Annotated in this window: 52 protein-coding genes, 1 other RNA gene and 1 riboswitch (1 of these 54 cut by a window edge); of the genes, 31 read left to right on the top strand and 22 right to left on the bottom strand. The window is 46.7% G+C overall.

Annotated elements, in window-relative coordinates:
* Window positions 1–502, top strand: partial view of a sensor histidine kinase gene (locus tag MED92_RS00520; RefSeq protein WP_007019499.1) — the 3' portion only. It extends 1,265 nt beyond the left edge of the window; 502 of the gene's 1,767 nt are visible here — the last part of the coding sequence; its start codon lies beyond the left edge, outside the window; its stop codon occupies window positions 500–502.
* A complete protein-coding gene (locus MED92_RS00515) occupies window positions 499–1,191 on the top strand; it encodes a response regulator transcription factor (protein WP_007019498.1) in 693 nt (230 codons plus the stop codon). Before MED92_RS00520 ends, MED92_RS00515 begins: the two co-directional genes overlap by 4 nt.
* Window positions 1,192–1,203: 12 nt before the next feature.
* Here MED92_RS00515 and MED92_RS00510 read toward each other — a convergent pair whose 3' ends face one another.
* On the bottom strand, window positions 1,204–1,611 hold the full coding sequence (locus MED92_RS00510) for a GNAT family N-acetyltransferase (RefSeq protein ID WP_007019497.1): 408 nt from the start codon (window positions 1,609–1,611) through the stop codon (window positions 1,204–1,206).
* A gap of 262 nt (window positions 1,612–1,873) precedes the next feature.
* Here MED92_RS00510 and MED92_RS00505 point away from each other — a divergent pair, with 262 nt between their 5' ends.
* The 4 genes from MED92_RS00505 to MED92_RS00490 all read left to right on the top strand — a co-directional run bounded on the left by MED92_RS00505 (window position 1,874) and on the right by MED92_RS00490 (window position 4,922).
* Window positions 1,874–2,647: an ABC transporter ATP-binding protein gene (locus tag MED92_RS00505; protein ID WP_007019496.1), complete on the top strand. Its 774-nt coding sequence runs from the start codon at window positions 1,874–1,876 to the stop codon at window positions 2,645–2,647.
* 39 nt (window positions 2,648–2,686) lie between these two features.
* Window positions 2,687–3,436, top strand: coding sequence for an ABC transporter substrate-binding protein (locus MED92_RS00500; protein ID WP_007019495.1), 750 nt, complete (start codon window positions 2,687–2,689; stop codon window positions 3,434–3,436).
* A gap of 62 nt (window positions 3,437–3,498) precedes the next feature.
* Window positions 3,499–4,191, top strand: a complete 693-nt coding sequence (locus MED92_RS00495; protein WP_007019494.1) for an ABC transporter permease — start codon at window positions 3,499–3,501, stop codon at window positions 4,189–4,191.
* Window positions 4,188–4,922: an ABC transporter permease gene (locus MED92_RS00490; RefSeq protein WP_007019493.1), complete on the top strand. Its 735-nt coding sequence runs from the start codon at window positions 4,188–4,190 to the stop codon at window positions 4,920–4,922. The genes MED92_RS00495 and MED92_RS00490 overlap by 4 nt, the downstream gene beginning before the upstream one ends.
* Window positions 4,923–4,930: 8 nt before the next feature.
* Here the strand turns inward: MED92_RS00490 and MED92_RS00485 are convergent, their stop codons facing one another.
* Window positions 4,931–5,572: a LysE/ArgO family amino acid transporter gene (locus tag MED92_RS00485; protein ID WP_007019492.1), complete on the bottom strand. Its 642-nt coding sequence runs from the start codon at window positions 5,570–5,572 to the stop codon at window positions 4,931–4,933.
* A gap of 87 nt (window positions 5,573–5,659) precedes the next feature.
* Here MED92_RS00485 and MED92_RS00480 point away from each other — a divergent pair, with 87 nt between their 5' ends.
* Complete coding sequence (locus MED92_RS00480; protein ID WP_007019491.1) at window positions 5,660–6,553, top strand: LysR family transcriptional regulator ArgP; 894 nt, start codon at window positions 5,660–5,662, stop codon at window positions 6,551–6,553.
* A gap of 134 nt (window positions 6,554–6,687) precedes the next feature.
* Window positions 6,688–7,896, top strand: coding sequence for a GGDEF domain-containing protein (locus tag MED92_RS00475; protein WP_007019490.1), 1,209 nt, complete (start codon window positions 6,688–6,690; stop codon window positions 7,894–7,896).
* 24 nt (window positions 7,897–7,920) lie between these two features.
* Here MED92_RS00475 and MED92_RS00470 read toward each other — a convergent pair whose 3' ends face one another.
* The gene (locus MED92_RS00470) at window positions 7,921–8,229 is read right to left on the bottom strand and encodes an NIPSNAP family protein (protein ID WP_007019489.1); all 309 of its coding nucleotides are present in this window, start codon (window positions 8,227–8,229) and stop codon (window positions 7,921–7,923) included.
* A 125-nt stretch (window positions 8,230–8,354) separates the two neighbouring features.
* Between MED92_RS00470 and MED92_RS00465 the strand changes: the two genes are divergently transcribed.
* A complete protein-coding gene (locus MED92_RS00465) occupies window positions 8,355–9,083 on the top strand; it encodes a GGDEF domain-containing protein (RefSeq protein WP_050764099.1) in 729 nt (242 codons plus the stop codon).
* Between the two features lie 24 nt (window positions 9,084–9,107).
* Here MED92_RS00465 and moaE read toward each other — a convergent pair whose 3' ends face one another.
* The gene (gene moaE / locus MED92_RS00460; RefSeq protein WP_007019487.1) at window positions 9,108–9,566 is read right to left on the bottom strand and encodes a molybdopterin synthase catalytic subunit MoaE; all 459 of its coding nucleotides are present in this window, start codon (window positions 9,564–9,566) and stop codon (window positions 9,108–9,110) included.
* Window positions 9,567–9,729: 163 nt separating this feature from the next.
* Between moaE and MED92_RS00455 the strand changes: the two genes are divergently transcribed.
* The 10 genes from MED92_RS00455 to MED92_RS00410 all read left to right on the top strand — a co-directional run bounded on the left by MED92_RS00455 (window position 9,730) and on the right by MED92_RS00410 (window position 18,172).
* A complete protein-coding gene (locus MED92_RS00455; RefSeq protein WP_007019486.1) occupies window positions 9,730–10,179 on the top strand; it encodes an NUDIX hydrolase in 450 nt (149 codons plus the stop codon).
* Window positions 10,180–10,188: 9 nt separating this feature from the next.
* Complete coding sequence (gene mnmA / locus MED92_RS00450) at window positions 10,189–11,304, top strand: tRNA 2-thiouridine(34) synthase MnmA (protein ID WP_007019485.1); 1,116 nt, start codon at window positions 10,189–10,191, stop codon at window positions 11,302–11,304.
* Between the two features lie 9 nt (window positions 11,305–11,313).
* Entirely contained in the window at window positions 11,314–11,979 is a 666-nt protein-coding gene (gene hflD / locus MED92_RS00445) for a high frequency lysogenization protein HflD (RefSeq protein ID WP_007019484.1), read from the top strand.
* 75 nt (window positions 11,980–12,054) lie between these two features.
* Window positions 12,055–13,419: an adenylosuccinate lyase gene (gene purB / locus MED92_RS00440; protein WP_007019483.1), complete on the top strand. Its 1,365-nt coding sequence runs from the start codon at window positions 12,055–12,057 to the stop codon at window positions 13,417–13,419.
* 73 nt (window positions 13,420–13,492) lie between these two features.
* Entirely contained in the window at window positions 13,493–14,329 is an 837-nt protein-coding gene (locus MED92_RS00435; RefSeq protein ID WP_007019482.1) for an alpha/beta fold hydrolase, read from the top strand.
* 12 nt (window positions 14,330–14,341) lie between these two features.
* Window positions 14,342–15,067: an RNA methyltransferase gene (locus tag MED92_RS00430; RefSeq protein WP_007019481.1), complete on the top strand. Its 726-nt coding sequence runs from the start codon at window positions 14,342–14,344 to the stop codon at window positions 15,065–15,067.
* Window positions 15,068–15,090: 23 nt separating this feature from the next.
* Window positions 15,091–15,339, top strand: coding sequence for a hypothetical protein (locus MED92_RS00425; protein WP_007019480.1), 249 nt, complete (start codon window positions 15,091–15,093; stop codon window positions 15,337–15,339).
* Entirely contained in the window at window positions 15,339–16,487 is a 1,149-nt protein-coding gene (locus MED92_RS00420) for a cupin domain-containing protein (protein ID WP_007019479.1), read from the top strand. The genes MED92_RS00425 and MED92_RS00420 overlap by 1 nt, the downstream gene beginning before the upstream one ends.
* 120 nt (window positions 16,488–16,607) lie before the next feature.
* A complete protein-coding gene (locus MED92_RS00415) occupies window positions 16,608–17,447 on the top strand; it encodes an enoyl-CoA hydratase-related protein (protein ID WP_007019478.1) in 840 nt (279 codons plus the stop codon).
* A 392-nt stretch (window positions 17,448–17,839) separates the two neighbouring features.
* The gene (locus MED92_RS00410; RefSeq protein WP_007019477.1) at window positions 17,840–18,172 is read left to right on the top strand and encodes a DMT family transporter; all 333 of its coding nucleotides are present in this window, start codon (window positions 17,840–17,842) and stop codon (window positions 18,170–18,172) included.
* Between the two features lie 47 nt (window positions 18,173–18,219).
* Here MED92_RS00410 and MED92_RS00405 read toward each other — a convergent pair whose 3' ends face one another.
* Window positions 18,220–20,178 carry a HAMP domain-containing methyl-accepting chemotaxis protein gene (locus tag MED92_RS00405; protein WP_007019476.1) on the bottom strand — a complete coding sequence of 653 codons (1,959 nt, stop codon included), beginning with the start codon at window positions 20,176–20,178 and terminating at the stop codon, window positions 18,220–18,222.
* 361 nt (window positions 20,179–20,539) lie between these two features.
* Here MED92_RS00405 and MED92_RS00400 point away from each other — a divergent pair, with 361 nt between their 5' ends.
* On the top strand, window positions 20,540–21,370 hold the full coding sequence (locus MED92_RS00400; RefSeq protein WP_007019475.1) for an AraC family transcriptional regulator: 831 nt from the start codon (window positions 20,540–20,542) through the stop codon (window positions 21,368–21,370).
* 25 nt (window positions 21,371–21,395) lie between these two features.
* The gene (locus tag MED92_RS00395) at window positions 21,396–21,992 is read left to right on the top strand and encodes a LysE family translocator (RefSeq protein WP_007019474.1); all 597 of its coding nucleotides are present in this window, start codon (window positions 21,396–21,398) and stop codon (window positions 21,990–21,992) included.
* Window positions 21,993–22,015: 23 nt separating this feature from the next.
* On the opposite strand, the gene MED92_RS00390 is transcribed toward MED92_RS00395, so the two are convergent.
* Window positions 22,016–23,104, bottom strand: coding sequence for an agmatine deiminase family protein (locus MED92_RS00390; RefSeq protein WP_007019473.1), 1,089 nt, complete (start codon window positions 23,102–23,104; stop codon window positions 22,016–22,018).
* Complete coding sequence (locus MED92_RS00385) at window positions 23,097–23,966, bottom strand: LysR family transcriptional regulator (protein ID WP_007019472.1); 870 nt, start codon at window positions 23,964–23,966, stop codon at window positions 23,097–23,099. Before MED92_RS00385 ends, MED92_RS00390 begins: the two co-directional genes overlap by 8 nt.
* A 106-nt stretch (window positions 23,967–24,072) precedes the next feature.
* On the opposite strand from MED92_RS00385, the gene MED92_RS00380 reads away from it, so the two are divergent.
* A complete protein-coding gene (locus MED92_RS00380) occupies window positions 24,073–25,302 on the top strand; it encodes a YbfB/YjiJ family MFS transporter (RefSeq protein ID WP_040661756.1) in 1,230 nt (409 codons plus the stop codon).
* On the opposite strand, the gene MED92_RS00375 is transcribed toward MED92_RS00380, so the two are convergent.
* Both MED92_RS00375 and MED92_RS00370 read right to left on the bottom strand, forming a co-directional pair.
* Window positions 25,299–25,616, bottom strand: coding sequence for a hypothetical protein (locus MED92_RS00375; protein WP_007019470.1), 318 nt, complete (start codon window positions 25,614–25,616; stop codon window positions 25,299–25,301). The two genes, MED92_RS00380 and MED92_RS00375, sit on opposite strands and share 4 nt — an antisense overlap.
* 48 nt (window positions 25,617–25,664) lie before the next feature.
* Window positions 25,665–25,997 carry a hypothetical protein gene (locus MED92_RS00370; RefSeq protein ID WP_007019469.1) on the bottom strand — a complete coding sequence of 111 codons (333 nt, stop codon included), beginning with the start codon at window positions 25,995–25,997 and terminating at the stop codon, window positions 25,665–25,667.
* Between the two features lie 430 nt (window positions 25,998–26,427).
* A riboswitch (cyclic di-GMP riboswitch) is annotated at window positions 26,428–26,513 on the top strand.
* Window positions 26,514–26,545: 32 nt separating this feature from the next.
* Here MED92_RS00370 and MED92_RS00365 point away from each other — a divergent pair.
* On the top strand, window positions 26,546–27,505 hold the full coding sequence (locus tag MED92_RS00365; protein WP_007019468.1) for a hypothetical protein: 960 nt from the start codon (window positions 26,546–26,548) through the stop codon (window positions 27,503–27,505).
* 57 nt (window positions 27,506–27,562) lie between these two features.
* Here MED92_RS00365 and MED92_RS00360 read toward each other — a convergent pair whose 3' ends face one another.
* Window positions 27,563–30,358, bottom strand: a complete 2,796-nt coding sequence (locus tag MED92_RS00360) for a bifunctional aconitate hydratase 2/2-methylisocitrate dehydratase (protein WP_007019467.1) — start codon at window positions 30,356–30,358, stop codon at window positions 27,563–27,565.
* 600 nt (window positions 30,359–30,958) lie between these two features.
* On the opposite strand from MED92_RS00360, the gene acnA reads away from it, so the two are divergent.
* A complete protein-coding gene (gene acnA / locus MED92_RS00355) occupies window positions 30,959–33,676 on the top strand; it encodes an aconitate hydratase AcnA (protein ID WP_007019466.1) in 2,718 nt (905 codons plus the stop codon).
* Between the two features lie 112 nt (window positions 33,677–33,788).
* Here the strand turns inward: acnA and MED92_RS00350 are convergent, their stop codons facing one another.
* The 4 genes from MED92_RS00350 to MED92_RS00340 all read right to left on the bottom strand — a co-directional run bounded on the left by MED92_RS00350 (window position 33,789) and on the right by MED92_RS00340 (window position 38,933).
* Window positions 33,789–36,356, bottom strand: a complete 2,568-nt coding sequence (locus MED92_RS00350) for an HD domain-containing protein (RefSeq protein WP_162010841.1) — start codon at window positions 36,354–36,356, stop codon at window positions 33,789–33,791.
* Window positions 36,357–36,468: 112 nt separating this feature from the next.
* Window positions 36,469–36,984 (bottom strand): hypothetical protein, encoded by a 516-nt coding sequence (locus MED92_RS00345; protein WP_154715109.1) that lies wholly within the window; start codon window positions 36,982–36,984, stop codon window positions 36,469–36,471.
* 487 nt (window positions 36,985–37,471) lie between these two features.
* Window positions 37,472–37,568: signal recognition particle sRNA small type (ffs, locus tag MED92_RS18760), an RNA gene on the bottom strand.
* A 129-nt stretch (window positions 37,569–37,697) separates the two neighbouring features.
* The gene (locus tag MED92_RS00340) at window positions 37,698–38,933 is read right to left on the bottom strand and encodes a DUF3422 domain-containing protein (RefSeq protein WP_007019463.1); all 1,236 of its coding nucleotides are present in this window, start codon (window positions 38,931–38,933) and stop codon (window positions 37,698–37,700) included.
* A 238-nt stretch (window positions 38,934–39,171) separates the two neighbouring features.
* Here MED92_RS00340 and MED92_RS00335 point away from each other — a divergent pair, with 238 nt between their 5' ends.
* Window positions 39,172–40,398 carry an EAL and HDOD domain-containing protein gene (locus MED92_RS00335; protein ID WP_007019462.1) on the top strand — a complete coding sequence of 409 codons (1,227 nt, stop codon included), beginning with the start codon at window positions 39,172–39,174 and terminating at the stop codon, window positions 40,396–40,398.
* Here MED92_RS00335 and MED92_RS00330 read toward each other — a convergent pair.
* Entirely contained in the window at window positions 40,395–41,312 is a 918-nt protein-coding gene (locus MED92_RS00330) for a LysR family transcriptional regulator (RefSeq protein ID WP_040661392.1), read from the bottom strand. The two genes, MED92_RS00335 and MED92_RS00330, sit on opposite strands and share 4 nt — an antisense overlap.
* 213 nt (window positions 41,313–41,525) lie before the next feature.
* Here MED92_RS00330 and MED92_RS00325 point away from each other — a divergent pair, with 213 nt between their 5' ends.
* The 3 genes from MED92_RS00325 to MED92_RS19290 are packed head-to-tail and all read left to right on the top strand — an operon-like array spanning window position 41,526 to window position 42,665.
* Window positions 41,526–42,092 carry a cytochrome b gene (locus MED92_RS00325; protein WP_007019460.1) on the top strand — a complete coding sequence of 189 codons (567 nt, stop codon included), beginning with the start codon at window positions 41,526–41,528 and terminating at the stop codon, window positions 42,090–42,092.
* Window positions 42,092–42,517, top strand: a complete 426-nt coding sequence (locus MED92_RS00320) for a YceI family protein (protein WP_007019459.1) — start codon at window positions 42,092–42,094, stop codon at window positions 42,515–42,517. The genes MED92_RS00325 and MED92_RS00320 overlap by 1 nt, the downstream gene beginning before the upstream one ends.
* A gap of 16 nt (window positions 42,518–42,533) precedes the next feature.
* The gene (locus tag MED92_RS19290; RefSeq protein ID WP_007019458.1) at window positions 42,534–42,665 is read left to right on the top strand and encodes a hypothetical protein; all 132 of its coding nucleotides are present in this window, start codon (window positions 42,534–42,536) and stop codon (window positions 42,663–42,665) included.
* Window positions 42,666–42,722: 57 nt separating this feature from the next.
* Here MED92_RS19290 and MED92_RS00315 read toward each other — a convergent pair whose 3' ends face one another.
* The 4 genes from MED92_RS00315 to MED92_RS00300 form a co-directional block, all read right to left on the bottom strand.
* Complete coding sequence (locus MED92_RS00315; protein ID WP_007019457.1) at window positions 42,723–43,208, bottom strand: DUF411 domain-containing protein; 486 nt, start codon at window positions 43,206–43,208, stop codon at window positions 42,723–42,725.
* Window positions 43,209–43,287: 79 nt separating this feature from the next.
* On the bottom strand, window positions 43,288–44,250 hold the full coding sequence (locus tag MED92_RS00310) for an MBL fold metallo-hydrolase (protein ID WP_007019456.1): 963 nt from the start codon (window positions 44,248–44,250) through the stop codon (window positions 43,288–43,290).
* A 76-nt stretch (window positions 44,251–44,326) separates the two neighbouring features.
* A complete protein-coding gene (gene pbpC / locus MED92_RS00305) occupies window positions 44,327–46,645 on the bottom strand; it encodes a penicillin-binding protein 1C (protein ID WP_040661390.1) in 2,319 nt (772 codons plus the stop codon).
* Between the two features lie 50 nt (window positions 46,646–46,695).
* Entirely contained in the window at window positions 46,696–51,585 is a 4,890-nt protein-coding gene (locus tag MED92_RS00300) for an alpha-2-macroglobulin family protein (RefSeq protein ID WP_007019454.1), read from the bottom strand.
* 125 nt (window positions 51,586–51,710) lie between these two features.
* Between MED92_RS00300 and MED92_RS00295 the strand changes: the two genes are divergently transcribed.
* Window positions 51,711–52,175, top strand: coding sequence for a hypothetical protein (locus MED92_RS00295; RefSeq protein WP_007019453.1), 465 nt, complete (start codon window positions 51,711–51,713; stop codon window positions 52,173–52,175).
* Between the two features lie 15 nt (window positions 52,176–52,190).
* On the opposite strand, the gene MED92_RS18290 is transcribed toward MED92_RS00295, so the two are convergent.
* Window positions 52,191–52,841: a TetR/AcrR family transcriptional regulator gene (locus MED92_RS18290; protein ID WP_007019452.1), complete on the bottom strand. Its 651-nt coding sequence runs from the start codon at window positions 52,839–52,841 to the stop codon at window positions 52,191–52,193.
* Between the two features lie 473 nt (window positions 52,842–53,314).
* Here MED92_RS18290 and MED92_RS00285 point away from each other — a divergent pair, with 473 nt between their 5' ends.
* Window positions 53,315–54,115 (top strand): response regulator, encoded by an 801-nt coding sequence (locus MED92_RS00285; protein WP_007019451.1) that lies wholly within the window; start codon window positions 53,315–53,317, stop codon window positions 54,113–54,115.
* 59 nt (window positions 54,116–54,174) lie between these two features.
* On the opposite strand, the gene MED92_RS00280 is transcribed toward MED92_RS00285, so the two are convergent.
* A complete protein-coding gene (locus tag MED92_RS00280; protein WP_007019450.1) occupies window positions 54,175–55,968 on the bottom strand; it encodes a methyl-accepting chemotaxis protein in 1,794 nt (597 codons plus the stop codon).
* A gap of 160 nt (window positions 55,969–56,128) precedes the next feature.
* Window positions 56,129–56,863 (bottom strand): M48 family metallopeptidase, encoded by a 735-nt coding sequence (locus MED92_RS00275; RefSeq protein ID WP_162010840.1) that lies wholly within the window; start codon window positions 56,861–56,863, stop codon window positions 56,129–56,131.
* A gap of 25 nt (window positions 56,864–56,888) precedes the next feature.
* Between MED92_RS00275 and MED92_RS00270 the strand changes: the two genes are divergently transcribed.
* Window positions 56,889–57,473, top strand: a complete 585-nt coding sequence (locus MED92_RS00270; protein ID WP_007019448.1) for a uracil-DNA glycosylase family protein — start codon at window positions 56,889–56,891, stop codon at window positions 57,471–57,473.
* Window positions 57,474–57,671 lie beyond the last annotated feature (198 nt).

Raw genomic sequence — 57,671 nt, 5'->3', positions numbered from 1 at the left:
CATGGAGCGCTCCGAAAGTAAACTTGATCTCCAACCCGGAAAAATTGGAGACACAATTCATAAAGTCGTTGAAGCATTTAAACCTTCGTTTGATCAACACGGAATCGACGTAAAACTTAAAGATAACGGCCAGCAAACTGTATTTTTTGATCATTCATGCCTCGAGCAGGTCATCAACAATTTGTTAAGTAATTGCGAAAAATACGCCTCCGATAGCCAAACTATTGAGATCAAATACTGGCGAGCACTTCCTTACAGCTATATCGAAGTTAGCGATCAGGGGCCTGGGATTCCAGATGAACTCAGAAACAAAATATTCGTTCCTTTCTACCGTATCAGTAACAAGCTTACTGATGGTGTTTCCGGTACAGGCATTGGCCTAAGCATCTCCAAACAGATAGCCCAACAACATGGTGGCGATCTGTACCTATGCCCATCTGAATCCGGTGCCTGCTTCCAACTTAAAATTAAGACCGACAGTAACAAAGGATCTACTTCATGAAAGTGCTGATAGCTGAAGATGACCTAAATATCAGACTTGGCCTGTCCGACCTTTTGGAAGATGAAGGCTATGAGTGCCTGCAGGCAAGTAACGGCGATGAGGCTTACTCTTTATTTGCTATGCATCAGCCAGATCTGGTTCTGCTCGACATAATGATGCCCGGCATGGATGGCTATGCAGTTTGCAGGAAGATAAGGCAGCTCAATGAACAAGTGCCGGTCATTTTTATTACTGCCAAATCAGAAGAGATTGACCAAGTGCTCGGCTTAGAGTTAGGTGCCGACGACTATATCAAAAAACCTTTTGGTACCCGTGAAGTCATCGCACGTATTAACGCCGTCATCAGACGCTGTAACAAAGCCCTACCAGCCGAGCAAATCGAGAATGATCACTTTACTATGGACGACCTCACCGTACTGCCGCTTCAGTTAAGAGCACACCGAGATCAGACAAAGATAGAATTAAGCCTACGGGATATAAAAATCCTTCAGCTGTTGTACCGCGAGGCTGGTAAGGTCGTCGATAGAGACATGCTGTTCAATGAATGCTGGGGGCGCGATTACCTACCAAGCAGCCGCACACTGGATCAGCATATATCAAAACTAAGAAAACTGATTGAAATCGACCCGCGCCAACCCCGCATAATTAAAACGGCTCACGGGGTTGGATATCGTTTTGATAAGGAGTGAAGCCCCTAAAAACTAATGATCATTACCCGCGTAGATCCACATTGAGGCCGTTCTACCCGCCCTTTCAAATCCGAGCGCTTCATAGAACTGAATCGCATCTCCATCAGCGGTCAACATCTGTTGATGAAAGCCCTTATACCGCTTACTCATTGCCGACATTATTTTGCTACCGATACCACAGCGGTGAAAATCAGGATCCACTAGCATATGCGGGTAATAAACAACTAAGTGGCCGTCTGAGATAGCATTGGCCAGGCCAACTAAACGCCCATCTATTCTTGCCGTTATCAGAGTATGAGAATTCCGAAGGGCAGCCATCAATTGCTCTGGCTTGTCTGCCGAAGACCATTCATTAGCTCGATAAAGCGCGATAACTTCACTTTCTTCTATTGAATCCTGCTGACTAATATCAACTTCCATGAAAAAACCTTAAAAAAACGCCTCAAATTCAATTTAGTACTTTCCCCCATCAAAACAACTTTATCTGGGCTTTAATTTTGTTATTCTGGATCTGGCAGAAAATTCCACTAATATTAGAAAGCCGTTTACAGATGGGGCTAAGAATCCGACATAGATTAGCAGAATCGGTCAGTAACATCTGCTAGTTAAGCCATTGCGCTACCTAAATGATTTTGCTGTAATTCGCGGTTTTCTTCTGAACAGAAATATGGGGAAACCCTTCATGACAGATCCAGCAGTAGCTCTGGAAATTAACGATCTACACAAAAGCTATGGTTCTTTGGAAGTGCTTAAAGGCATCTCCTTAACCGCCAACGTGGGAGACGTTATATCGATTCTTGGCTCCAGTGGCTCTGGTAAAAGTACCTTCCTACGCTGTCTAAACCTACTCGAATCTCCTTCTGCTGGCAGCATCGGCTTCAGCGGCGAAGAACTAAAACTGAAAGTAGGAAAAGATGGCGCGCTGCAGGCAGCGGATCAGAAGCAACTCGAACGCATGCGTGCGTCTATTGGATTTGTGTTTCAGAACTTCAATCTCTGGCCGCATTTGACTGTTATCGAGAACATCATGGAAGCGCCCGTGCATGTGCTCAAACAGGATAAAGCAACGGCCAGAAAAAAAGCAGAAGAGTATCTGGAAAAGGTTGGATTACTCGACAAGAGTGATAGCTATCCTAACCAGTTATCCGGTGGTCAGCAGCAGCGTATTGCGATTGCACGTGCCCTGGCGATGGAACCGAAAGTACTCCTGTTTGATGAACCTACATCTGCGCTTGACCCAGAACTCGTGGGTGAAGTGCTAAATGTAATGCGCGATCTGGCGGCAGAAGGCCGAACCATGCTTATCGTAACCCATGAAATGCGATTTGCTCGTGAAGTATCAAGTCAAATTGTTTTCCTTCACCAGGGTCAGGTCGAAGAGCAAGGCACTCCGGATAAGGTTTTTGATAACCCTGATTCAGACAGATGCCGAACTTTTCTCAGCAGCCACTTTTAACTTGCCAAACTAGAATAATTATTCCGCGAGGATCGATAGATGGGCTTTAAAAAACTAATGACAGCAGCTGCACTGATTGCTGCAACTTTATCCGCTCCAGCAATCGCTGGTGACAAAATCCGTATTGCTACTGAAGGCGCATACGCTCCATTCAACATGATCAATGCTGATGGCGAGCTTGCTGGCTTTGACGTTGATATTGCCAAAGCATTGTGTGAAGAGATGAAAGCAGACTGCAAGATCGTTGCGCAGGACTGGGACGGTATTATTCCTGGCCTGAAAGCACGTAAATACGATGCAATCATCGCCAGCCTGTCTATTACACCTGAGCGGAGCCGTGTTGTTTCTTTTACTGACCACTACTACTCCAACTCGCTGACATTCGTTACTGGCAAAGAGACCAGCTTTGATCCGAAAATGGTTGAAGGTAAAGTGATTGGTGCACAGCGTGCAACAATTGCAGGTCAGTACCTGGAAGACAACCTGGGCGACAAAGCCACTGTAAAACTTTACGACACTCAGGATAACGCTTACATCGATCTGGCAAGCGGCCGTCTGGATGCAATCCTTTCCGATAAGCTACCTGCTTACGACTGGCTTCAGTCTAAAGAAGGTCAGGCATTTGAGTTCCGTGGCGAGAAAATCGACATCGATGACAAAATCGCAATTGCAGTTCGCAAACCTGACTCTGAGCTAAAAGAGAAATTCAATAAAGCGCTTAAAGCGATCATTGACAACGGTACTTACGAGAAGATCAACGCTAAGTATTTCCCGTTCTCAATTTACTAAGTTAAGCTTTAACTAAGATCTGGCCGCACTTCGCGGCCTTTCCTTTTTATCAGGTATTATTTATGGATCTGCAGGGCTTTGGGCACCTACTTATCAGTGGCGCCTGGATCACCATTCAACTCGCAGTATGCAGTTTGTTCGTCGGCTTGCTCTTTGGCATTATCGGCGCTTCCGCAAAACTGTCTTCGTCAAAAATTGCAAATACACTGGGCAATGGCTATACCCTCTTTGTCCGTGGGATGCCCGAACTGCTATTGGTTCTGACCATTTACTTCGGCTCATCTGCGGTACTCATGGCTATTGCCAGCTTATTTGGCTATGACGAATATATTGAATTAAGCCCCTTTGTTGCCGGCGTTACCGCCCTGAGTATCGCTTTTGGCGCCTACGCTACCGAAGTGTTCCGTAGCGCCATGATGGAGATCCCTAAAGGCCAGCGGGAAGCGGCTGTCGCTTTAGGCATGACCCGCTTTCAAACGTTCCGCCGCATCGTACTACCTCAGGTATGGCGCCTCGCCCTACCGGGCTTGGGTAATCTGTTCCTGGTTCTTCTGAAAGATACTGCACTGGTTTCCGTCATTGGCCTTAACGAACTGATGCGTCAAACGGCTGTTGCGGTTGGTAATACAAAAGAACCTTTCACTTTCTATTTCGCTGCAGCAATGGTTTACCTGCTTATGACCTCTATCTCAATGGCAGGCCTATACCTGCTTGAACGACGTGCCAACCGTGGTTACCAGGGGGCACGCGCATGAGCTGGGAATGGGACGTTATCATTGAGCACTTTCCTCGCCTTCTTCAGGGCGCGATACTAACCCTCGAGCTGGTTTTGTTTTCCGGTTTTGCTGGTCTAATGCTCGCTGTGCCTTTGGCACTGATGCGTGTATCTAGCAAACCCTGGATTCAGGCACTACCATTTGCCTATATTTTCTTCTTTCGCGGAACACCGCTCCTGATCCAGATATTTCTGGTCTATTACGGTTCTTCACAATTTGAATTTATTAAAAATTCAGCCCTGTGGCCTATCCTTCGCGAACCATACTGGTGTGCGATCATTACCTTTGCTCTTCATACCGCGGCTTACATAGCAGAACTGCTTCGTGGCGCGATTCAATCTATCCCTAAAGGAGAGATCGAAGCGGCCAAAGCACTCGGCATGAGCTATCCAATGATGCTGCGCAGAATTATCCTGCCCCGCGCATTCGGTATCATGATGCCAGCGTACGGCAATGAAGTTATCCTGATGCTTAAAGGCAGCGCCCTGGCCAGTACCATTACGCTGCTCGATCTTACCGGCATGGCACGAACTATCATCGCCAGAACCTATACACCGCTGGAAATATTCCTCGCGGCAGGTGTTATCTACCTGATCATCAGCGCGCTGTTGATTCTGTTGTTCCGTTTTCTTGAGAAACGCTTCAACCGTCATCAGCACTGGCCAAACGAAAAGCCTAAGGATCTTGATCCTCAGCATATTGAGAACTAACCCTTCCCTCATAATGCTGCGATGATGGGCCAGAGCAAACTGACGGCGATGGCCCACATCATCAAACACACAATAAGATCCAATACCTGCCAAGCCTTCGGATTTCTGAATACCGGTTGCAAGTATTTAGCGCCAACCACCAGCGAAGCAAACCAGATACACGAAAATGCGATAGCACCGACAGCAAACCAGACTCTTTCAGATTCCGGGTACTGACCACCGATACTCCCCAACAGAACAACCGTATCCAGATACACATGCGGGTTAAGCAGTGTTATCAGAACGGTGGTCATCACCGCTTTAGCCAGACTCCCTAAGCTCTGCTCATCTGCTTCCATCCCTTTTGGATTCAGAGCCGAGCGTAGTGAATTTAAACCGTACCAGAACAGAAACAACGCCCCACCCCAGCGAGCTATCTCCATCCAGATTGCAGATTGTGAGATCAGAAGCCCCATGCCTGCAACGCCAACCGTAATCAAAACAGCATCAAAAAATGCACAAATACCCGCTACCGGCCAGTGATACTGACGACGTAATCCCTGCGTCAAAACGAAAGCATTCTGCGCCCCGATCGCCACAATAAGGCCGGCACTGGTTGCCAGCCCTTTGATCAACGCAATTAATTGTGCAGTAGTAATGATTGTTAGCATCTGTCTCACCCAAATTCTCAGGCGCATATTGCTAAATGCCCACAGGTAAGTAAAACTAATAATACTTATCTGTAATCAGTTTTACTTATGATTGACTATAAACAACTTCAGGCTTTAGCTGCCATTCTTGAAGAAGACAGTTTTGACAGAGCTGCCGATCGACTACATATCTCGCAATCGGCCGTTTCTCAGCGCCTAAAACAATTGGAAGACAGTATCGGACAAACGCTGATTATCAGAGGTAACCCGTTACAAGCCACGCCAGCAGGCCAACAGCTTTTAAAGCACTTTAGACAGGTTTCATTGTTACAGGATGAGCTGCATGAAGAGCTATCACTCAAACAAGCAGATGGTTATACGCAAATTGCGATTGGTCTGAACGCTGATAGCCTTGCCACCTGGTTTCTGGACGCTGTTCAACCCCTACTCAACGAGGAGAAGATCCTCTTAGAACTGAAAGTCGATGATCAGGACCAAACACACCATTTGCTTAAAAGTGGCCAGGTAATCGGTTGTATTAGTTCAAACCCCAAACCGATGCAGGGTTGTAACTGTATTCCCTTAGGCATCATGGCCTATCGCTGCCTGGCAAGCCCCTGCTATCTAGCCAAGTACTTTCCAGACGGGGTTAACAGCGAGGGTTTCAGGCATGCACCGGTAGCCGAGTTCAGTAACAAGGATGAACTACAGAACCGCTACCTGGAGAAGTTTTTTAAGATTGGACCGAATGAATATCCAAAACACCGTATCCCTTCAACAGAATCTTTCTTTCAGCTGATCATCAGAGGCCTTGCCTGCGGGATGATTCCGGATCAGCAAAGTCACGAGCTACTCGCGAATGGAACGGTTATAGACCTTACCCCAGGAAAGTATCTTGAGATTCCGCTGTATTGGCATATCTGGAGTCTGAAGTCTGACCTTTATGACAAACTGACAAGAAAGCTAACCAAGCAAGCTTGGCAAGTTCTGTCGCCATTGTGAACTCTCTTAAATCATTCTAAGTTGAGCAGCTTAAGATTACTTTAAGGTTTATCATCTAGATTGTATTAGATTAGGAAGATCCTTAGCCTGGGATCTCAGCAACTATTCAGCATTAAGATAAGTTGATCTTAGTTATGACGAACAGCGAACAACATAAAAAAAACAATACACGCGTGTTTTTGCTCGCCACAGCCATCGCCCTGCTGATTCTGGTCAATGGTGGCTTTGCCTATTGGCAGATGAACCAGGTAAAAGCAGAGTTCTATGAAGTTGCCAACCGCGACCTTCCCCTAGCACAAGAACTGCTCCCCCTGATAGATCGTCAGTTTGAACAGACACTACTCATCGAAAAATTGCATCAACTTAAGCCTGAGCATCGAATTAAGGTAGTCCCAATCCTTGAAGAAAGCTTTATTCGAACAGGTAATAAGTTTGCAGAAACATCCGCCAAGCTCGAAACAATGCTGAAGCCGATGCTGGACTCTCCACGCGAAATGACACGCACTAAAATGCAAAGCGTGGATCAACTGCTTAAACAGATCATAAAAGAGCATCATCAGTACCAGACCCAGGTTCTGGAGATGATCGACCATAACAAAGAAAGCCGACTTGAGTATCCGACAGAATTGCTCGACCTACTTGCTGATGAAGAGAAAGACCTGACCAATGAGTTAATCTCTCTCCGTGATGAGTTGCAACGATTCACGCTTAACTCAGCAAAAGCAGTAGAACGACATGAAGCAATGATAATCAAAGGTGTTGTGATCTTTACCTTGTTCGCTTTTTCGCTGGGAACCATCATGTTGATATTAATTCGACAGATTATGAATAGCCGGGAACAAGCGATCGAAAAAATCAGCTATTTTGCGAATTACGACCCTCTCACTGATCTCTTTAATCGACGTCATTTCTTCGATCAGTTTAATCTGGCAATAAGGGAAGCCGAAGAGAGCAATACCCCTCTTAGCCTCTGTGTGTGCGACCTTGACCATTTTAAAGAGGTTAACGATACGCTTGGGCATCAGGCAGGAGACAATATCCTGACCACATTTGCTGAGATATTACGGAAAAACATTCGCGAGAATGATTTTGTCGGCCGTTTTGGCGGCGATGAATTTGTCATCTGCTTCCCCGACGCAACTTCGGATCAAGCCGCTGAAATCGTTGAGCGAATCAGAACCCGTTTCGCCGAGTACAACGCGCTTAAGCTATCAGTCACATCTACCTTTGGGATCGCCGAGTTGAGCCATGCAGCCAATACGGACGACCTACTTCTGGAGAAAGCAGATAAAGCTTTATATAAAGCGAAAGAAAATGGCCGCAACCAGGTGCATTGGGGCTAACCCAATGCACTTACTTTTGACTGATTAGGGTTCGAGAACCGGTCTAAAGAAACTTCGCTCGTAGCTTATTACACACTGGGTTTGTTTTGCATAATCAAACGCAGCCAAACACTCAGCGTCTTTAAACGAATCGATACGATACTGCTCATACTCGGCAAGGCTTGGGAAAGTAAAAAGCGCGAGCGCTATATTGTTTGCCCCTTCTGACGGCAGGAAGTAACCATGATGCTGCCCACCAAACTTCTCAACCAGTGGAATCCAGAGCTTTGCGTAATGTTCAAACTCTTCAACTTTATTTGGATCGATCACATAACGCAGATAACAGGTAACCATACATACCTTCCATAAGTTCACTCGAAACGTTCAATCAAAAAAAAGCTATACTTGAACACATATTACCCCATTACGATTATCATTTTTTACTTAACAGCGACACAACTTTTCAAATAGGTAACTACTTGAAACAGCCAACTTTAACTAAAAAAGCAATAATCGAGATGATAATTATTGTACTCGTGAATATCGGTTTTTTTTGGCTTTTCGCTAAGATCGATATGTTAGAGAAACTAGTCGAGTTTTCAGAAGATCACGAGGACTGGGAGTTAGATGAAATAATTCCTGTTTTTTTTACAATGGCTGTCTCTTTAGCCTACTTTGCCTATTCTCGCTGGAAAGAAGCGATGGGGTTCTATAGAACTGCACACAGACTATCCATCCGTGACTCACTTACCGACTTATACAACCGAAGGTATTTCACAGAGACACTCCAACAAGAGATCTCAAATTGCAACAGAAGTAAACTTCCCTTTACCCTGATACTTATCGATCTCGATGACTTTAAAAGAATCAACGACACAATGGGCCACGAAACTGGCGATGATGTTTTAGTTGGATTTAGTCAGGTACTTTCAAAAGAACTTCGCAAATCGGATACAGCGGCCCGCTGGGGAGGCGAAGAGTTTATTATTTTATGCCGAAACACTGACAATCCGTCAGCCCAAATGATCGCAGACAAACTACTGAACGCACTGAGAAAAAAAATATATCCTAAAGATACACATGTAACCGCTACCATGGGCATTACCACCTCTTTTGGCAACGAAACAATGGAGATCATCATTAAGAAAGCTGATGATTGCCTTTATACAGGCAAGAGCCGCGGCAAAAACCAAGCAGTTTTTGCCTGAAAAATACCTATCCCCTAGCTATACCTACCAATCTTCAGCCGCATCAAGATCGCTCTGTTTTTGCTCAACCCAGCTTTCACCCTGGCTACTAATCTCTTTTTTCCAGAAAGGGGCATCACGTTTGAGGTAATCCATAACGAATTGCGCAGCCTCAAAAGCATTGACCCTGTGCGCACTACCTACACCCACAAAAACAATATTTTCATTGAGCGGAAGTGTTCCAACGCGGTGTGCAATCACAATATTACCGAGTTCCCATCTCTGCCGTGCCTGATCAGCAATTTTCTCCAGGGCTTTCTCCGTCATTCCCGGATAGTGCTCCAGATAGAGAGCATCCAGACTCGCATCGGTATTCTCAAGCTCACGTACAATCCCGGTAAACGTAACGATAGCGCCACTGGTGGCATCTTCTGCGCGAACCCGCTCAGAAAGCTCACCTATATTGAAATCTTCGGTTTGTACAAGAACAACTGTTTTTGGCATTTCGCTCACTCCCTAATTCTTGCCCGATCATAGCACTTTATGCATTACGATTTTCAATCACTACGACTGATTAACTATCTAAAAACCACGTTTGATGATAAGGTTTCCGCCTGTTTTATCATGCATATTTACATAGAGATATGCCGCTATACCGAGGACAAAGATGAGCTGGTATCCACACGCGACAGTAGCAGTCATCGTCGAAAAGGAAGATAAATTTTTATTGGTTGAAGAACACTCATCCGGTGAGATCGTTTTCAACCAACCTGCGGGGCATATTGATGAAGGCGAGTCCTTTATTGAAGCCGCTCGAAGAGAGACTCTTGAGGAGTCCGCATGGCATGTAGAGCCTAAATATTTAACAGGCTTCTACGTTTATAAATCAAAGAACAACAATGTCACTTACCATCGCGCATGCTTCTATGCAGAAGCGATCAAACATGATGAATCGCTGGCGCTGGATGAAGGTATTATCCGCGCAGTCTGGTTGACAAGGGACGAGATCGAAGCCCTTGGAAATCGCCTACGAAGCCCCATGGTATTAAAGTGCATTGACGATTATCTGGCAGGAAAACGATATCCGCTGGATCTGATCTACGAATACGAGAACTAAAATAGTTAAATGACCGATCTCAGCAACACTGACAATAGCAGCGCCAAAGTCATCGTCGGCATGTCCGGCGGTGTTGATTCATCCGTTTCAGCACTTCTACTGATGCAACAGGGCTATCAGGTCGAAGGGCTGTTTATGAAAAACTGGGATGAAGATGACGGTACCGAATACTGTACCGCTAAAGAAGACCTGGCCGATGCCCAGGCTGTGTGTGACAAATTAGGCATTCACCTGCACACTGCGAATTTTGCAGCTGAATACTGGGACAATGTCTTTGAACATTTCCTTGAAGAATATAAAGCGGGTCGCACACCTAACCCGGATATTCTTTGCAACCGCGAAATTAAATTCAAAGCGTTTCTTGAATACGCGGTCGAACTGGGCGCAGACTTTATAGCAACAGGCCACTATGTTCGCCGCGGCGATCGTGACGGCAAAACACGCTTACTCAAAGGTCTGGACAACAATAAAGATCAGAGTTACTTCCTGCACCAGGTTGGCCAGCTCGAAATCGAAAAAACCCTCTTCCCGGTGGGCGAGCTTGAAAAACCAGCCGTTCGCAAATTAGCTGAAGAGCACGATCTGGTCACGCATAACAAAAAAGACAGTACCGGCATCTGCTTTATCGGTGAACGCCGCTTTAGTGATTTCCTAAAGCAGTACCTTCCAGCACAGCCGGGTAAAATCGAAACCCCCAATGGGGATGTGATCGGTGAACATGCCGGGCTGATGTACTACACCATAGGACAACGCCAGGGCCTGCAGATCGGTGGTTTAAAAGACTACCCTGAAGAGCCTTGGTTTGTCGGCGCGAAAGATCTGGATCGAAATGTGCTTATCGCCGTACAGGGCAAGCAAAACGATCTGCTTTTCACAGACTGGTTAACCGCTGATGAGTTATTCTGGATCAACGGTGAAGAGCCACAGCTTCCTTACCAATGTACAGCTAAAGTTCGCTATCGTCAGTCCGATCAGGGCTGCATAATTGAGCGCCATGGTGAATCCGGATACCGGATCGTATTCAATGAACCGCAGAGAGCGATCACACCGGGTCAGTCTGTCGTTATCTATCAGGATGACATCTGTCTGGGCGGCGGTGTAATCGAACACACTGGAAAAAATTGAGGGTAGAACGTGTCACGCGTCCATGATGAACAGGCACTCGGGCTTGCAGGCCTATTTCAGGCTGCCGCGCTAGTAGAACAGATCGCAACCCGTGGAATGGTTGCACAGAATAGTCTGGAAACATCCGTTTATAGCATTATGCAGATGAACCCGGATTCAACTGAAGCGATCTACGGTAACCCGGCTGAACTGCCCTACAATCTTCATCTCGGCCTGCAAAACCTTAAGGATCTGGTTGATAAACCACGCGCAGAACATAACAAAGATGTGATTCGCTACGCTTTAAGCATGATGCATCTGGAGCGCAAACTGTCATCTGATCCAGAGATGATGCAACAGCTGGGGCAACGCCTTAACCAGGTCTCTGAACAAGCACGCTATTTCAGCCCGGATGATCCGGAAGCCGTAAACAGCCCATCCACATACTGCCACCCGAATGTAATCGCGAACATTGCCAGCCTGTATCAGGACACAATTAGCACCTTCAGCTTTCGCATTCAGGTTACCGGTGATCCAAGACACCTGCAAAACAGTGAAAATGCTGCAAAAATCCGTGCATTACTGTTAGCAGGTATCCGTAGCGCTATGCTCTGGCGCCAGAAAGGCGGCAAACGCTGGCAGCTGCTATTTTTCAAATCTCGTTTACGCCCTTCCCTTAAGAAAATTATGGGCTAACAACCCCTACGAAAAGGCGGGCTTCTCAGGTATAATGCGCGCCTTCTTTTTAACCTAAAAGGTAGAGATCGATTCATGGAGCTTTCCGCACTGACTGCCGTTTCTCCGGTTGATGGTCGTTATGGCAGCAAAACAGCTGACCTACGCGATGTATTTAGTGAATATGGCCTGATTCGCTTCCGCGTTGAAGTTGAAGTTCGCTGGCTGCAAAAACTGGCTGCACACCCTCAGATCACTGAAGTGCCAGCCCTGAGTGCAGAAGCTGACGCTCTGTTGAATTCGATCGTTGACAACTTTGGTCCTGACGACGCTCAGGCGGTTAAAACGATTGAACGTACGACTAACCACGATGTAAAAGCGGTTGAGTACTTCATCAAAGACAAATTCAAAGATAACGCTGAGCTAATGGCGATCAACGAATTTGTTCACTTCGCATGTACTTCTGAAGACATCAACAACCTGTCACACGCACTGATGCTTAAGCACGGTCTGGCGGTTGTACTTCCTCAGATGCAGCAGGTTTCTGATGAGATCGCTAAAATGGGTCGTGAGTTTGCTGAGCAGCCAATGCTGTCTCGCACACACGGTCAGACAGCCTCTCCTACTACCGTAGGTAAAGAGATGGCTAACGTTGCATACCGCATGCAGCGCCAGATCAAACAACTTCAGAATGTTGAGCTGCTGGGCAAGATCAATGGTGCTGTAGGTAACTACAACGCTCACCTGTCTGCTTACGCTGATATCGACTGGGAAGTGAACGCTAAAGAGTTCGTAGAAAGCCTGGGTCTTAACTGGAACCCTTACACAACTCAGATCGAACCACACGATTACATTGCAGAGCTGTTTGACGCGGTTGCACGTTTCAACACAATTCTGATCGATTTTGACCGCGATATCTGGGGTTACATCTCCCAGGCTTACTTCAAGCAGAAGACGATTGCTGGTGAAGTGGGTTCTTCGACAATGCCGCACAAAGTTAACCCTATCGACTTCGAAAATTCCGAAGGTAACCTGGGTATCGCTAACGCAATCATGAGCCACCTGGCGCAGAAACTGCCAATCTCTCGCTGGCAGCGTGACCTTACTGACTCCACTGTTCTGCGCAACATGGGCGTTGGTTTTGGTTATAGCATGATCGCTTACCAGTCTACCCTGAAAGGTATCAGCAAGCTTGAGCTTAACCCTGCACAGCTGAACGAAGACCTGGAAAATGCCTGGGAAGTACTGGCTGAGCCGATCCAGACAGTAATGCGCCGTTATGCGATTGAAGAGCCTTACGAGAAACTGAAGGCCCTGACACGTGGCCAGGACATGAGCAAAGAAACCATTATGGCCTTTGTTGATACGCTGGATATGCCAGAAGAAGCTAAGCAATCTCTGAAAGACCTGACACCGCACAGCTACATCGGTAATGCGGTAGCACAGGCGAAGAAAATCTAAGCTGATCCAACATAATCAGTTTTATTAAACGGGGCTATTGCCCCGTTTTTTATATAAGGGATACCTACACACCATGGAACACTTTACACGACCAGACGGCACCGAGATCCATTACATCTCACTCGGTGAAGGCGAAACAACCTTAGTTTTTCTTCACGGCTGGACGGCAAGTGTCCGAGAGTGGCTCCCTTTCGCCTCTGAACTGGCAGAGAACCACCGTGTCGTAAGCTGGGACGCCCGCGGCCACGGTGCTCACAGCTACCATGAAGAGAGCGAGATCAGCCTCCCGGCGATGGCTGATGATCTGGAAGCGATGCTTGAGCATCTTCAAATTGAAGATGCAGTGTTGGTTGGCCACTCAATGGGCGCGCTAACCTCCTGGGAATACCTACGTAGGCACGGCGATAAACGCCTTCGCGGTTTGTGTATCGTCGACCAGTCACCCAAGCTGGTAACCGATGACGAATGGCAACACGGCGTATATAGCGACTTCGACAAAGCCACAAATACCGCCTTCCTGCATCGCCTCACAGAGAATTTCGCTGAAGCGGTGCTGGAACTGATCGCTTTTGGTAAGAACCGTCGCTCCCGCGAAAATTACGAGCAGAACTCCCGCGGCTTTCAGCAGATGCGTGAATATCTACAGAAGCAACCAGGCGATCTACTCACCCGCTGCTGGGATAGCATTACCCAACAAGATTACCGTGAGGTTGTTGCGGGCATTAAATTACCTACACTGTTGATCTACGGCGATGAAAGCCAGTTTTATAGTGCTGAGTTACAACAGTGGGTAAAACAGAATATTGAGAGTTCGGAGCTGCATATATACGAGCAATCCGACCACTCACCGCATTTATGGCATAAAGAGCGATTCATTTACGATCTGAATCGTTTTATAGATTCATTGTGAGAACCATTAAAGATGTTATCTAACGTTCGAGTTGTACTGATCAATACCTTCCACCCTGGCAACATAGGTGCGGCTGCTCGCGCCATGAAAAACATGGGGCTAAGCAAACTTTATCTGGTCGAACCGGAAGAGTTTCCGTCTGAAGAAGCTGATTCACGCGCTGCGGGAGCAAAAGACCTGCTCGATAGTGCGATTGTGGTCTCAACGCTTGAAGAAGCGATCTCCGATTGCCAGCTTGTGATTGGCACCAGCGCTCGGACAAAACGTACCTTTGACCTGCCACTACTGAATGCCCGCAAAGGTGCCGAGCGTGTTGTTGCCGAAGCTCAATCGGGTGAAGTCGCACTGGTTTTCGGTCGTGAAACCATGGGCCTACACAACCATGAACTTCAGCAGTGTAATTTCCACGTATATATCCCAGCGAACCCTGAATATCCGGTACTCAACGTATCCCAGGCTATTCAGCTGCTGTGCTATGAAATTTTCATGAGCGCTGAGAATAAAACCTACAGCGAGGTTGAAGAAGAATATCCTCGCCACAAAGAGATGGCGCTTTTCTACGAGCATATGGAAAAAGTACTACGATTGACCAACTTCATCATTCCTCAGCATGAAGGTAAAGTACTAGAGAAGCTCCACCGTTTCTTTAACCGTTCACGTCCTGAGCGTACAGAACTAAATATGCTGAGGGGCATACTCACCTCTGTCGAAGAAACCGTAGAAAAACTAAAAAAATAGAACCATGACAAGGCACTAACACGATGGAACAAAATCTCGAAGTATTGCTTAAGCAAGCGGACGACCTGCGTGAAGGCATCCAGAAGATTCATAACGATTCTAAAATGATGGGCTACAACTCAGCAGGCATTCGTGACTGTGCTTTGACACTGCAAAAGTGCATCAAAAAAGTAGGCAACAATAAACTCGCTGCCTTAGCCGCTCGCGATAAGCGCAAAGTCTACGCAGAGATGGAAGACGCGATTGAGCAATTACTGGAGTTTATCGACTAGTGAACTCTCCTTTTGGCGATATCAGTGTAGAAACTTTTCTTAAAGAGTACTGGCAAAAGAAACCATTACTGATCCGTAATGCCTTTCCTGATTTCGAGCCTCCGGTCACCGCAGACGAGCTCGCCGGTATGGCCCTTGAAGAAGAGGTCGAATCAAGGCTAATCATCCAATCAGCCGACGGTGCTGATTGGGAGCTCAAGCACGGCCCTCTAAACGAAGAAACCTTTGCTGAACTGCCAGATTCTCACTGGACACTGCTGGTTCAGGCGGTAGACCACTGGGTCCCTGAAGCAGCCGAGCTGGTTGAACAGTTTCGCTTTGCACCCAACTGGCGTCTGGATGACCTGATGATCAGCTACGCATCCGATGGTGGCGGTGTTGGGCCCCATTACGATAACTACGATGTTTTCCTGATTCAGGCCACTGGTACACGCCGTTGGGAAGTGGGCGGAATCTTCGATGAAGATTCTCCACGCAGGGATGATGTCCCGGTAATGATCCTGCCAGAATGGGAAGCGGAGCAAAGCTGGGATCTTCAACCTGGCGATATGCTGTATCTACCACCACGGGTTGGCCATAACGGTTATGCCCTGGGGGATGACTGCATGACCCTCTCTGTAGGTTTCCGTGCGCCCTCCCATCAAGAGATCTTTGCCGGTTTCACCAACTACCTGGACAACATCACTTGTGCTGAAGACCGCTATTCGGATCCCGATCTTAAAACGCAGGCAAATCCAGGTGAAATAGATCAGGAAGCGATCGGCCGTGTTCAGGCCATCCTGCGTGAATACATCGCTGACCCAGCCCTACTGAGCCACTGGTTCGGCCAGTTTATGACCGAATCCAAATACCCAGACTTAGGCGCCGATCAAAGCCAGGAGATGGAAGAAGGTGATATTAAGAACCTGATTGAGGCTGGTGTACCGCTGTGCCGAACCGAAGGTTCACGCTTTGCCTACCACCAGGGGCAGCCGTTTGTACTCTTCGTCGACGGTAAAGGCTGCGCTTGCAGCCCAGGTCAGATTGAACTGGCAAAACGTCTCTGTGCCGATCTCTACCATACCGAGATCGAAACCTCTGAAGAAAACCTGCAACTGATTAAAGCCCTGCTACTACAAGGCTCTCTGTACTTTCTTGATGCCGAGTAATCATTAGCTGGCCTGTAACTGCCTATATTACCTCAATATAGGTAGTTTCCCTTATTCCTGATGATCTGTTAGATTGCTAGTCATAACGCTTTCTAAAAGAATAAGACTCGGGAAACACCAATGACTCAAAGCACCACGCTGCCTAAGCTAGCTGATAGTAGCTTAACCCTAGAAAACCGTATCGCTACTCTTACCTTCCAACGCGACGATGTACGTAACGCACTAACCGGTACCGAGCTTATCGACGACATCCTGGCGGTGTGCGAGTGGGTAAACCGCTGCCCTGAAGTATCCGTTTTAATCCTGACTGGCGAAGGGAGCGCGTTCTCTGCCGGCGGTAATATTAAAGAGATGACTGAACGCGACGGGGAACACCGTGAAGGCGCATTCGCTGGCGACGTTTATACGGTTCAAAACAAGTATCGCCAAGGGATTCAACGCATTCCACTAGCACTTGCTCAGGTAGATGTGCCTGTTATCGCCGCGGTCAATGGTGCTGCGATCGGCGCCGGATTCGATCTAACCTGCATGTGCGATATCCGTATCGCTTCCAGCAAAGCAAAGATGGGCGAAACCTTTGTTAACCTAGGCATCATTCCAGGTGATGGCGGCGCATGGTTCCTGCAGCGCCTGATCGGCTACCAGAAAGCTGCTGAGCTAACTCTGACGGGCCGAGTATTCGGTGCAGAAGAAGCAAAAGACCTCGGCATCGTACTGGACGTGACAGCCCCTGAAGAATTAATGGCTAAGGTAAACGAGCTTGCCAGTGATATCGCCGCCAAGCCACCACAAGCCTTAAGAATGGGTAAACGTCTGCTTAAAACCGCACAGAAGATGGAACTCCCAGAATTCCTTGAACACTGCGCCTTGATGCAAGGGATCTGTCACAACACTGAAGATCATATGGAAGCAGTCACTGCATTTGTAGAGAAGCGGAACCCCGAATTCAAAGGACGCTAGGCTCAACAAACGTAAAAGCTAAGCTAAGGAACCTGCGAACAAGTCCTGAACGACTCAGGCTTAAAGAGCGGTTCAAGATCTAGGCAACGATTACAGACATACTGGTTGTACGTCGAAAATCGTTAACGCAGAGATTGAATCGCTCTGTAAGCCCCTTTGGGTGGGCACTAAAACGACTTCCTGCTTTGTCAGGCAGTTTGGAAAGGACTCGTCATTACACTGCACTGCCTTTCGCGCACTAAGTCGTTTTCTTGCCCACTGAGAAAGTCCGGGACTTATTCGCAGGTTCCCTAATAGATACCTTAGTTTTTATGTAACGCCAAACCAACTTATGGTTTGGCATCAGCTAAAACAGTCACTATGATCACCTTTCAAACCATTGAGAGGTGATCATGAAAAACTGGCTGTTCTTATCAGTAGCAATTATCTCCGAAGTCATTGCCACCTCAGCGTTAAAGCAGAGCGAAGGCTTCAGTAAGCTAACCCCCTCCCTGCTTGTGATCGCTGGATACGCAGTTGCTTTCTATTTCCTTTCCCTGACGTTAAAAACCATGCCCGTAGGTATCGCCTACGCAATCTGGTGCGGAGCGGGGATTGTATTGATCAGCCTGATCGGATGGCACTTCTATGAACAACATCTGGATCTACCCGCCCTCATTGGCATCGGGCTAATCCTGGCCGGCGTTTTGGTCATCAACCTGTTTTCCGGGTCTACTGCGCACTGAAATAGAGGGATAAGATAACGGTATAAACATCTTACCCCTCTTTATTATCAACTCAGCTTAAATCGCTGTACCATTTCCCTAAGGCGGTTTGAAACATCACTCAGCGCAATACTCGAATTTGCAGTCTCATCTGCCGCAGCGCGGCTCTGCTCGGCGATGACCCGCACATTACTAATGCTGTTACTGATCTGTTCCGCAACGACACTTTGCTGTTCTGCAGAACTGGCAATTTGTGCATTCACATCATTCATCTGTTCAACTGACAAACTAATCCTGTTCAGGGCTGCATCTGCTTGATCAACCAAGGAAATGCACTCGGACGCTTCCTTCGTGCCCTGGCTCATCACATTGACCGTCAGATTTGCCCGCTGTTGCAGATCGCCTATCAGATTATGAATCATCTCCGTAGATTGCTGAGTACGCTGGGCAAGCCCACGAACTTCGTCAGCAACTACCGCAAAACCTCGGCCCTGCTCTCCCGCCCTGGCCGCTTCAATTGCCGCGTTTAGCGCCAACAGATTGGTCTGTTCTGCGATCTCACGAATAACATCCAGAATCGCGTTAATATCTCGGGTCTTCTGCTGAAGGTGCTCCACCTCAGAAGAGGTTTTATTCAAGCTGTGGGACAAACGGTGCATTCCCTCAGTAGCTGAGCGCATTTTCTCTCTACCCTGCTCTACCTGATCGTTCGCACTGTCTGCAGAGTTAGCCGCCTCCGATGCATTATCTGCAACATGTTGGGCTGTGTAAGCCATCTCAGTTACCGCTGTAGCGACCTGGTCAGTCTCTTCCTGCTGTTGCAGGGTGCCGCTCAGCGCCTGCTCAGTAAGTACAGCAAGCTCTTCTGCAGAGGAACTCATATTGGTGCTGGCACTATTGATTTCAGCAATCATCTCGCGCAGCTTAACGTTGGTATCACCAAGGGAACCTTGCAGCTTTCCCACCTCATCACCACGCGTGGTTTTAAGCTCTTGGGTCAGGTCTCCATCAGCAAGCACATTGGCAAAGCTCACAGCGTCCAGAATAGGACGAGTAATCATGCGGGTAATAGCAACCGCGAAGAATGCCCCTAATACGATAGCAATCAGGGAGATAACAGACACAAGCACAAGATCCTGGTGATTACGGGCTTGCAGCATAGGCCCCAATTCATCCTGCTCGGCCATTACAGATAGTTTAACCTGTTCAACATTAGCTGCGACCTGTGGGCCGATCACATCCAAGGTTCCCTGAACCAGTTCATTCCTTTTTTGGATTGCCGCAAAAATATCGCGGGTTGCTTGTAGATATAGATTACGCGCCTGGCCAAACTGTTTTAAGTAAGTGGCTTCTTGTGGTGACATCCCCGCCCTTTCTAAACCAATAATGTGTTGCGACAAAGCGTGATCCAGTTTCTCAATCGAGATCTTAAAATCTTCTACATGGTTCTTTTCCAGAAACCTAACCAGATAAAGGCGTGCTAACAGCAGGTCCTCCTGGAGGCTACCAACCAGAAACACCTTTTCTGGCTCTCCCAATTGATTGGCAAGTTCGCGAAGCTTGGAAATATTCTGACGCATTACCGGGCCCTGCTGTGCCAACACGTTGTAATAAAGCCGGTCTTCTTTCTCAATCAGTTTAATTACATCGCTGAAAACAGTTTGATAAGACGCTAGCAGAGTCGATGTTTCGGTTATCAGGCGACTACGCTCAGGGTTAGAGATCTCTTGCTTAGAACGATCAAGAAACTGATTCATCAGTGCCATCCGCTGATCGTATTGCTGCAGATCAGCTTTGTCATGACTGATAAGGAAGTTTTTAACTGACATTCTCACCTTAAGCATGTTCGCTTGCAGGCGACCAGAGAGATTGGTATCTCGTGCTAACTCTCTGTACTTGATAAACCCTGTTTCTGAATGCTGCAATCCTGTAAAACCCGCAAAGGACGCAGCAACCAACAGCAGCAAGACAAAACCGAAGCTTAGCCCGATTTTGCTCCGCAAACTTATACTATTTAATCTGCTCATCTATTCACACTTACTACATTAGAAACGAATAATTTGTTGAGATTAATTCTCATCTATAGGTGATAATAATTCTCAACAACAATTATTACAATAGAAAGCGCTCACAAATTTGTAATATATTGTAGTACAGGAAAATATTGTAAATTCCTTTATTATTAATTAGTTACTTTTGATTTAGATAGTTATCTATTAGTAATCACCTTCAAGAAGATCAAAATTCATTCACCACTAGCCCCTAGCAAACACAAGGCACTGATAGCTGAATTGAAATAAGCAATTTCGTCCAAGCAAACTTTTCTACTGAGCACTATCCTGTCTTCAGCACCAAATCGGGAGTAGAATTGAATTCAAGGTAAAACCGATGAGAGAAAACAACCAATTCCACTATCAGAAGAGTAACTGCCTGGATCAGGTCACGTTACTCAGCGCCCAGATGAATGACTTCACTTATGGCAAACATGCCCATGAGGAGTTTTCGATCGGCCTGACGATGGCGGGACGGCAAGATTTTTTTGCCAATGGGGAGTTTCACAGGAGCTTGCCGGGAAATGTTATGGTGTTTAACCCTGACCAGGTCCATGACGGCCATTCAGGGATAGATGACACGCTACATTATCGTATGCTTTACATTCACCCCGCCCAGCTAGAACCTATGTTTGAAGCAGCAGGGATGAAAAACGCTAAAGGCTTCAGAGTTCCTGAGCTACTCATTAATGATGCTCAGTTGGGCAAACATGTGCTTAGACTAGCCCAGCTTTTTGATCGTGATGACCACGATGAGATCCAACACGAATGCGAGCTCTACCATCTTGCAGTCCGGATATCACAACTCTTCGGCGCTAACAATGAGCAAGACCCTGCACGTAGAATCGATACGCTCCTGCTAAGGGCAAAGGACTATATGCTCGCTAATTTGGACAAGGAAGCCTCACTTGAGCTTATTAGCCAGCAGGCCAATCTATCCAAATACCACTTTCTTCGCCTCTTTAAAGCGCAGTTCGGTATCACTCCGCACCAGTACCTGATCAACTGCCGGGTCAATCGGGCCCGCGAATCCCTTGAAAAAGGTGCCGATATCAATGATGTGGTTTACGAATGCGGCTTTAGCGATCTAAGCCACCTTAACCGGCGTTTCAAACCCTGCTTTGGCATGACACCGAAGCAGTACCAGCAGCTCGTATTTAACAGCTAAAGCTCCCCCTACCGGAAAAATTGCTATGGAAATCTTTGCCTACGCGTTTGGCATTATGTACACCCCTGGGCCAGTGAATCTGATTAGCCTCAACGCGGGCCTACAAGGCCAAGCCCAAAAATCCCTCGGATTCTGTGTAGGCGTAGGCCTGGCCATGCTTATTCTCTTTATGATTTTTGGCTATACCGGCGCATGGCTGGTTTCACCAGAATGGCAACGCCCTATCGCGCTATTAGGTGCCTTTTACATTTTGTATCTGGTTTGGAAGATAATTAGCGGAACGCTTCGCCAAAGTCATACACCTACGGGTAACCCGGAAGAAAAGCACAGCCTGGTTTTTCGTAATGGACTTATCATGCAGTTGCTAAACCCGAAAGCGCCTGTCGCTATTCTGCCGATCGCTACAGTACAATTCCCCGCTGCGCAAATAGATGGGGCCGGTATTGCGGTCTGGTCATTCCTGCTTGCCTGCATGGCGTTTGGCGCCCCGGGAAGCTATCTGCTCATCGGCGCAAAGCTAGGCAAGCTGGTTCAAAACCCTATCTATTTCAAAGTCATTAATCTGGCCTTAGCCGCTCTGCTGTTATGGGTAGCGGTCGATATTCTAGCCGCCAGTTACTAGAGTCTAGCGACTGGTGACTATGTTTAAGCCGGCTCCTGCTGGGTGGCGCAATGAATACTTCCGCCACCAGCTGCTATTCCATCGATACTGAGCTGGAGAATATCACGATCCGGGAAAGCCTCTTGCAGGGTTTGTTTTGCCATTCGATCGGCACGTGGATCGCCAAACTTTTGTAACAATACCGCCCCGTTACACACATAGAAACCGATATAACCCGCAGCATAGTTTTCATCAGCATAAGGGTATGAAAGCTCTGAAGGTGCTTCCAGCGAATGAACCTTTAGTGCTGCGCCCCTTGCATCTGTAGAAGCTCGCAGAATATCCAGATGTTCAAGGGTTACTTCATGATCAAAAGAGTGAGGGTCCGGATCAAAACCCGCAGCAACGACACCGGGCCGGATAAACCGCGCATAGAAGTCGGTGTGGCCATCAGTAATATCCATGCCTTTAATACCCGGTAACCAGATAATCTTCTCAAGCCCTAGCAACGGCATTAACTCATCTTCAAAGCGCGCCTTTGACCAACCCGGATTACGATTGCTATTCAATACGCAGCTTTCAGTGATAATCGCGGTTCCTAGGCCATCCACCTCAATACAACCGCCTTCTAAAACAAGCGAGGTTTTAATCAACGGTACGCCGGCACTTTTGGCAACTTTAGCGGCTACCAGGGCATCCTGATCGTGAACCTGCTTATTTCCCCAACCATTAAAATTAAAATCGATCGCCGATTTTTGCTTAGATTCATCCTTCACAAAGATCGGCCCAGTATCACGCATCCAAAGATCATCAATACCCGCTTCAACCAGCTCGATCCGGCTATCCAAAAGCCGTTCTGCGATGGCTCGCTCATGAGGTCTGACTAACATGGCCACCGGTTCATATTCGACAATCGTGTTCGCTATATCAGCCAGATCCTGACGAACTTCCGGTAGCAGTTCTGCTCCCCAGATTTCCCTGCTAGCTCCAAATGCCATCCATGTTCGCAGGTGCTTTTCACCCTCTTCCGGCATGTGCCACTTTTTATGCGCTTGTGCGACAGGCTTTCCTGACATCAGTGCTCCTGCGCTTAACAGCCCCGCCTGAACCAGCAGTTTTCGACGACTAATCATTATCCATATCCACTTTTAACAGATTCGCCCGCTCAGGGAACAGATTCACCAGATCAAGAACGCCCTTCTCTAAAGGATGATCTTTACGATAAACCATTGAAATTTTAACGTGTCGCGGCCCAACGCTTACCGGCTCAATTAAAAGTGATTTTTCATAGCGACTACCAACGACCATGTTCTTACCGATAACGGTGTAACCAAGGCCCGCAGCGATACAACCTAACACCCCATCAGAACTACTCATCACCATCAGCTCTTCGTCACCTCTACCTGCCGCATGCTGCCACTCTAAGGCACGTTTTCGATAACCGCAGCCTTCATCTCTGACAAACATGATTGGCTCATAACTATCCCCCAGCGGGGTGACAACAACCAGTTCCTCACAGACTAAAGGGATAGTGATCAGCTCTTCATGCTCGGGTGCATTACCTATCACCGCGCAATCCACCTGACTGTTCAGAATCGACCCCACTAACCTGTCACTGGTATCGGTAAACATCTTTAGTTTTATCTCTGGGTGCGCTTCCCGCAACGCTTTAAGCACTAAAGGCATATGCACCGCTGCAAAAGTTTCTGGCATGCCAATTCTCAGCTCATAACTGCCTTTACTCTGCTTAATGGCCGCTATCGCCTGTGATTCAAACTGAAGAATCTGCTTTGCATACCCGTAGAGCTGCTGCCCTGAAGGTGTTAACTCAAGGCGACGACCCACTAATCGAAACAGTTTCGCCTCTAATTCATCCTCAAGTTTTTGAATACGGGTGGTTATATTCGACTGCACCGTATTCATCTTTACGGATGCGCCCTTAATTCCACCTTCATCGACAACCGCCTTGAAGGTTTTTAACCCGGTGATTTCCATACAGTTCTCAAATAGTGAATTGTTTGTTCTGAATGTTTCAATTTTTAAGAGTACCAGAAAACGCTAGAGTTGATGAATAGAAATACAAGAACTGATTGAGATGATTATGCTGAACAATCTGAGTAAAAGCCGCGTTTACCTCGCAGGCATATGCAGTCTGATCGTGACAGTCGGTGTAGCGCGCTTTTCCTACACCCCATTGCTACCCATCATGCAGGCGGAAACAGGCCTCACTGACGCCGGCGGCGGCTGGCTGGCAACCGCAAACTATATGGGTTATATGCTCGGGGTTTTAACCGCGGCAAGCATGAACAGCCTCCATCATAAATACCTGTTGCATCAACTGTATCTGATCCTCAGTGTGATCACTTCCATAGCAATGGTTTTTACTACGGATATTTATCTGTGGTCATTCTTCAGACTGGTAGCGGGGATCTGTGCATCGGGTGGGATGATTATCGCATCGGGCCTGATTCTCAAGTGGCTGGTTATGAATAAATACCGGGGAGAACTAGGCGTTCACTTCGCCGGTATAGGCATCAGTATTATCTTTACTGCATTGATTGTCGAAGGCCTATTGATGCTATCAGCCGACTGGGAACAACAGTGGCTGTTCTTTGCCGGTGTCGCTGCGGTCTTTGCAGTTCCTGCCTGGCTTTGGATCCCCCACCCTAAAGCAGATGCTAATGGCCAGGCCCAAGTGATAAAGGATAATCCACCTAGCAAGACCTTCTCACGGATTATGCTACTGGCATACTTCTGTGCCGGTTACGGCTACGTAGTTAGCGCAACGTTTATTGTTGATATTGTCGAGGGCTTTGCCGCTCTGGAAGGTAAAGGGCCACTGGCATTTGTCGTGATAGGCCTTGGTGCGATGCCTGCAGTGATCTTCTGGGACAGAGTTGCCCGCAAGGTAGGCTATCTCAAGGCATTGATCGGCACCTACGGATTACAAATTTTTGGCATTATGGTGCCGGCATTCTCAGATTCACTAGTGTTTGTTTTGCTTAGCGCGCTTATATTCGGCGGTACATTTGTCGCCTGCGTCAGTCTGGTGCTGACCATGGCGGGACAGTTTTATCCAAGTAATCCGGCTAAGTTTATGGGCAAAATGACCCTTGCCTACGGCACCGCACAGATACTTGCCCCCGTCTGCACGGGTTATCTGGCTGAAGCACTGGGTGATTACAGCCTGGGGCTATATATCTCTGCAGCAGTTATGGTTGTCGGGCTCGTATTGATTCTGTGCCTGGTGATGCTTGAGAAACGTGAACTCTCACAGCTATCTGAAGCTGCTATGGAAAGCAACGAACTAGAAGCACCAAAACCCAGTTAAGAGTAATAGATCTTAAGTTTTTCAACCGAGAGATCGATATCCACCTTAACAGGCTCGTCAGCTTCGCGACGTCCTTGTGGATTGGTTCTGACAATATCCAGAGAGCGGTCAAACTCTTTGCGGGTAGATTCATCCTTACGACGATCTATCAAAGAGAGGCGCCGCTCGTTACCCTCATATTGATCAAAGAGATAGCGTGTACGCCACTCTTCAGCCAACTTGAAAGTGGGGATATAAGGGCTCACCTGATCTTGATTCTCGTCAACCCAATAATAGATAAAGCCTGATTCATTAAAGTCTTTAACTAATAACAATGACGGCCTCCTGAAGCCTTACTGTTACCAATACAACAGAATCAGTTCTTAAGCTTTAATTTCTGCCAATTTTGGGATTGTTAGATCCAAACTGACCTGAACTGGTACATCAGTAACTCGCCTTCCCTGACATGATTGTGGCTTTCGTTTAGAAAAAAATATTCTAGTGCCACCCAATTTCATCTTCGCACTTTTCTCGCGCCTGTCAATTTTACTCGACCGACGCTCCTCTCCAGAATACTGATCGGTGTAATAACTTAACCACCACTCTCTTGCATATTCAAGTGTTGGTAGCTTCGGGCTCACTTGTTTGCCCGTATCCGGATCAATCCAATAATAAAAAATCTGGAATGATTCAAAATCCTTGATGAGTTCCAACATAGAACTACCCCATGGGCTTTCTTGCCTCTTATCAGGTTGGTACGTACTTCAATGATAAGTTTAGACGGGGGGTAAGCAGTATGCAGATGAGAAATGTTCATTCATAAAATTGATTCAAACCCTAATAATTAATTTTTTCCCAAGCCCAATTCTGTCTTCACAAACCTGATTTATGTATCAAAAAAAAACCTATTAAAGTAAAAACCAATTAAGCTTTTAAAAGTTAATATGTTGTAATAATTTAAGTTTTTAAGAGTTGAGTCCGAGAATTAATTACCAGCCCCTCTATAATGCACTGCTGACAAAAGCATAAACAATCGTTTGAAATCCCTGAACTAAGTCACAAATAACGGTCTTAAAAAACCAAAAAGCTGTTTGAAATTTATACATCTGCAAACCTGATCATTTATTTTGTGCTTAACTGCAATGGAACCCTAATGGCCAAACCTGCCGTGAGACAGGGACGGAAAGCTACAGGTCTATGTTTTGATGTCATTAGATGGCTGAGCTGCGCAGAAAATAAAAGCAGTTGAAAAAGGATGTAGACAATGAATAAAAATTATAACTTAAAGATGGTTATTTCTGGACTAGCGCTAAGCCTTCCCATGACAACTCAAGCTGTTGTTTTAGACTATGAAGCTGTACCAAAGGGCTACGTGTACGGAGAAGTGATTGAACAAGGCTTCAGTACATCAACAAGACGATGTTCTTCGTACCCAAGTATCGAAGCATGCGTTCAAAATGCTACATACCTACAACAGTTCAATGCAGGGTTAGGCAACGATGATTCGCGCTGGATTAACTACCAGCAAAATTATCTATCACTAAATTCAGGAGCCAGCCTGTTACATACGGTAATTATAAAACCAACTGACACCGCAGCCACCTTTACGCTTTCAGGCCTATCACTTTCTAAAGCCTATCGCTACGATGCAGCACAAAGTATTACGATCGCTGGCTATGATGAAAATTTACTGAAAACCGTTGAAGTAACTGTCGATGTATCAGGGGGATTAGAATCTTTTATTTTAAGTGGTTTTGAAAACCTTAAGGCTATCAGTCTGATTGGTGCAACAGGCCTTTCAAGATTCTCATTTGATAAAATTGATGTCACCGCTGCTACAGCAGATTCATATACCTGTACCGGCTTCTCTGCTCCGATGGATAAAAACGTTTCTGTTAAGAAAAACAGAGCGCTACCCTACAAAGCAATTCTTACGGATGGGAATGGAGCTGAAATAACAAACACTGACATTACTTCAGCTCCAGTAATATCAGTTATGTACTCCTCTTCCGCAACACCTGAAGGCGCTGTAGAAGTCGATTCGCTCTCACCTGGGCAGTCATTTGAAGGCAACCAATTTGAATATATTGACGGGCAGTGGCAGTTTAATCTCTCTACAAAGAACTACACAGCATCCGGTAACTATTTTGTCGAAATGAGATCAGGCGATTCTACAGAATACAATATTGATCCTTCTTGCATCGGGACATTTACGGTTAAGTAGCCACAAACAAAAAAGCCCTGAATAATCAGGGCTTTTTGTTAGTCACGTTATCTAAGATTAGATACGTGCAGCTGGGATCGCCTGAGGAGCAACGCTTAAGTCTTCGCTTGGTGGAGCGAATCGAGTCAGGTTGATACCTTCAACGGCTTCTTTGTACTCTTCCAGAGACGGGAAACGACCCAGGATACAAGACAGAACAACCATTGGAGTAGAGCCCAGCAGAGACTCACCTTTCTTCTCAGCAGTATCTTCTACAACACGGCCCTGGAACAGACGAGTAGAAGTAGCCAGTACAGTGTCACCTGCTTCTGCTTTCTCCTGGTTACCCATACACAGGTTACAGCCTGGGCGTTCTAGGTACAGAATGTTTTCGTACTTAGTACGTGCTTCTTCTTTCGGATTCTCATCAGAGAACGTGAAACCAGCGTATTTAGCCAGAATGTCCCAATCGCCTTCTGCTTTCAGCTCGTCAACGATGTTGTACGTTGGTGGAGCAACAACCAGAGGTGCCTTGAATGTGATTGGACCGTTCTTCTCCAGGTTACGCAGCATAGCAGCGATGATCTGCATGTCGCCTTTGTGAACCATACAAGAACCAACGAAGCCCAGGTCAACCTGACGGCCATCGTAGTAAGAAGTAGGACGGATCACATCGTGCGTGTAACGCTTAGAGATGTCTTCGTTGTTTACGTCTGGGTCAGCGATCATTGGCTCATCGATTGCGTCCAGGTCAACAACCAGCTCAGCGTAGTACTTAGCGTTGTCGTCCGGAGCCAGCGCAGGCGCTTCGCCAGATTTAACTTCAGCGATACGCTTGTCAGCCAGATCGATCAGACCCTGCAGCATACCTGCTTCGTTTTCCATGCCTTTGTCGATCATGATCTGGATACGGGACTTAGCCAGTTCCAGAGACTGGATCAGCGTCTCATCAGTAGAGATACAGATAGAAGCTTTCGCTTTCATTTCTGCAGTCCAGTCAGTGAACGTGAACGCCTGGTCAGCCAGCAAAGTACCGATCTGTACTTCGATTACACGGCCCTGGAATACGTTTTCACCAGCGAACTTCTTCAGCATCTGCGCCTGAGTCGCGTGTACGATGTCACGGAAGTCCATGTGTGGCTTCATAGAACCTTTAAAGGTTACTTTTACAGACTCTGGGATCGGCATTGCTGCTTCACCCGTCGCCAATGCGATCGCAACCGTACCGGAGTCAGCACCGAACGCAACACCTTTAGACATACGGGTGTGAGAGTCACCACCGATGATGATCGCACGATCGTCAACAGTGATGTCGTTCAGTACTTTATGAATAACGTCAGTCATTGAGTGGTAAACGTTTTTCGGGTCACGTGCAGTGATTACACCGAATGCGTTCATGAATGCCATCAGCTTAGGCGTGTTAGCCTTAGCTTTGTTATCCCATACAGACGCTGTGTGACAACCAGACTGGAAAGCACCGTCAACACTTGGTGAGATTTTAGAAGCAGCCATCGCTTCCAGTTCCTGACAAGTCATAGGACCAGTAGTGTCCTGAGAACCTACGATGTTCACTTTAACGCGAACGTCAGAACCTGTGTGCAGAGGAGTCTTAGAAGTCACGCCAACAGCGTTGCGGTTGAAGATCTTCTCAACAGCTGTCAGGCCCTGGCCTTCGTGAGAGATCTCTTTAGACTGTGCGTAAACTGCTGGTGCTTCAACGCCCAGTGTTTCAGCAGCAAACGTCTGCAGTTTCTTACCGAATGTTACCGCGTAAGAACCACCTGCTTTCATGAATTCCACTTTCTGTGGTGTGAAAGCATCAGAGATATCAGCCAGTTCTTCGTCGCCGTTGTACAGCTTCTTAGCTTTAGTATCGATCGTCAGAACTGTACCTGTCGCAACAGAGTATGCTTCTTCAAGTACTGGGTCGCCGTTAGCATCACGAACTACTTCGCCGTTTGCGTCAGTTTTCTTAACCCAGTTTTTCAGGTCAAGACCGATACCGCCAGTTACACCAACAGTTGTCAGGAAGATAGGCGCGATACCATTAGTACCCGCTACAACCGGCTTGTTGTTTACGAATGGGATGTATGGAGAAGTTGGCTCACCTGCCCACAATGCAACGTTGTTTACACCAGACATACGGGAAGAACCTACACCCATGGTGCCTTTCTCAGCGATCAGCATCACTTTAGCGTCTGGGTTGTCTTCACCCATCTGCTTAATTTCTTGCTGAGCTTCTGGAGAGATCATGCACAGGCCGTGTAGTTCACGGTCAGCACGTGAGTGAGACTGGTTACCTGGAGAAAGCAGGTCAGTAGAGATATCACCTTCAGCTGCGATGTAGGTGATAACTTTAATTTTCTCTGGAATGTCATCCAGCTTAGTGAAGAACTCAGCTTTCGCGTAGCTTTCCAGAATCTCTTTAGCGATCGCATTGCCCGCTTTGAAAGCGTCAGCCAGACGAGTCGTGTCAGCATCGTACAGGAATACCTGAGATTTCAGAACTTCACCTGCAGCCGCAGCCTGAGCATCGTCAGACAGTGCGATGTCCAGTAGTGCTTCAACAGAAGGACCACCTTTCATGTGAGACAGTTGCTCAAGAGCGAACTCTGGAGAGATCTCAGCAACAGTTTCTTTACCCAGAACGATGTCTTTTAGGAAAGCCGCTTTAACGCCAGCCGCTGGAGTAGTACCAGGTAGAGTGTTGTAGATGAAGAAGTTTAGAGAAGCTTCGCGCTCTGCATTACCCGTGTCTTTAATCTGGGCAATGATTTCAGATAGCAATTCAGCACTATCGATTGGCTTTGGGTTCAGACCTAGGTCCTTTTTACGAACCTCAATTTCTTCTAGGTACTCAGAATAGTAGCTCATAGCGTCCAACGTCTCACTTAGATCTAGTTATGATTTGGTGCGGATTATAAAAAAAAAGTACCAAGCACCTCAATCAAAACTATTTAAATGAGGCTTATAGTCGGTATAAATAAAAAAAATAGTACTAAAATCAATGCCTTCAGCAGGGTATACATTGGTTGTACGTATTTATTTTATAAGAATATTTCTCCTTTTTTGCGTCACAGGAGCCGCAAAAACCACCTCTACGATCACTGATATATACAATTGTGACCCGCCCCTCCACGCCTGATTAGCCATATAAATGTAGCGGTGGCCGTAAAAACGACCTTATAGTTATCTAAAAATTATTCATCTCCATCTAAATACACTAGCAAATAGTCGAAGATTGTATGTAATTCAGACGAAAGTATTCCTCTATCACTTGATTTAAGACGCCTATCGGCTAAGATTGTCGACAATCCTGAAAAGTTAACACTTATAATGCAGGAAATAGCGGTTCGCTTGACGGCTGAAATACGACTGACAAAAAAATCGAGCAACTCGGACTCTGTAAGGACGAAGGCTCGTGCAATAAAAGTTGTAGATTCGGCAGCGCCCAATCTGCGTGAGGAATAAATAATGACAAGCCCAATCGATTTCGATCCATCCAGCTCTGTTAAAACACTCCCCGGTACAGAGCACAACTACCATAGTCTGCCAGCAACGGCTGAGCAGTTTGGTATCGACCTTGATGCACTCCCCTTTTCCCTTCGCCCTATTCTTGAGGGTATCGCTCGCAATGTTGGCCAGAACGGCATAACGGCTGAGCAGGTTAAAGCGCTGGGTAGCTGGACTGAACATCAAGGCAAAGAGCCGATTGAGATTCCTTTCACTGCCGGTCGCGTAATCATGCATGACCTGAGTGGCACGCCTGCGATTGTTGATTTTGCAGCGATGCGTTCAGCCGTACAGCGCATGGATCTGGACCCGGCGATTATCGAACCCCTGGTTCGTGCAGATCTGGTTATCGACCACACAGTCACAATGGATAACACCGGTAGCCCTGCTTCGTTAAGAATCAATGGCGAGCTGGAAGCTGAACGAAACAAAGAGCGTTATGCCTTCCTGAAATGGGGCGCACAGGCCTTTGAAACTATCCGCATTATTCCGCCACAAACCGGTATCGTGCATCAGGTAAACCTTGAGTATCTGGCTCAGGGCTATCTAAACAACAATAACCTGATGATCCCCGACACGCTGATCGGTATGGACAGCCACACGCCTATGGCAAACGCACTGGGTATTGTTGGCTGGGGTGTTGGTGGTATTGAAGCCGGTGCATCCATGCTAGGCCAGCCTATGCAGATGCTGGCACCTGAAGTAGTCGGCGTAGAACTAACCGGCGCATTAAGAGAAGGTGTGACCGCAACTGACCTGGTGCTAACCATTACTGAAATGCTACGTAACTTCCCAGGTGGCGTCGTCGGTAAGTTCGTTGAATACGTCGGTGAAGGCTGTGCCAACCTGTCCCTGCCAGACCGTGCGACGATTGCCAACATGTCGCCTGAATATGGCGCGACCATGGGCTTCTTCCCATTCGATAAGATCTCTGCCGATTATATGAAAGCAACGGGCAGAGACGGCGACCTGCCACTGGAATTCTACAAAGCGCAGAACATGGCATGGAAACAGGGTCAGGCGCTGCCTCGCTACACGGATCTGCTGCAGCTTGATCTATCCACCGTTGAGCCTTCTGTTGCAGGTCCTAAACGACCGCAAGACAGACTTCCACTGGCTGAGATCGGTAATGTATTCCGTAAAGCGGCTGCTGAAGGCGAGCGCAACCCAGAAGTTGTAAAAGTTACGCCAATGAAGGCAGACGAAGCGGGTATTTTCGCACCGCTGCCTGAGCGAGAACTAAAAGACGGCGATATCGTGATTGCCGCGATTACCGCCTGCACCAACACCTCTAACCCTGGCCTATTGATTGCCGCAGGTCTGCTGGCGAAGAAAGCCAACGAACTGGGCATGAAGGTACCTGACGGCGTTAAAACATCCCTGGCTCCGGGGTCCCCTGTTGCAACAGACTTCCTGACTAAGGCAGGGCTGCAGCAACACCTGGATGCTTTGGGCTTTAATACGGCAGGTTACGGCTGTACCACTTGTGTAGGTAACTCAGGTCCGCTGGCACCAAGCATCGAAGACGCCCTGCAAAACCACGACATTATCGCCGCGTCGGTATTGTCCGGTAACCGTAACTTCGAAGGCCGTGTCCACCCGGATGTTGATACCAACTTCCTGATGTCGCCACCACTGGTAGTGGCAATGGCGATGGCTGGCAACGTGAATATCGATGTCACTAAAGAACCGATCAGTCAGGATGCTAAAGGCAACGATGTCTACCTAAAGGATATCTGGCCGAGCAACGCTGAAATCAGCCAAACCATGCTTGAGTGCATGGATCCGAAAGCGTTCCGTGAAACCTATGAAAACGCGTTGGACGGCCCTGCTACATGGCAGAACCTGGAATCACCTACCGGCCCTGTATATGACTGGGCGCCGGATTCTACCTACATTCAGGAGATCTCATTCTTCGATGGTTTCTCACTGGAAACACCTAAAGATTCACTGAACAACATCTCGGCTGCGCGTATGCTGGTAATGTGTGATGACAACACAACGACCGACCATATTTCGCCGGTAAGCCGTATTCGTCCGGATTCCCCTCCAGGTGAATACCTGAGCTCGCAAGGCGTAGCTGACGAAGACATGACATCATTGGGTGCCCGTCGTGGTAACCACCACGTGATGCTGCGCAGTATTTTCGGTAACGTCAAAGCCCGAAACCTGCTACTGCCAGGCACCACAGGTGCGGTAACTAACTACTACTCATCTGACAGTGCTCCGGCACAGATGTCTATCTACGATGCCGCTGAGCGCTACCGTAACGAAGGCACATCGACTGTGGTATTCGGCGGTAAGCTGTATGGTACTGGTTCCTCCCGTGACTGGGCGGCGAAAGGCCCTGCACTGCTGGGCGTTAAAGCGATTATCGCAGAAAGCTTTGAGCGTATTCACAAATCCAACCTGGTCGGCATGGGCGTATTACCGCTACAGATGCCTGAAGGTATAACACGTGCATCGCTGAACCTGGACGGTACCGAAACCTTCGACCTGAACGGTATCGATACTCTGGAGCCACGCGGCACAGTTAGCCTGACCATTAACAGAGCAGACGGCTCATCTCAGCAGTTGGAGCTAACCTCCCGTGTTGATACCTCCTCTGAGCTGGATCAGATCCGCCACAAAGGTATCCTGCCAATGGTACTGCGCGATATTATCGCTGCGAATAGCTAAGCCAGCTTTTAGCTTGTATAAAAAAACCGCCGTTTATCGGCGGTTTTTTTGGACTTAAGATGGTATAGCTAACACCCTTGATTAATAGCTAGTTATCCGTTTACTCTACGGACTACTTTGTAGACCTGATTACCAATCCATCATTCATTCCCATAAATGATTGGCCTATGTTTTTTTCAACAGAAAAACTTGGCTCATAACCAGACTGCACGATCTCTCGATACAAACAATCAAGAATACTATAATTTTTTACAGGTATTCCTTCCTCCATTTTAAGAGAAAGAAAATTTGAATTTCTCAAGGGCTTAATGAGGGTTTGACCTGGTAATGAATTAATTTGACTATGAGAATCAATATGCTCCATAAGGTCTGTTTTTACAAATACTATATCTTCTACTAAAGAAAGATCTGCCAACTCCTTAAATGATAAGAATTCAGGCATATCATTCCGAATAACAAAAACATATCCAATATCAATTGGATCAACCCCAAAATAACAAAGATTATATGCCAAAATACACTTATCTAATGGTTGCATCCCTTCTTTTTTTAATAATTCCACTTGTTCTAAAGCCCAAGTTTTTATAGCCTCATCAGAGGCAGAATACCCTTTACCTTCTCTTTTTGCTGATTGAGGTAAACGATCAATATATCCCATATAGTGCTCCCCACTCCGGTGGTGAACGCTACTATTAAGACCGCCGACAGCGTTTAAGCTCAAGAAATTCTGTTCTGTAGTTGGTGCCACGGATATTGCTGCTAAGCCATGCCACTGATCATTATCGATAATAGGCCTTAGTCTGTGAATATTCGTCGTTATATAATTTTCAACGGTTTGGGGCTGGTACTTAGAATAAGATATTCTTTTTAACCAATCACTGTAATCTGTTTCATTTTTTATATCTTTGTGAATTTCAATACAATTTGAATCATTCACTGAGAAATAAACTGAAACATCAAGCGCTGCACATATTGATGAAATGTAATCCTCTACAGACACTTCAAGGTCTTCAGCCCTCATTTGATTGCGTTTTATTAATACTTTATCGGTGCTTTCTAATATGCCTTCCTTCAAATTCAGTTTTATTTGGGTAGAAATATTAGAATTGAAATCTTCGGGAATTTCATGTTTAAGTAGAGGCCGTAAAGACAAGCCATTATTAAAGTTTAACTGCCGTACATCTGAAGATCCTCCATTCCATGGTTTACTAGAGACTCTTACTTTATCAGCCCCCATAAATACGGAATAAAACCCAATCCCAAACTGACCAACTGATTTAAATTTAGAGGAGCGAAGACCTGGGAACTCACTTTGGACTAAAGAAGACGTCCAAAAACTTGTACCAAAATCTAATAAAGGACCTGTTAATACTCGCAGAGACATACCTACGCCATTGTCCTCAATATATAAACACACCCCATTATCATCACTAATCAATCGAACAGTTATTTGTCCAATAAAATCTTTATCGATCTCTCTTCTAGCATGTATGGAATCCCTTGAATTTTGTATAAGCTCTCTGAGGATTACTTCAAATTTATCGCAGCCCGCACCATATAGTTTCTCACCACCCAGCGAACTTACAAGATTTTCCATGTTACCTACATGGACTTCTGCCATGCATGGATTCCAACCCTCAGTTTGAACATATTTTGACATTAACTCTGGTGATTCAACACCTTTAACCCTTTTTACTTGAAATTGAGGAGTTTCAACTTGCCTGGACTCAAGTAATGCATTAGATGACCTAATTTCTTGCTCAATCATATTAATAGTGTCATAGACAACCCACCATGCTTCTGATTCGTTCTCCAAAAATCTATGTGTGGAAGTAAATAACAGGGTTGAGTTAGTATTATCGGATTGATCTAAATCTACTGACGCTAATTTGTTTTGAGCTTGCCAATGGGTATATGAAATTCCTCTTCTTTTTATCAAAGCATGAAGGAAATCTGGAGCTCGCTCATTATCAATGTGGGCAGCATCCGCACAACGTACCATACAAGCAATTTTTATAGGGTCAATTCGCCAATCTCGAGGAAAACCTGGTAGGACGTTCACCTGATTAGGCAATTTACTTGCAACATCTTCAATTGACCAATGATGACTTGCAGCAATTTGCCCAATCAACTTACCAAGGTGCTTTCTAAGAGTATTGTTTTCTAGAAGAAATAACGGGGATTTTGTTTCAGGATCTACCCAGCTTTTTTCGGTTAATGACTCGGCTTGATGTGCATGGAGAGCCCTCAAAGCTGAAAAGTCTGCGATTTTTTCTGCTTCAGCGACATCAGTTACATTCTCAGAAACACTTGCATAAGAATCTTTCCAAATATCGGTCTGGCGTATTCCTTCGATTCCATTATCATAAGCTTCAAAGCATAAAGCTGAATCATGTAGTAATACTGCACCACCAAACACAAAAGCTTCAAGAGGATTGAGTGGATAATCATCACCACATATTAGATCTGCAACTTCCCATAAAGCATCTAAATGACTTATGTCATGCTGCGTTAGTCCCGGTAAAATCGATGAAATTTGTGAAACTAAGTGTGTAGCATTATCTCTAAATTTAATAAAAGATATTCTTAATTCATCACGCTTTTCTTTGTATATGTCATCGTTCACCTCACCTAATGTACGATTCCATAATTTTGTATATTTTATTCTTTCTATCGACAATTCCATATCCTCTGGATTAAACGGCTAACGCCCGCATTTGGGGCTGTAGTGAAGCGCAGCGGAACGGAGGTCCCAGCCCCGAAGGGGCGAACAACATGCGCTTGTTAAATGGCTAGACTTCCAGCTTAGGTAAGCTAACATTTTTAATATGATCACGAAGATTCACTAAGTCTTTTTTCTTTAGCTTGCCAAGAACCTCTCTTTTTCTATAAAGGTCGCCATTGCCCAAGTGGGCAACGAGGTTTTTGGGGTAATTGTGAGCATGAGGATTCGAGGGGAATGGATCAGCATCATTTTTGTGAATCCGCCATACTTCGCCTTTCGTTCGAATGGTCTGCTCAGTGAGGGATATTGGAATATGTTCTGGAATGATTGATTCATCTAGAGCAACCTCGCAGATAAATTCTGGATCGAACCTGGAAAAATCAAATGAGGACAACAACTTGATGATCTTTTCTGCTGGGAGATCCATGTAGAGAAGATCTGTCGAGCAATTCAGATCCAAAACTTCGACTAAAGCATTTTGAATATCTTCACTAGTGACTCGTAGGGAATCTGTACTCAGCTTCTGAATTGCCTCTCCAGAGTCTTTTATATATTGATTAATCCAATCACTGGGATCTTGCACAAGACTTTCCTTTGCCATTTAACATTTGTATATACAGGGGTCCGTATATCTACCCTAACCGCATTTGTTTAATAACAGATGTAAGAAATTGAAAAGGAAGGAAAGCTAGAAATTACCGAGACTCTTCCGTGACAAACCGCGCATGCGCTATATCAATGGATACCCACCCCTTGAAAACCAAGGGTCCATGGTATCTACACGCGTTAGACTTCCATCTGTCTGATTTAATTACTGTTTTAACTTAATCTTCAGAGCAAAACAAGCAATCAGAACTGACAAACATGACATAATCAGTCACTGAAATGCCACTGCAAAAAATATACGGTATGAGAATAGTCAGATGATTTTTGGCAAGAATAATACGCAGCAGATAACCAATGACCGGTTCAGCGTGTAAAAATCAAAAGCGGTAAATTGGAGAATAAAGCGGAGAATGATTCTCTAGCGACTAGCTTCTATAACCTAGCTACTGAGTTTTTGGAGATGACCCCACCAGCCACATTCCGGCACATGAATCCACCGCTGTGGCTGCTCCCTTCCGGGCCTGACCAGGTTCACGATTTATCATTGCGGAAGGACCAGCAGGGCCACCATTGCGGGCCTGAGGGCCTTGTTTGAGTGAGATCACTCAAGACAGGCGCGCAGTATACCAGTGAAAATCGAAGATGCAAATCTAATCTTGATAAGCATCTGATTTATTGAAGAATAGTCGTTTAATCTTCCCCGTAATGGCTCAGTAGCTTGCGCACATACCACCACAAAACACCGGCAATAATCGGCACGGAGAAGCTTAGCCCCATCAGCACATCGTCGCGTAAAGGAGCCTCAGTCACGGTGTTACGGATGGTTCGCTCCAACAGATCGAAGGCGTAGTAAGTCACTACGATAATGGTGAAGCTTTCCAGCTTGGCTTGCAGGCGCAGTTGGCGTCTGGAACGATCATTGAGGCGCTCCAGCAACTGCTGGTTCTGCTGCTCAATGGTCAGATCAACTTGCGAGCGAATCAGGTCAGTCGCACGGGCAATACGCCGGGATAAGCGTTCGATTCGCATATTGGCCGCTTTACAGGTACGTCTTGCTGGATCCAGGCGTCGTTCCATAAATTGCGCCACGGTTTGCAGGCCCTGCATACGATCTTCACGCAGCTCGGTTAACCTGCTATCAACCACCGCAAAGTAGGCTTCAGAGGCAGCAAAGCGGTTGGCGGTTTCTGCTGACAGCTCCTCAACTTTTGCGGCAAGTTCCATCAACTGTTTAAGTAACTCGGGGCGGTTAGGCTGCTCAGCTATGCTGTGGGTTATCTCGGCAAGTTGCAGATCCATCTGGGTTAGCAATGGCATTAACTTTTGCGCTTCAGGCAGGGCCAGCAAAGCCGTATGGCGGTAGGTTTCAATTTCGCATAATCGCTGTAACAGCCTTCCCGCCTGGAAAGCTTTCAGGGAAACATCATTAACGATGATTTTTACAAAGCCGCTCTCATCGGATGGATAGAAATCTGTCCAGAGTTTGGCAGCTCCGCCCATGATTTCCGCTCCGGACACCTGATGCTCGCCAAAGTACATTTTCAGATCAGGCTTCGGCGTATCAGCGACATCGAAGTAGATCTCTACCCCGCTTAATAGCTCCCCCGGTAATGGCTGCCACAATGTGGCAATGGTATCGATGGATGCCGAGCCATACTGGTAGAGCGTCAGGGTATAGAACTCATTGTGCGGTTCATACCTAACGCCATACTCTTCGCTGCTGGCAAAGAAGAAACCTGACTTCTTCGCTGGCGCGTCTATCTTTAGTGTCGCAAGTAACTTGGCCAACCCTTCGTTCAGCGCATCTCTGTCATCCGAAGCACAGGTCGCCGCTATGTGTAAAAGCCCGAGAGGTGCTTTAAATGGCTGGAATGGTCGGGAGTGAACTTCTGAAGTGATCTGATCGCGTAAGGGATGGCTTTGCATCAATAAATCCAGACAAACTATTTTGCATATATACTAAAGTTTAAATATTAAATTTTAAATCACCCATCTGGGGTATTGGCTTTTATTGATTATTCGGTTGATTGAACGAGTGTAAGTTGCAGGCAGACTCAAACCCCGCGTAGAATGCTAGGAAACACGCTCTAAGTGTCTGATAGATAATCCTTTTGAGTCGTAGGGTTACCTATCAATGCCTATGTATTCTCAAGGATTAGAAGAAATGCAGGAACAAATAAACCAGCTAGGGCTGGCAAGACAACCCATTTTTGATCAGCATCTGAATGTTGTGGCTTATGAGTTGTTATACCAGTCGGAGAAACAGGAAGAGGTCGCCAAGTTCTTAGAAGGCGATCAGGAAGCCTGTGATGTTTTGATCAATAACTTCACCAGCATCTACGATTCCGGTGCGATGAAGTCACTCCCTGCCTTTCTTAATGTGACTGAGAACTTTATCCGTACCGATAGCCTGCCGAATCTTTCCCGGCATAATCTGGTTATCGACCTTAAGCAACAAACGGAACTGAGTAAGGATTACATCAACTCCTTACATAAGTATGTGGATGCCGGTTACCGCCTGGTGCTTGATGATTTCACTTATGATCCTATCTATGACGACTTACTAAGGCTTGCCAAGATTGTCCGCGTTGATATCAGCGATCGCAGTAACGAATCGATCGCTGAACATATGCAGAAGCTGAATCGCTTTAAAGTGACAGTGCTTGCAGAGAACGTAAACACCTATGAAGAGTATGAGCGCTGCCAGGCATTAGGCTTTAAGCTTTTCCAGGGCACTTTTTTATCGCGCCCTTCCCTGGTCGAAGGTAAGAAACTCACCTCCAATCAGGCGATCGTTATTCATCTGCTCGCTGCACTTCAGGATCAGGATGTTACGCCGCACACCCTGGCAGATATCACCTCAAGAGACCCTCAGCTAACGTTTAAGTTACTGCGCATTGTTAACTCCGCCCAGTACAACCTACCGAATAAAATTGAGAGCCTGACTCAGGCGATCGTCGCTTTGGGTATCAATGAAATTAAAAAATGGGCGACGCTGCTGGCGCTTTCCAGTAACGATGACAAACCAAGCGAGCTGATCCGCCAAATTCTGATTACTGCGCGCATGTGTGAGTATGTGGCTCATTACACTGATGAAGTGGATTCTGAACTGGCGTTTATGACCGGCGTGTTATCCATGCTGGATGCCTTGCTGGAAGTGGATCAGCCAACCTTGCTGGATCAGCTATCAGTCTCCGAAGAGATTGTAGAAGCGATCACCCGCTATGAAGGTAAGTCCGGCAAGCTCCTACAGGCGGTTAACTTCTATATGATTGGCCAAAGCGCTTTCCGTCTGCCCCCTGAAGTACAGGAGGTTTACGCTGAAGCCTATTACGAAGGGGTTCGCTGGAGTAATGAGAACATGCAGATGATGCAGGGTTCTCACCTTTAGGGAGAAAATATCTCTGCCAGCTCTGCCCTTACCCAGCTACACATGGGATCGTGGTGATACCTGTCGTGCCAGTACATGTACAGAACAACCTCGGGCAGAGCAAACTCCTTAGGCAGTGGCCTTAAAACCAGACTCGTCCCTTGCGCCAGATGTGTCGCCATAATTTTCGGCAGGGTAAAGATCAGGTCAGACTGCTGGCAGAACTGCGCTACCGACATAAAGTTTGCCAACCTCAGCATCACTTTACGCTTGTAACCAAATTCACCCAGCGCATCGTCCATCATTCCCGGCCCTTTACCAGTGATAGATACTAATCCATGGGATGCGTTCGCATAGTCCTGTAAGGAAAGCTCACCCTTGGCAAGCGGGTTATCCCTATCCATCACACAAACATGCCCTGTTCGGGCGATCTCGATACGACGATACTGATCATGATGGGTCTGCGGGAATAGCCCTGTGATGGTGAAATGCACATCTCCCCTTTCTAACAATTCAAAATGCTCGGGCAACTGCGGTACCACTTCAACTCGAAGGTTGGGCGCTTTTTCCCGTAACATACGAATCACATCAGGCATCAGCAGAATAAGCTCCAGATCCAACCCCGTGAGCTTCAGCACGCCTTCTGCCTGCATAGGGTCAAACTGTTCAGGCTGCATAATCGCTTGAACCTCATGCAGAACATGGGACAGCTGCTCACGTAAAACAACTGCGCGGGCACTGAGATCATAACCACTGCCCGTTCTCACCAGAATCGGATCCTGAAGGGTGGTTCTCAGCCGCTGTAAAGCACGGCTAACCGCAGGCTGACTCATATTGAGTCGTTCCGCTGCTTTTGATACATGCTGTTCATCGATTAACGCCTGCAACACAACCAGCAAGTTTAAGTCGACCGACCTAAGATTCATTTCACTCATATGCCTGCACACAACCATCCACTTAACGCATACCTAACATATATTTTATGCATTAGACGCATTCGCAGTAAATACGTAAAGTGCGAACTATATAGTCTGGCAATAAAAACTAACGCTTTTATATGCGTTTAGTTGTTAAGAAACGTAAATCTGACTGCGAATACAATTAATTTATGTTTGCATATAGCAAACGCACTTGAGGTGATTTTATAAATGGCACTAAACCATAAGCTATTAAATGACGAGGAAACCTACGGCTGGGGCCCTGTGATCATGCACTGGCTCATTGCTCTGGCAGTCATTGGCTTATACCCATTGGGTTTATACATTGAAACCTTAAGCTACTACGATCCGGAATATCGCACCGTACCTATCTGGCATAAAAGTATTGGCTTGCTGGTGACGTTTACCCTGTTTATACGTTTGTTCTGGCGCCTGCTAAATAAACCACCAAGAGAGCTACCTCAGCCGCAAATGATGGCTCTGGCTGCGAAGCTGGCACATTTTGCACTGTACCTCTTACTGTTTATCACGGTTGCTTCAGGCTATCTGATCTCTACCGCCGATGGCAGAGCGATCGAAGTGTTTAACTGGTTTAGCATTCCGGCGCTGCCTTATTCATTTGAAAATCAGGAAGACATCGCTGGGGAAATTCATTTTCTGGCGGCTACGGCACTAATTTCAATCGCTGCTGTCCATGCTATTGCAGCGATTAAACATCACTATATCGATAAAGACATAACATTACGGCGCATGCTAGCGCTTCGCGAGGAACATTAATGAAAACTAAGATTGTTAAAGGACTGGCGCTTGCCTCTTTGCTGACTGTATCACCTCTTTACGCAGCTGATTACGTAATCGACACTAAAGGTGCTCACGCGTCTATCGAGTTTCGTATCAGCCACCTGGGTACTAGCTGGCTAACAGGCCGCTTCAATACGTTTGAAGGCGAGTTTAGCTATGACGCAGAGAAGCCAGAAGCGTCTTCAGTTAAAGTGGATATCGATGTGACATCCTTTGACTCTAACCACGCTGAGCGTGACAAGCACATCCGTAGCGGCGACTACCTGGATGTTGCAAAATTCCCTAAAGCGTCTTTTGAAAGTACTTCTTTCACGCCAGATGCAAACGGTGGCGGCGTAATGAAAGGTATGCTGACCCTTTACGGAACAAGCAAAGAGATCGCGATTCAGTTGAGAAAGTAGGTGAAGGTAAAGATCCATGGGGTGGTTACCGCGCAGCTTCTCTGGCACAACAGAGATTAAGCCACGTGAATTTGGCATGACTTACAACCTGGGCCCTGCTTCAGAAACCGTTTATCTGGATCTGAACATCGAAGGCATTCGTAAGTAAGTTTGCCCATTAAAAAAGGCGGGTTAACCCGCCTTTTTTATTATCTACAGATAGCTGTCAGTAGTTATCGTAGCTGTTATAGACACTGATTTTATTCTCTTCAGAAACAGCATAAACCTTAAACTGATCTTTTCTAGCGCCCGGCATATCCATACCCGGCCCACCTGATGGCATTCCTGGCACCGTTAGCAGGCGAACATTGTGATCTTGTTTGGCTAATAGCGACTTAATATCCTGCGCCGGAACATGCCCTTCAATCGCAATACCGTTAACCACCGCAGTGTGACAAGAAGCAGCTTGAGGCGGCACGCCTAAACGCTGTTTGATCGGGGAGACATCGTTGGTTTCGATCGCGTTTACCACAAAGTTGTGATCTTCAAGATGGTCGATCCAACCTTTGCAGCAACCACAGGTAGGACTGTGATAAACATCAACACTGTATTCAGTTGCCGTTTTACCTTCCAACCACACCGGGTTTGCACTGTGCGCCGAAAGCGAAAGGCACAAAGAAGAAACCGCCAAACCCCAAATCATTTTTTTCATAGGTACACCTTATTTTGGAGCACCTAGTTTATCAGTTGTTTGAGGCCTGACCAGTTCCGATTGGTTATGACGCTATAACCTATTCAAACTCCATCGCTTCAAAAACACGCCCGGCATTCTTAGCTGCCAATTGCTCAAATGTTTCCAAATGCTTATAAGGGCTCTGATCTATCTGGTATGCGTCTTCCAAAGTGCCGCCCTCATCTAAAAGCTCGGCGACTTTGCCACGCAGATATTCAAGGTAGCCGCGAGTCCACTGATCAACCGTAGCGAAATCAGTCGCTTCACCGTGACCCGGGATAACGATCATATCTTTAGCATAGGGCGCGAACTCGTTGTGCCAGGTTTCCAGCCAGGCTGCTGTATCGGTTTCAGGGAACACCGGTAATAAACGCTGCTGAAACGCCATATCACCGGCGATCACCACATTTTGCGAAGGAACAACCACCGAAATATCACCGGGAGAATGAGCAGGACCAAAACGGACCAGTTCCACTTTCATCTCACCCAGATCAAGCTCCATATGCTCTTCAAACGTCTGGTCGATCTCAACCAGCTCTGTACCCTTAGCCCGCTCTTTCAATATCGTCTGCAGGTTTTCCAACCCAGAAAGACCGAGTTCATTGACCTCTTCTAAAGCCTCTTCATGGGCAATAATGGTTGCGCCCTGCTCTTTCCAGTAGCCGTTACCCAGGATCGCATGGGACTGGCCATTCTCATCCACCACATACTTAACCGGTAGGCTGGTTATTTTCTTAATTTCTTCGTGCAGGGCTTTTGCAAGCAGATATGAAGAACCGCCGTTAACCACCAGCACTGCCTCTTTACCGATGATAAAGCTTAAATTGTTATTGTGGCCTCCGTTCTCATAGCTGTAATACTGGGTTGCGCCAATCGCAGACCAAACACCCTCAGCTACTTTAACCGGTGCACTATAGAGAACGGACTCAGGATATTTATCTGCTGGACTGGCAGCAAATACACTGCCCGAGATGACGAATGCGCTAAGGGCGATTCCTTTCAATGAAGAGATACTTTTCATATTAGCCACATATACCTGTAAGAAATATCGTTATATAAATAAGAATATAAGATATCGCTTAATTAGCAGCAAGCGTTTATAAGATCTGAAAACTGACACGCCCCGTCGCACCTGATCGGTTTTGCACGAGCAGTTCGTACTGTGCCTTTGAAGCCAGCTTGAGCTTAAGCACATTGGAGCCCGATTGAACTAACTCCCCGTTCAGATACCACTCGTGATCAGACACTTCCCCTTCAGCTGTTATTTTAAGGCTGATCTCGGAACCCCTGAGTGAGTGGTAGATCTGCCCCTCTTTAACACCTGCCAGGCGTATCTTTCGTTTACTGTTTAAGGTGACTTTGCAGTTGTCCGCATAATCTGGAACTTTAACAGCACGCTGATAATCTGCCTTAAGCCAGCTTTCCATTGCCACCGGCCAGAGCGATACCGATTTAGCGCTAACGCTACCCGTGGCACACGCTCTGGACACCCGCAAAGAAGAGGCTTTTTCGATCAGAAAATGCTGCATAGGATCGTAAAATAGTGCCCTTTCCTCAGGCCGGTTAGCCAGTGTTCTTGGCGTAACGCCTCCGATCGTATTGGCTATGCGGCTTTCATCACAGCCGACAGAAACCTGTTCCTTTGCACGACCATCTGGCCAGCATATTTCAGCTTCCTTAACGCGATCAGGCTTTGCCAATTCAGTTGAATTTGAATGGTTAAGCAACTCAAGTAAGTTGAACAGCAACGGTCCTGCCAGCTCTCTGCCCATCGTTCTCTGCATCGGCTTACCGTCGGGCCTGCCCAGCCAAACACCTAAGGTATATTGCTGATTAACGCCAATTGCCCAAACATCACGATAATCCCAGCTGGTGCCGGTCTTCCAGCCAAATTCGGGCAGTTGAACATAACTGAAACTGCGGCTGTGCCTGAACGGCCGATCCAGTTTTCGTAGTATATCCCAGGTAATCCATGCCGCCTCAGGGCTATAGAGCGCCCGCCCGGAGTTCGTTTCATCTGCCTGAGTGTATTGGAGGGGATAAACCTGCCCCTGGTTTGCCATTGCGCTATACAGCTTCACGAGCTGCTCTAAAGAGCTACCAGCACCACCCAGGACGATCGCGCTACTTGCCTCTCCTTCTGGTATCCGTAAACCAGCCCCCACATGCATCAATTTGTTGGCAAACGCCTGATCCCCAAACGCCTCGATAAGCTGTACGAACGGAAGATTGAGTGAACGTTGCAGCGCTTCTGCAGCAGAAACAGGGCCACTAAAGCCACCACTAAAGTTTCCGGGTCGGTAACCAGTACCAAACCGCGGTACATCTGCTAGCAATGACTCGCTGTGTATCAGACTTTTATCCAGAGACAGTGCAAAAAGAACCGGCTTTAATGTGGACCCCGGTGACCGTATGGCTTTCACCATGTCCACATGCCCTGATCGTTGCGAATTATAAAAATCAGCCGAGCCCACATAGGCCAATACTTCATGGCTTTGGTTATCGATCAGTAAAGCTGCGGCCGATATTTCTGTCGCTAAGGGTGCCGTATAACCCTTAACTGCATCGGCAAATGCCAACTGAAGATCCCGATCAATCGTTGAGGCGATCACTCGGCTCGCTCTGCTCTCTTGCCGTAAGCGCCGGGAAAGTAAGGGTGCAATGACCGGCGTTCGCAAGGGCCAGACCGCGACCTGCTCCTCAAGCGCATGCTTAATCGTTTTAGGCGACCAGATTTCGAACTGGGCTAGGCGGCGCAGTACCTTGTCACGATAAGTCTGCGCCAGTTGCGGGTGACGATCCGGGCGTAATCGACTCGGCGCCTGAGGTAACACCGCTAACAACGCTGCCTCGGAGTGCCGAAGCTGATCTGCCGATTTATTCAGATACTGAAGACTGGCCGCCTGCACACCTTCGATGGTGCCGCCAAACGGCGCATGGTTAATATAGAGCTCAAGAATTGCCTGTTTATCCAGACGCCACTCCAGTTGAAGTGCACGAAGTACCTGCTGTGCTTTGCCGATGAAAGTCCGCTCATGAGGGTGAAGAATACGTGCGACCTGCATCGTGATAGTTGAACCACCGGAGATGATCTTTCCGGTTGTTAGCCACTGCCATCCTGCCCGAAGCATGCTGACGGGATTGACCCCTGGATGCTGGTAAAAGTAACGATCTTCGTAATTTAGCAAGGCCTCGATATAGAGCGGCGACACCTGTTCAAGTCTTACCTGATAACGCCAGATGCCTTTCTCGTCCGCAAAAGCGCGGAGCGGCACCCCCTCCCTATCGAGGACAACGGATGAATAGCTAGAAGACTGGTCTGGTAAGGTGGGCGGATAAAACCTATCCGCCAGCCACAGCAGACTACACAACACGCAAAGCGTGAGCACTAACCTGGCTAGATATCTGCGAAACATTTCACGTTTTTACATTTCACAGGGTTAGACCTCATATCGTTACTCGGCAACTACTCGACAACCACCAGCTTACCCATTGAATCACTTAATCCGCGTATATCAGGCTGATACATCGACTCAGCTTGCGCTGGGGGAACAAGGTATTCACCCGGGGTTACGGCCCTGGATAGGTAGTAGAGCGTTTTTTCACGCTTCTCTGGCAGGTTAAAGGCTGCCACATAGCGGTCATCACGATACTCCTGATACGCCAGGCCGCTCTGCTGAATCGATTCACCTTCAACCATTAACGATTCGAGTTTGATAGCATGCTTTAGATTCTGGTTCTCCAGCTCGAGTCCGGCGGGTAATAGGTTGACCAGCAAGGCATCCGGTATCCTTGATTCGCTATACAACCGAACTCGCGTTAATACTTGATCACCAATACTCAACAGCTGATTTTTTTGCAGCAGTGTCGCCTTACCATTAACAACTTTATAGTGATCTGCTTTCAGACTGATACCTTCATCCACTGGCCCCGCAATTGTCTCTGGAATACCGGTCCAGCTGAACGTTGCGAACACAGGTTTTGCTGAAAGATTTTCCACCAGCGTAGTACGCAGTTCTTTGATATCAAGATTATGCCGCTGGGCCTCTTCACCCTGAATCTCTTGCAGTTGCTCACCCTGATGCAATCCCGCTGACCAGTTACCCGCTTTATCATATCGGTTCATAGTCACAGCAAGCTGAAGCAGGGCTGCCCGCTCCTGCGTGCTAAGCCAACGTTTCTGCTGGATCTGCGTTAATAAGCGAGGGATCAACTGCAGTGCCTGACCACGAAGTTCTGAACCCCCCCCCTGAGTCGCCATGACGGCCGCAACGGAGAGTGATAGGTCCCTGATTTCTGAACCATAATCGCCTAAATAACCCTCTGATCTTAATGTCTGCAGCGCACCAGACACGATTTCAGAACCCTCAGATTTGCTTCCTGTCATCAGGATAGCTAAGCCCAGATGCACACCTGGCAGGGAACTATGGGCATCTTTGAGTTTTTTATCAGCCAGATCGCGAAGCGGCCCCAGGGTTACCGCGCCCTCTTTTGCCAGAACAAACGCTGCATAAGCCTGATAGGCGATCTCATAATGACTCGGTATGGCCGACCAGGTTCTTACCGGGATCGCTCTGCGCTGAAGAACATACTCACGTAACCGGTTTCGGGCTTGTGGCAACATCTCTTCAGGTATCTCGTAACCCTGTTTCTGTAAGCGCCCAAGCAGCTCTGTTGCATACACTGTCAGCCAGTGTTCTTCTGCAGAGTGTTTATCCCATAAACCAAAGGATCCATTGGCCCGTTGCAGTTCAGCGTAACGGTTTACCGCTATACCCACCTGAGCCGTCAGATCAGCCTGATCAAGCGAAACACTTGCCAACAACTGACCTTTATCCTCCGCCAGCATTGTTAGCGGCTGCACCTTACTGGTGGTCTGTTCAAGGCAAGCATAGGGGTAGCGTAGTAAAGCCTCTATATGCTGATCTGCGTTAAAATCCGGGCTTGAAGAGAAACGGAGCTGAGCGCGGCGACTATCGGCTCCGAGAAGCGCAATGTCTGAAGTAGGAAGTTCCAAGGTGTTTCCTTCCTGCAACAACGCGCTGAAACTGCCATATTCGGCGGGATAAGCGGGCCGAACATTTAGCCCCCACTGTCGCTCAATCGCCAGCGGTTCCTCACCGGTTGGATCGATCACAATGGCCGCTTCAATGTCCCCCTCGCCCAAAGCCGCTGCGTCAATTTCGAAGTGCAGAACCTTTTTCTTAGCAGGCTCAAGCGTCAGCTGTAGGTTTCTTTCCGGCATGGATAAGGCACCACTAACGCTAAGATCAAGACTGACCTGCTGGGTAGCCTCTGTCATATTTACCAGATCCAGTGCTACCCGCGTCCGGTCTCCCTTAGCCATAAATCGAGGTGATGAGAGTTGAGCGACTAATGGCGAGACCACCTTAACGCTATCTTTTTGATAACCAAATTGATCAGCACCCATCGCAACCGCGGTTAGCGTCAATTCACCATCAAAAGCAGGCAGGTCCAGATTGACTGTCGCCAGGCCGCCTTCTACCTGAACGGTAGAACTAAACAGACTCAGAATCTGAACATCTGTTGGCGGCGCCTCTCCTCCTCTTTCCAGTTCAGCATCACCACCCCATCGCACTTCAGCTTCATCAACCAGTGTGGGCTCCGCTAAGTGATCGTACATATCGGATATACGCGTGTTATACGCGCGACGCTGGTAAAAGAAGTCGAATGGGTCGGGTTGCTCATAGCCGGTAATACTCAGCACGCCTGAATCAACAGCGCTGAGCGTGACAAAGTATTCCCCTGAAACAGGAGAGCCGGCTGCATCGGTGACTTTGATGGCAATTTCTGAGCTAGCCTCAGGACTCAGGGTATCACCGGAGACGATCTCAACATCCAGTTTACGACCCTCTCGATTTAAAGGCAGATGCACCGCCCCAAAGCTCCGTTTGCTCACTTTGTCACTGTTATCTGAAGGAGCAATAACAAACGCCGTGATATAAGCATCATGCCTGGCGAGATCAATTGGAATGGTAAGCTCTGCGCTGGCTTTACCCTCTTTGAGGGAAACTACTTGTGAAGCTAATACGCCACCTGCTTCGAGCAAGACTAATGCTTTACCCTCTGTAGGTGATAAAAGTTTAATTTGGGCGGTTTCGCCCGCTTTATAGCTACCTTTATCCAGCGCAATTGAAATCTGATCCGGGCGGATCTGATCCGACCCCGAATGCCAGTTGTAATACCAATCCTCACCCGCATTGAAGTGATAAACAGTTTTACTCTTAGCCGAGTAATCCTCAAGCTCCAGACGGTACTTACCCCATTCGACATCGAGACTTAGTGGCACTTTGTCAGCGGAAGTGAAATCGATGATTTGATTAGCAACAGGATACTCATTTTTTTCTGTTTGGTAGTGCCAGCCCCTTTCCGCTGTGTAGCTCCAGAAGTATTTCTCCTCCAGACGATACAAGGTTGCTTTACCTTGGCCTGATGTGAGCAGCCCACCTTGCTCATTGGCCCTGACCAACTCAAACAAAGCGCTGCTTTCTTTATCTGCCCTATCATTCTTAAATAGCGGCTTAACCCCGATAAAACTGTCTTTTGGCCAAAGCAGAACTGACTGACTTCGATTTACAGCACGACCACCACTTTCGAACAAACTGTAGCGGAGTGTCATTTTTACAGGGCTTGCGTAGTTATCCCAATTAAAGAAACCTTTGCTAACGATGGTCTCCGTTTTGCCTTGCGGATCTAACTGAACCTGATCAAGGCTGAATTGATCCCATGCAACGGTTTCTGCTTCACCGAATCTGAAGTCCTTTAACTCAGAAAACGGCTGGGACCAGCCTGATACTGATACCTGGGTATCTAAACGATTACCAGCAGCCGGGGCACCATATAGATACTCTCCAGTAACCGGAATACGTAACTCTGAGTGTTTAAGGAAGCTTAAAGGTGCCTCGTTTGCAGGTTGATCAAAGACTAAACGCAAACGTTCTGGAAGAAACTCTTCAACCTGAAAGTGGAAGAATGATGAGTTTCGTCTTTGCCCTGGTGAAAATGCCCGCACCTGCCACTGGCCTAAAGGTGCGTTTTCAGCAAGGTCATAGCGGAATTCAAAGTAGCCTGGCTGTTCAGGGTCTAATCGCCACTCACCCGCTTTATCTCCATCAGGCTTTATCAGTTCGATATTGAGGGATCCCGCCAATAGCTGACCATCACCATTACGAACGATTGAGCTGACAATTAGCTCCTCTCCAGGCCGATAGATGTCTCGGGGAGCATAGGTTAAATGTTCGACTGATCGATAAGGCCTGCCCGATACGGAAAATTCTGAGAGATCAAATTGTGGCGCATGATATTTAAGTACACTGACCTCACCTGCTTTTTCAGCAATCAGGAGCACCGGATTCTTACTACGTATTTTGTTACTTAACTCCCATGCACCCTGACTATCAGTAACACCAGAGGCGATAACCTGATTATTATGGTCCAGCAGATTAAGTTCTACACCTTCCAGGACATTCCCGTTTTCAGCATTCTGAACCGTATAACGGGTTATCTTTCCATAATCTCTGGCCTGAATACCCAAAGAGGAAACCGTAAACCAGGTAGCAGCGTATTCAAAACCACCTTCCGCTCTGACCGTTGCCAGATAAAGCCCGCCCTCTTTCAATTCAGGGACTTTACTCACCGCAAAGCTCACACGGTTACGACGGTTTTTCTCCTCTGCGATCTTAATGTGAGCACTATGAATGTGAGTTAAGGTTTTGGAGAAACGCTGTTCATTAAAATACCAGCGATCACCGGTTTTTAATGCTGAATACTCATCAAAAAACGTAACGCTATCCCCCTGTTTGATCGCATAAATATCAACCTGAGCTTTGGGTATATTCACAGCCAAAATAGGTAAAGATGAGACACGTCCAGGAATCATGACGGCGCCGTCAACTTCAAAAGCGATTGAGGCAGGTAGTGCTCGCGTTTTAACCGTTTTCTCGATGGCGCTTTGTAACGCCTTGCCATTGGCGCTTTGCAGCCCTTCAGAAACCGCTACCTGGTACTCAGACTGCGGGGTGATTCCCGTGAAATAAAGCGTTTTTCCATCTTCGCTTAATACAGGGGCCGGCAGTTCCGGTTCAACATTAATATATTTTGAGAAGCGCTGATCCGAATCTACAGGTGTATTGAAAAGAACTGCAATCGCGTTGAGGTTTCCAAATTCGCGCTCGGATATATCCAGCACTGCCAAATCAGTATTAGCCGCTGTATTCAGGCTACTGGATTGCTCACTTGGAATAGGATCGGTTTTGGCTGTTTCTGTATCGTCACCACATCCAAAAAGTAATGCGGTAAGCAATAAAACCGATAAAGCGCGGCGTGGACTTAACATTCAGATTCTCCCTGACTGAATTGGTCGCGAATAAAGCTTGCAGAGTAGATTTACTCAACCCAAAGCCTATTGCAAATTAATCTTTTAAGCGACAGACTGCCAGCCATTAATATGAGGTGATTACTTTGGAAAAAAATCAGATATCCTTTGACTGGAATGAAGCTTTCTTTGAAAAGCGCATCAATCTCCTGACCAATTGCCAGATGGGATTTGTGGGAGCGGCTTTGATGCTCATGATGATGAACCTTTCTAAAATCTATCTTCTCTTACCTTTAGGTATTGGGCTTGTTTTAGTGAGTTGGTACAAGAGCCATCTGGACAAATCTCGTGAAGAAGTTAAGAACTCCAGCGTGTCGTTCTCACCTAAATCGATTTTATTTAAGTGCCCAGCGCTTGATCAGGAGCGACGTGTCGAATTCAGACAGATCGAAGAGGTAACTCTGCATAAAGAACACATGATGGAGATTATTACGATCTACTTGAAAGGGGATAAAGAGAAACTGGAAATCAAAGGGCTAAGCCAAAGTGCTGAATTTATTGATTCCCTGAACACAGCGATTAATGATCAACAGAAAGAGAGCACTCAATAGTGCTCTCAGAATATTTTACTGGTATTTAAGAAGGTCAGTAACAACCGGTACACCCGCAGGCTTTTCTGCTACCGTCGCTGTATGCAAACCCAGCAATTCTTCAATCGCGCCACGACAGTTTTTCCAGTAGTTTTTCAGGCTTATAAGATCTTCACCTATAAAGAAACGGCAGAACAATCCCATCTGGAAGGTTTCAGTAACCTGAACAACGTTCTGTAGTTTTGCAGGCTCGACCGCTGGACGCAGCCCTTGTAACAGATGAAAGCGCGTAACTGAAATATCATCAAACAACTTTCTTAAAGTCACTTTAATCTGTTTTCTGTTCGCAGTTGCGGAAACAAAGCCAAATAAAGCCCTTGAAGCTTCGCTATCTGTAGCAAACAGATCAAAGACCTGTTTCTCAATCAGATCAACATACTCATCCAAATCCGAAGGGCGTGAATATGAATTTATCTCTAGCATAAGGTTGGTGGAGAGCTGTTCTAACACTTCCTCTTCCACCTCATTCATCGTTCGGAAATGGTGATAGAGACCACCTTTACTTATTCCTGCTTGTTTAATTAAGCGCCCTGCTGTGAGCGCCGCAAGTCCGTCGACACTTATAATGTTAATCGCAGATTTGACGATCAGACTACGAGTAAGATCAGCATTACCATTTGGACACATTGACAACGACCTTTGTGAGGTACTTCCTTTCGCTTGAAAAACGTTCCTGACATGTTTTCAAACGGCCTACACTCATGCTACGCCTATCTCTTATTTCATAACATCATTAGATCAGTATTTACTGATTCAAATCATGATTTTTGCACAGCACCATTTTGAAGCCCAACTATATAGGGCTTTTGCTGTGTTCCAACTATAAAAAAATACAGCAATTGTCGATCCCAATTGCTGCACGAGGGGACTGTCTAGGAAGAGTGATTCTTTGAACATTCAAACAAGAATCAGATGAACAACAACTTAATATTAGAAAACGCATATAAAATATACATTAGTGCACATGCAGTAAAAATATTCCGTATAACGCCCTTTTATTCCTTTTCTGCTCTACTTTTCTCTGTCATGATCTAAGCTGTATCTATACTCTTAACGATGTTGAGTTTTCTCGGCTAGTTTGGCTTTAGGAATATCGAGATATGGAATTAAGCAGTCTTTATGTCACTGTTATAGAACCGTCCAAGGTGCAGCGGCATATTATTATTGGGCACCTTAATAGTTTTGGGATTGAAAACATTGAGGAGTTCGAAGAAGCAAAACCAGCCCTTGAGCATATGCTCGTCACACCTCCAGATGTCGTTCTTTCGTCAATGCACCTTCCTGATATGACAGGTACCGACCTTGTTACTCAGATGCGTGGACTGGAAGCACTGGAAAAAATTACTTTTCTCCTTGTGTCTTCAGAAACTCATTACCGTTATCTGGAGCCAATCAGGCAAGCAGGTGCTATCGCTATATTGCCTAAGCCATTTAGTCGTGAAGAGATGGCAATGGCTTTAAAAAGTACCCTTGATTACGTATCTGATTTCGAGTCTGACAGTGATTCGGATGAATACGATGCGCTACGTGTCTTGGTCGTCGATGACAGTACTATGTCCAGGAACTATATCAAACAGATGCTGGACTCGCTGTCCATCCACTCAATCGACACAGCTGCGGACGGCTCAGACGCCCTGCAAATGATCGATGATGGTGCGCGATACGACCTGATCATCACTGACTACAATATGCCAAACGTAGACGGTAAAGAGCTGATAGAACATATTCGCTCGCACAGCGAACAGCCTACGGTACCAATTCTGATGGTGACGAGTGAGCAGAACGAAAGCCGCCTGGCTGCCGTACAAAGCGCAGGCGTTTCAGCGATCTGTAGTAAGCCACTTTCGTACGATACAGTTAAACAGCTCATTGAACAGCTAGTGACTGATTACGATATGTAAAGCTAACAGGCTCAATAAAAAACGCGGCTATTGCCGCGTTTTTTATTGCCTTGATCATATTAGTCATCAAGCAATCGATCTGGAACAAACCCCATGATTAACGCTCCCCAGTGCTGTCCATTGACATAAAGAGGGATCGATAGATCATTGAGTATCTCGCCGGTATCACGAATAAACGTCTGAAGCAGGAACGGCGCTGTTGAAGAAGCACGGCGAACCTCTGCCCTGTTGCCAGCAAATATTCTTCGGTTACGGCTCTTGGCATTATCAACTTCAAAATTACCTGTGATACGCTCCGACACCTTCGTATGGTGAGCCGCAGCATAACCGTTTTTATCTACCGCAATCGCATAGATAAACTCTGGCCTTTCTGAGATGAAACGATCAAACATCGGCCTCATTAATGCTTCATATTGATCCGCGTAACTGGTGTCATATTTCTCAGGTAGCTGACCATCATTGGTGCGAACGTAATTAATATCAAAGAGATTACATCCGCGGTTACTGAGGCTTTCCAGCCCTTCCTGAACCTCTTTACTCCATTTACGGCCAGTTTGAATCATCCCTTCGAAACTACCGTACCCAATAATAAATCGGGACAGAAGCTCCTGAGTTTCCTCGGTAGAGTGCTCTAGCTCTTCAGAGAAACGCTGAGACTGTTCAATTTCACCATGCATATCCGTAGAAATGTTGGTGATCTCTGATACATGGTTATGCGATTCACGGTTCGTGTAAGCCAACTCATCAATTGCTGCACTGATACTGCTTAGCTGACTGTTTAACTCTTCAAAGTCATTGACCAGGCCATGGAACTGCTCATTAGTACTACCGATAAACTCTTCAGTCGATCCCACATACTCAAGAATCGTGGATGCACTGGTGCGAGTACTGCTCACCAACGAAGACATCTGACTTATGTTCTGATCAATTTCACTGGTCGCTGTACTCACTTTTTGCGACAGGTTACGTACCTCATCAGCCACTACTGAGAAGCCCCTACCCGCTTCACCTGCACGGGCTGCTTCGATAGATGCGTTTAATGCCAGTAAGTTAGTCTGATCTGAGAAGTCCTTAACCATACCAAGGATCTCAGTGATATTTTTCGAATTCTGCTCGAGCTTGTGTACGGTATCCTGAAAATCGGTTACCTGGGCACGAACTGCTCCGACCTGAGTCTGAACACGACCCAGCTCAGTACTAGAGGTTCTGATCTCATCAAGATTACGAGAATTACGTTCAGATATTTCCAAGGTACTGCCCGCAATATTATCGATCGCCTGAGTCGCTTCCTGGGATGACTGAAAGACTTTCTGCGCCTGCTCTTCCTGCTTAGTCGCTGAACCTTGCGCTTCGATCAATACTTTTTGTAATCGGGTAGAACATAAAGCAACGTTCACGCTACGACGGCGGCTTTCAGCTATCATCGATTTCAGGCTATCGGAGAATCCATTGTAGCTTTCCGCCATATCGGATATTTCATCGTAGGTATATTCAGGCAGTGTCGCTGAGATATCTCCATCCTTATCCTTAATTGCGCGCAAAACATCTGTAACTGCTTCGATAGGTTTCAGAAACAAGTGACGCATGAAAAAGATGGTGAACAGACCGGAAATCAATGCAAAAGCGACGGTTAGTGATCCATATAGCCAGAAAGAGTCCAGGTGGGCCTGAAGTACCTCCAGAGAAGCGCCACCACTTTCGGCCTGTTTAAGACCTGCTTCGAGCTTTTCAAAATGGTTAAAACCGACAACTAACAGAACAACATGCGGCAGGAGAAGAAACAGGACATTGCCGACTATTTTTTTGGTCAAAGTGTTAAAGACCGCTTTCTCTACACTCTTATAAAGGCTCATTTTTTCACTCTCGTTATTCTTATATTGTATTGCCTTATATCTAAAAGAAACTATAGTTTCCGAAAAGGCTGCTCATTTATTTTTAAATAAACGAGTTATACGATAACACTACGAAAGCTGCGTCAAATCAAGCCGTTAAGCGTAAAATTCAAACAAGATACTACCAAAGTATCCAACTGACGCGCTGATGTAAGGCTTTACGCTTACTACGCCAGTCTGAGCAAAAACTTTCCACCAGCAGCCAAAACGACCGACTATGATTGAGATGCTTTATATGCGCTAACTCATGTATCACAACGTAGTCGATCAGTTCTGTTTCGCCAAATATAAGACGCCAATTAAATGATAGGTCGCCCATAGCATTACAACTCCCCCAACGGCGCTTGTAATCTCTCACTTGAATAGAGTTAGGCGAGAGCTCCATCCTCGCCTGCCAAACCTGGACTCTTGCGGAAATATACTGTTCGGCCTGCTCTCGATACCATTTCTTAAGTAATGCTTTTACCTGATCAACCTCAGGCTTAGGGGAACGCTTACTCAGCACAACGATCAGCTCATTCTGTTCTAGATAAGCGTCCTGTTTTTGACCGTAATACCAGGTAATTCGTAACTCTCGTCCATTGAAGGGAATGCAGCCTCCGTTTTCTAGACGGATACTATGGTCCTCTGCCCCTTTTTTTAGATGGGATAGCTGGTTTTCAATCCAGGCTTTTTTTGAATTTAGCCATTGTGAAACCCATTGATCCGATACGCCGCTAGGAACCCTAACCACAACACCCTCATGGCGTACCTGGATGACTGCAGTTTTTCGTTTACTGCTTCTAACAACGGTATAATTATCCAATGGGGCATTCATTTTCAGATGTTTTATATTTGCAAGAGCCAAAGAGCTCACAATCATACCCTGATGGAAAGCCAATATGGATCTCTTACTTGAACAAATTCGCGCATGTAAGCTCTGTGAACCGGATCTGGCCTTGGGAGCTAACCCGGTTGTTCAGGCGGCCCCATCAGCCAAGCTTCTGATTATTGGTCAGGCACCGGGCATAAAAGTGCACCAGTCGGGCATTCCCTGGAATGACCCCAGCGGAAATCGGCTCAGAGAATGGCTGCAGATCGATCATGAGCGCTTTTATGATCCACAGCATATCGCGATTATGCCTATGGGCTTTTGTTACCCGGGCAAAGGAAAGTCTGGCGACCTTCCTCCGCGCCCTGAATGTGCTGAGAAGTGGCATCAAAAGTTACTGGATGAACTGCCTAATATTGAATTGATCCTGTTGATTGGCCAGTATGCACAGAAATATTACCTAAAAGGTTCTGAATGGGGTGAGCGGCATCAGAACCTTACGGACAGGGTTAAGCATGCCAACAGCTGCCCTTCCCCCTATTTCGTATTACCTCATCCGTCGCCAAGGAACAGACACTGGATGCAGAAAAACGCCTGGTTCGAATCCGAAACCTTACCCTTATTAAGAGCCCAACTGAATAAGCTTGATATATAGCTAAACTACAAGATTTCAATCGAAGCGTTCAATGACTTCTGAATACACCAATACATTGATCGACTATTCTGGAAAACTCTTGTCCACTAAGGTCGGTAGCCTCTGCGTATCGTGCCCGCTCATACTCTCCGGCAAGAGAGACAAACAGATCGCTGGATGCAGGCATAACATTACTTAGTCGTGCGCAATAGGCATTGA

Source organism: Neptuniibacter caesariensis (assembly GCF_000153345.1).
In the GTDB taxonomy this organism is placed as follows: Bacteria; Pseudomonadota; Gammaproteobacteria; order Pseudomonadales; family Balneatricaceae; genus Neptuniibacter; species Neptuniibacter caesariensis.
Note: the sequence above shows the minus strand (reverse complement) of the source record. Positions and strands in the feature narration are given on the sequence as shown.

What these genes read in the sequence shown, in the direction of transcription:
- MED92_RS00495 (WP_007019494.1), top strand. Translation starts at nt 3,499, where the DNA reads ATGGATCTGCAGGGCTTTGGGCACCTACTTATCAGTGGCGCCTGGATC.
- pbpC (WP_040661390.1), bottom strand. Translation starts at nt 46,645, where the DNA reads ATGTTTCGCAGATATCTAGCCAGGTTAGTGCTCACGCTTTGCGTGTTG.
- purB (WP_007019483.1), top strand. Translation starts at nt 12,055, where the DNA reads ATGGAGCTTTCCGCACTGACTGCCGTTTCTCCGGTTGATGGTCGTTAT.
- MED92_RS00285 (WP_007019451.1), top strand. Translation starts at nt 53,315, where the DNA reads ATGGAATTAAGCAGTCTTTATGTCACTGTTATAGAACCGTCCAAGGTG.
- MED92_RS00490 (WP_007019493.1), top strand. Translation starts at nt 4,188, where the DNA reads ATGAGCTGGGAATGGGACGTTATCATTGAGCACTTTCCTCGCCTTCTT.
- MED92_RS00500 (WP_007019495.1), top strand. Translation starts at nt 2,687, where the DNA reads ATGGGCTTTAAAAAACTAATGACAGCAGCTGCACTGATTGCTGCAACT.
- MED92_RS00320 (WP_007019459.1), top strand. Translation starts at nt 42,092, where the DNA reads ATGAAAACTAAGATTGTTAAAGGACTGGCGCTTGCCTCTTTGCTGACT.
- MED92_RS00340 (WP_007019463.1), bottom strand. Translation starts at nt 38,933, where the DNA reads ATGCAAAGCCATCCCTTACGCGATCAGATCACTTCAGAAGTTCACTCC.
- MED92_RS00485 (WP_007019492.1), bottom strand. Translation starts at nt 5,572, where the DNA reads ATGCTAACAATCATTACTACTGCACAATTAATTGCGTTGATCAAAGGG.
- MED92_RS00400 (WP_007019475.1), top strand. Translation starts at nt 20,540, where the DNA reads ATGAGAGAAAACAACCAATTCCACTATCAGAAGAGTAACTGCCTGGAT.
- MED92_RS18290 (WP_007019452.1), bottom strand. Translation starts at nt 52,841, where the DNA reads ATGTGTCCAAATGGTAATGCTGATCTTACTCGTAGTCTGATCGTCAAA.
- MED92_RS00480 (WP_007019491.1), top strand. Translation starts at nt 5,660, where the DNA reads ATGATTGACTATAAACAACTTCAGGCTTTAGCTGCCATTCTTGAAGAA.
- MED92_RS00310 (WP_007019456.1), bottom strand. Translation starts at nt 44,250, where the DNA reads ATGAAAAGTATCTCTTCATTGAAAGGAATCGCCCTTAGCGCATTCGTC.
- MED92_RS00300 (WP_007019454.1), bottom strand. Translation starts at nt 51,585, where the DNA reads ATGTTAAGTCCACGCCGCGCTTTATCGGTTTTATTGCTTACCGCATTA.
- MED92_RS00415 (WP_007019478.1), top strand. Translation starts at nt 16,608, where the DNA reads ATGACTCAAAGCACCACGCTGCCTAAGCTAGCTGATAGTAGCTTAACC.
- MED92_RS00435 (WP_007019482.1), top strand. Translation starts at nt 13,493, where the DNA reads ATGGAACACTTTACACGACCAGACGGCACCGAGATCCATTACATCTCA.
- MED92_RS00405 (WP_007019476.1), bottom strand. Translation starts at nt 20,178, where the DNA reads ATGAGCAGATTAAATAGTATAAGTTTGCGGAGCAAAATCGGGCTAAGC.
- MED92_RS00430 (WP_007019481.1), top strand. Translation starts at nt 14,342, where the DNA reads ATGTTATCTAACGTTCGAGTTGTACTGATCAATACCTTCCACCCTGGC.
- MED92_RS00315 (WP_007019457.1), bottom strand. Translation starts at nt 43,208, where the DNA reads ATGAAAAAAATGATTTGGGGTTTGGCGGTTTCTTCTTTGTGCCTTTCG.
- MED92_RS00505 (WP_007019496.1), top strand. Translation starts at nt 1,874, where the DNA reads ATGACAGATCCAGCAGTAGCTCTGGAAATTAACGATCTACACAAAAGC.
- MED92_RS00455 (WP_007019486.1), top strand. Translation starts at nt 9,730, where the DNA reads ATGAGCTGGTATCCACACGCGACAGTAGCAGTCATCGTCGAAAAGGAA.
- MED92_RS00330 (WP_040661392.1), bottom strand. Translation starts at nt 41,312, where the DNA reads ATGAGTGAAATGAATCTTAGGTCGGTCGACTTAAACTTGCTGGTTGTG.
- MED92_RS00510 (WP_007019497.1), bottom strand. Translation starts at nt 1,611, where the DNA reads ATGGAAGTTGATATTAGTCAGCAGGATTCAATAGAAGAAAGTGAAGTT.
- MED92_RS00365 (WP_007019468.1), top strand. Translation starts at nt 26,546, where the DNA reads ATGAATAAAAATTATAACTTAAAGATGGTTATTTCTGGACTAGCGCTA.
- moaE (WP_007019487.1), bottom strand. Translation starts at nt 9,566, where the DNA reads ATGCCAAAAACAGTTGTTCTTGTACAAACCGAAGATTTCAATATAGGT.
- acnA (WP_007019466.1), top strand. Translation starts at nt 30,959, where the DNA reads ATGACAAGCCCAATCGATTTCGATCCATCCAGCTCTGTTAAAACACTC.
- MED92_RS00380 (WP_040661756.1), top strand. Translation starts at nt 24,073, where the DNA reads ATGCTGAACAATCTGAGTAAAAGCCGCGTTTACCTCGCAGGCATATGC.
- MED92_RS00280 (WP_007019450.1), bottom strand. Translation starts at nt 55,968, where the DNA reads ATGAGCCTTTATAAGAGTGTAGAGAAAGCGGTCTTTAACACTTTGACC.
- MED92_RS00325 (WP_007019460.1), top strand. Translation starts at nt 41,526, where the DNA reads ATGGCACTAAACCATAAGCTATTAAATGACGAGGAAACCTACGGCTGG.
- MED92_RS00395 (WP_007019474.1), top strand. Translation starts at nt 21,396, where the DNA reads ATGGAAATCTTTGCCTACGCGTTTGGCATTATGTACACCCCTGGGCCA.
- MED92_RS00385 (WP_007019472.1), bottom strand. Translation starts at nt 23,966, where the DNA reads ATGGAAATCACCGGGTTAAAAACCTTCAAGGCGGTTGTCGATGAAGGT.
- MED92_RS00390 (WP_007019473.1), bottom strand. Translation starts at nt 23,104, where the DNA reads ATGATTAGTCGTCGAAAACTGCTGGTTCAGGCGGGGCTGTTAAGCGCA.
- MED92_RS00425 (WP_007019480.1), top strand. Translation starts at nt 15,091, where the DNA reads ATGGAACAAAATCTCGAAGTATTGCTTAAGCAAGCGGACGACCTGCGT.
- MED92_RS00360 (WP_007019467.1), bottom strand. Translation starts at nt 30,358, where the DNA reads ATGAGCTACTATTCTGAGTACCTAGAAGAAATTGAGGTTCGTAAAAAG.
- MED92_RS00270 (WP_007019448.1), top strand. Translation starts at nt 56,889, where the DNA reads ATGGATCTCTTACTTGAACAAATTCGCGCATGTAAGCTCTGTGAACCG.
- MED92_RS00470 (WP_007019489.1), bottom strand. Translation starts at nt 8,229, where the DNA reads ATGGTTACCTGTTATCTGCGTTATGTGATCGATCCAAATAAAGTTGAA.
- MED92_RS00515 (WP_007019498.1), top strand. Translation starts at nt 499, where the DNA reads ATGAAAGTGCTGATAGCTGAAGATGACCTAAATATCAGACTTGGCCTG.
- MED92_RS00410 (WP_007019477.1), top strand. Translation starts at nt 17,840, where the DNA reads ATGAAAAACTGGCTGTTCTTATCAGTAGCAATTATCTCCGAAGTCATT.
- MED92_RS00370 (WP_007019469.1), bottom strand. Translation starts at nt 25,997, where the DNA reads ATGTTGGAACTCATCAAGGATTTTGAATCATTCCAGATTTTTTATTAT.
- MED92_RS19290 (WP_007019458.1), top strand. Translation starts at nt 42,534, where the DNA reads ATGGGGTGGTTACCGCGCAGCTTCTCTGGCACAACAGAGATTAAGCCA.
- MED92_RS00475 (WP_007019490.1), top strand. Translation starts at nt 6,688, where the DNA reads ATGACGAACAGCGAACAACATAAAAAAAACAATACACGCGTGTTTTTG.
- MED92_RS00335 (WP_007019462.1), top strand. Translation starts at nt 39,172, where the DNA reads ATGCAGGAACAAATAAACCAGCTAGGGCTGGCAAGACAACCCATTTTT.
- mnmA (WP_007019485.1), top strand. Translation starts at nt 10,189, where the DNA reads ATGACCGATCTCAGCAACACTGACAATAGCAGCGCCAAAGTCATCGTC.